Annotated in this window: 53 protein-coding genes and 5 tRNA genes (2 of these 58 cut by a window edge); 33 read left to right on the forward strand and 25 right to left on the reverse strand. The window is 55.8% G+C overall.

The features are described from left to right. On the reverse strand, positions 1–864 hold the 5' portion of the coding sequence (gene ascF, locus ACH1XZ_RS15215; RefSeq protein WP_395596223.1) for a PTS cellobiose/arbutin/salicin transporter subunit IIBC. It extends 594 nt beyond the left edge of the window; 864 of the gene's 1,458 nt are visible here — the first part of the coding sequence; its start codon is at positions 862–864; its stop codon lies off the left edge, out of view. Positions 865–1,126: 262 nt separating this feature from the next. Between ascF and ACH1XZ_RS15220 the strand changes: the two genes are divergently transcribed. The 5 genes from ACH1XZ_RS15220 to ACH1XZ_RS15240 all read left to right on the forward strand — a co-directional run bounded on the left by ACH1XZ_RS15220 (position 1,127) and on the right by ACH1XZ_RS15240 (position 8,273). Continuing rightward, positions 1,127–2,140: a LacI family DNA-binding transcriptional regulator gene (locus ACH1XZ_RS15220; protein WP_395596224.1), complete on the forward strand. Its 1,014-nt coding sequence runs from the start codon at positions 1,127–1,129 to the stop codon at positions 2,138–2,140. 144 nt (positions 2,141–2,284) lie between these two features. Beyond that, positions 2,285–2,830: an electron transport protein HydN gene (gene hydN / locus ACH1XZ_RS15225; RefSeq protein ID WP_395596225.1), complete on the forward strand. Its 546-nt coding sequence runs from the start codon at positions 2,285–2,287 to the stop codon at positions 2,828–2,830. A 35-nt stretch (positions 2,831–2,865) separates the two neighbouring features. After that, entirely contained in the window at positions 2,866–5,016 is a 2,151-nt protein-coding gene (fdhF, locus tag ACH1XZ_RS15230; RefSeq protein ID WP_395596226.1) for a formate dehydrogenase subunit alpha, read from the forward strand. A 4-nt stretch (positions 5,017–5,020) separates the two neighbouring features. Continuing rightward, positions 5,021–7,246 carry a carbamoyltransferase HypF gene (gene hypF / locus ACH1XZ_RS15235; protein WP_395596227.1) on the forward strand — a complete coding sequence of 742 codons (2,226 nt, stop codon included), beginning with the start codon at positions 5,021–5,023 and terminating at the stop codon, positions 7,244–7,246. A gap of 10 nt (positions 7,247–7,256) precedes the next feature. Then, positions 7,257–8,273, forward strand: coding sequence for a HoxN/HupN/NixA family nickel/cobalt transporter (locus tag ACH1XZ_RS15240; protein ID WP_395596228.1), 1,017 nt, complete (start codon positions 7,257–7,259; stop codon positions 8,271–8,273). Between the two features lie 223 nt (positions 8,274–8,496). On the opposite strand, the gene norW is transcribed toward ACH1XZ_RS15240, so the two are convergent. Beyond that, positions 8,497–9,630, reverse strand: coding sequence for an NADH:flavorubredoxin reductase NorW (gene norW / locus ACH1XZ_RS15245; protein ID WP_395596229.1), 1,134 nt, complete (start codon positions 9,628–9,630; stop codon positions 8,497–8,499). Beyond that, entirely contained in the window at positions 9,627–11,075 is a 1,449-nt protein-coding gene (gene norV, locus ACH1XZ_RS15250) for an anaerobic nitric oxide reductase flavorubredoxin (RefSeq protein ID WP_395596230.1), read from the reverse strand. The genes norW and norV overlap by 4 nt, the downstream gene beginning before the upstream one ends. A gap of 191 nt (positions 11,076–11,266) precedes the next feature. On the opposite strand from norV, the gene norR reads away from it, so the two are divergent. Beyond that, positions 11,267–12,790 carry a nitric oxide reductase transcriptional regulator NorR gene (gene norR / locus ACH1XZ_RS15255; protein WP_395596231.1) on the forward strand — a complete coding sequence of 508 codons (1,524 nt, stop codon included), beginning with the start codon at positions 11,267–11,269 and terminating at the stop codon, positions 12,788–12,790. On the opposite strand, the gene gutQ is transcribed toward norR, so the two are convergent. The 7 genes from gutQ to srlA all read right to left on the reverse strand — a co-directional run bounded on the left by gutQ (position 12,787) and on the right by srlA (position 17,748). Next, positions 12,787–13,752 (reverse strand): arabinose-5-phosphate isomerase GutQ, encoded by a 966-nt coding sequence (gutQ, locus tag ACH1XZ_RS15260; protein ID WP_395596232.1) that lies wholly within the window; start codon positions 13,750–13,752, stop codon positions 12,787–12,789. The genes norR and gutQ overlap by 4 nt on opposite strands. Then, the gene (gene srlR / locus ACH1XZ_RS15265; protein ID WP_395596233.1) at positions 13,745–14,518 is read right to left on the reverse strand and encodes a glucitol operon DNA-binding transcriptional repressor SrlR; all 774 of its coding nucleotides are present in this window, start codon (positions 14,516–14,518) and stop codon (positions 13,745–13,747) included. The genes gutQ and srlR overlap by 8 nt, the downstream gene beginning before the upstream one ends. Positions 14,519–14,586: 68 nt before the next feature. Further along, positions 14,587–14,946: a transcriptional regulator GutM gene (gene gutM / locus ACH1XZ_RS15270; RefSeq protein WP_395596234.1), complete on the reverse strand. Its 360-nt coding sequence runs from the start codon at positions 14,944–14,946 to the stop codon at positions 14,587–14,589. 94 nt (positions 14,947–15,040) lie between these two features. After that, entirely contained in the window at positions 15,041–15,820 is a 780-nt protein-coding gene (gene srlD / locus ACH1XZ_RS15275) for a sorbitol-6-phosphate dehydrogenase (RefSeq protein ID WP_395596235.1), read from the reverse strand. 17 nt (positions 15,821–15,837) lie between these two features. After that, a complete protein-coding gene (srlB, locus tag ACH1XZ_RS15280; RefSeq protein ID WP_395596236.1) occupies positions 15,838–16,200 on the reverse strand; it encodes a PTS glucitol/sorbitol transporter subunit IIA in 363 nt (120 codons plus the stop codon). 10 nt (positions 16,201–16,210) lie between these two features. Then, positions 16,211–17,188: a PTS glucitol/sorbitol transporter subunit IIB gene (gene srlE / locus ACH1XZ_RS15285; RefSeq protein WP_395596237.1), complete on the reverse strand. Its 978-nt coding sequence runs from the start codon at positions 17,186–17,188 to the stop codon at positions 16,211–16,213. Beyond that, positions 17,185–17,748: a PTS glucitol/sorbitol transporter subunit IIC gene (gene srlA / locus ACH1XZ_RS15290; RefSeq protein ID WP_395596238.1), complete on the reverse strand. Its 564-nt coding sequence runs from the start codon at positions 17,746–17,748 to the stop codon at positions 17,185–17,187. Before srlA ends, srlE begins: the two co-directional genes overlap by 4 nt. 266 nt (positions 17,749–18,014) lie before the next feature. Between srlA and mltB the strand changes: the two genes are divergently transcribed. The 19 genes from mltB to luxS all read left to right on the forward strand — a co-directional run bounded on the left by mltB (position 18,015) and on the right by luxS (position 32,378). Beyond that, a complete protein-coding gene (gene mltB, locus ACH1XZ_RS15295; protein WP_395596239.1) occupies positions 18,015–19,085 on the forward strand; it encodes a lytic murein transglycosylase B in 1,071 nt (356 codons plus the stop codon). A gap of 194 nt (positions 19,086–19,279) precedes the next feature. Further along, positions 19,280–19,990 carry a metal ABC transporter ATP-binding protein gene (locus ACH1XZ_RS15300; protein ID WP_395596240.1) on the forward strand — a complete coding sequence of 237 codons (711 nt, stop codon included), beginning with the start codon at positions 19,280–19,282 and terminating at the stop codon, positions 19,988–19,990. After that, the gene (locus ACH1XZ_RS15305) at positions 19,987–20,850 is read left to right on the forward strand and encodes a metal ABC transporter permease (protein ID WP_395596241.1); all 864 of its coding nucleotides are present in this window, start codon (positions 19,987–19,989) and stop codon (positions 20,848–20,850) included. Before ACH1XZ_RS15300 ends, ACH1XZ_RS15305 begins: the two co-directional genes overlap by 4 nt. Positions 20,851–20,858: 8 nt before the next feature. Further along, positions 20,859–21,737: a metal ABC transporter substrate-binding protein gene (locus ACH1XZ_RS15310; RefSeq protein WP_395596242.1), complete on the forward strand. Its 879-nt coding sequence runs from the start codon at positions 20,859–20,861 to the stop codon at positions 21,735–21,737. A gap of 138 nt (positions 21,738–21,875) precedes the next feature. Then, a complete protein-coding gene (pncC, locus tag ACH1XZ_RS15315; RefSeq protein ID WP_395596243.1) occupies positions 21,876–22,373 on the forward strand; it encodes a nicotinamide-nucleotide amidase in 498 nt (165 codons plus the stop codon). A gap of 80 nt (positions 22,374–22,453) precedes the next feature. Next, positions 22,454–23,512, forward strand: a complete 1,059-nt coding sequence (recA, locus tag ACH1XZ_RS15320; protein WP_035892538.1) for a recombinase RecA — start codon at positions 22,454–22,456, stop codon at positions 23,510–23,512. A 153-nt stretch (positions 23,513–23,665) separates the two neighbouring features. Next, a complete protein-coding gene (gene recX, locus ACH1XZ_RS15325; protein WP_395596244.1) occupies positions 23,666–24,166 on the forward strand; it encodes a recombination regulator RecX in 501 nt (166 codons plus the stop codon). A 252-nt stretch (positions 24,167–24,418) separates the two neighbouring features. Further along, positions 24,419–27,046, forward strand: coding sequence for an alanine--tRNA ligase (gene alaS, locus ACH1XZ_RS15330; protein ID WP_395596245.1), 2,628 nt, complete (start codon positions 24,419–24,421; stop codon positions 27,044–27,046). 240 nt (positions 27,047–27,286) lie between these two features. Next, entirely contained in the window at positions 27,287–27,472 is a 186-nt protein-coding gene (csrA, locus tag ACH1XZ_RS15335) for a carbon storage regulator CsrA (RefSeq protein ID WP_000906486.1), read from the forward strand. 317 nt (positions 27,473–27,789) lie between these two features. Beyond that, a tRNA-Ser gene (locus ACH1XZ_RS15340) sits at positions 27,790–27,882 on the forward strand. Between the two features lie 3 nt (positions 27,883–27,885). After that, positions 27,886–27,962, forward strand: a tRNA-Arg gene (locus tag ACH1XZ_RS15345). Positions 27,963–28,053: 91 nt separating this feature from the next. Beyond that, positions 28,054–28,130 (forward strand) — tRNA-Arg (locus ACH1XZ_RS15350). Positions 28,131–28,191: 61 nt separating this feature from the next. Then, positions 28,192–28,268, forward strand: a tRNA-Arg gene (locus ACH1XZ_RS15355). Between the two features lie 34 nt (positions 28,269–28,302). After that, positions 28,303–28,379, forward strand: a tRNA-Arg gene (locus tag ACH1XZ_RS15360). Positions 28,380–28,551: 172 nt separating this feature from the next. After that, on the forward strand, positions 28,552–28,866 hold the full coding sequence (locus ACH1XZ_RS15365) for a BON domain-containing protein (protein ID WP_035897502.1): 315 nt from the start codon (positions 28,552–28,554) through the stop codon (positions 28,864–28,866). Positions 28,867–28,987: 121 nt separating this feature from the next. Then, positions 28,988–29,554 carry a fructose-1-phosphate/6-phosphogluconate phosphatase gene (yqaB, locus tag ACH1XZ_RS15370; RefSeq protein ID WP_395596246.1) on the forward strand — a complete coding sequence of 189 codons (567 nt, stop codon included), beginning with the start codon at positions 28,988–28,990 and terminating at the stop codon, positions 29,552–29,554. Beyond that, positions 29,551–29,979 carry a YqaA family protein gene (locus ACH1XZ_RS15375; RefSeq protein ID WP_035897507.1) on the forward strand — a complete coding sequence of 143 codons (429 nt, stop codon included), beginning with the start codon at positions 29,551–29,553 and terminating at the stop codon, positions 29,977–29,979. Before yqaB ends, ACH1XZ_RS15375 begins: the two co-directional genes overlap by 4 nt. 79 nt (positions 29,980–30,058) lie before the next feature. Continuing rightward, positions 30,059–31,603: a glutamate--cysteine ligase gene (gshA, locus tag ACH1XZ_RS15380; RefSeq protein WP_395596247.1), complete on the forward strand. Its 1,545-nt coding sequence runs from the start codon at positions 30,059–30,061 to the stop codon at positions 31,601–31,603. Between the two features lie 259 nt (positions 31,604–31,862). Then, complete coding sequence (gene luxS, locus ACH1XZ_RS15385) at positions 31,863–32,378, forward strand: S-ribosylhomocysteine lyase (RefSeq protein ID WP_395596248.1); 516 nt, start codon at positions 31,863–31,865, stop codon at positions 32,376–32,378. 174 nt (positions 32,379–32,552) lie between these two features. On the opposite strand, the gene emrB is transcribed toward luxS, so the two are convergent. The 8 genes from emrB to ACH1XZ_RS15425 all read right to left on the reverse strand — a co-directional run bounded on the left by emrB (position 32,553) and on the right by ACH1XZ_RS15425 (position 41,678). Continuing rightward, the gene (emrB, locus tag ACH1XZ_RS15390) at positions 32,553–34,091 is read right to left on the reverse strand and encodes a multidrug efflux MFS transporter permease subunit EmrB (protein WP_395596249.1); all 1,539 of its coding nucleotides are present in this window, start codon (positions 34,089–34,091) and stop codon (positions 32,553–32,555) included. Between the two features lie 16 nt (positions 34,092–34,107). After that, a complete protein-coding gene (gene emrA, locus ACH1XZ_RS15395; RefSeq protein WP_395596250.1) occupies positions 34,108–35,280 on the reverse strand; it encodes a multidrug efflux MFS transporter periplasmic adaptor subunit EmrA in 1,173 nt (390 codons plus the stop codon). A gap of 114 nt (positions 35,281–35,394) precedes the next feature. Beyond that, on the reverse strand, positions 35,395–35,925 hold the full coding sequence (gene mprA, locus ACH1XZ_RS15400; RefSeq protein ID WP_035894612.1) for a transcriptional repressor MprA: 531 nt from the start codon (positions 35,923–35,925) through the stop codon (positions 35,395–35,397). 136 nt (positions 35,926–36,061) lie between these two features. After that, a complete protein-coding gene (locus ACH1XZ_RS15405) occupies positions 36,062–37,243 on the reverse strand; it encodes an MFS transporter (RefSeq protein ID WP_395596251.1) in 1,182 nt (393 codons plus the stop codon). A gap of 273 nt (positions 37,244–37,516) precedes the next feature. Further along, positions 37,517–38,512, reverse strand: a complete 996-nt coding sequence (proX, locus tag ACH1XZ_RS15410) for a glycine betaine/L-proline ABC transporter substrate-binding protein ProX (RefSeq protein WP_395596252.1) — start codon at positions 38,510–38,512, stop codon at positions 37,517–37,519. Positions 38,513–38,577: 65 nt separating this feature from the next. After that, positions 38,578–39,639, reverse strand: a complete 1,062-nt coding sequence (proW, locus tag ACH1XZ_RS15415) for a glycine betaine/L-proline ABC transporter permease ProW (RefSeq protein WP_395596253.1) — start codon at positions 39,637–39,639, stop codon at positions 38,578–38,580. Further along, complete coding sequence (proV, locus tag ACH1XZ_RS15420) at positions 39,632–40,837, reverse strand: glycine betaine/L-proline ABC transporter ATP-binding protein ProV (RefSeq protein WP_395596254.1); 1,206 nt, start codon at positions 40,835–40,837, stop codon at positions 39,632–39,634. Before proV ends, proW begins: the two co-directional genes overlap by 8 nt. A gap of 409 nt (positions 40,838–41,246) precedes the next feature. After that, positions 41,247–41,678 carry a carboxymuconolactone decarboxylase family protein gene (locus ACH1XZ_RS15425; RefSeq protein WP_395596255.1) on the reverse strand — a complete coding sequence of 144 codons (432 nt, stop codon included), beginning with the start codon at positions 41,676–41,678 and terminating at the stop codon, positions 41,247–41,249. A gap of 86 nt (positions 41,679–41,764) precedes the next feature. Between ACH1XZ_RS15425 and pdxR the strand changes: the two genes are divergently transcribed. After that, complete coding sequence (gene pdxR / locus ACH1XZ_RS15430) at positions 41,765–43,114, forward strand: MocR-like pyridoxine biosynthesis transcription factor PdxR (protein WP_395596256.1); 1,350 nt, start codon at positions 41,765–41,767, stop codon at positions 43,112–43,114. A 66-nt stretch (positions 43,115–43,180) separates the two neighbouring features. Here the strand turns inward: pdxR and ACH1XZ_RS15435 are convergent, their stop codons facing one another. Beyond that, positions 43,181–43,507, reverse strand: coding sequence for a DUF883 family protein (locus ACH1XZ_RS15435; protein ID WP_395596257.1), 327 nt, complete (start codon positions 43,505–43,507; stop codon positions 43,181–43,183). Positions 43,508–43,657: 150 nt separating this feature from the next. Between ACH1XZ_RS15435 and ACH1XZ_RS15440 the strand changes: the two genes are divergently transcribed. Beyond that, complete coding sequence (locus tag ACH1XZ_RS15440; RefSeq protein WP_395596258.1) at positions 43,658–44,002, forward strand: DUF2002 family protein; 345 nt, start codon at positions 43,658–43,660, stop codon at positions 44,000–44,002. A gap of 44 nt (positions 44,003–44,046) precedes the next feature. Here the strand turns inward: ACH1XZ_RS15440 and ACH1XZ_RS15445 are convergent, their stop codons facing one another. From ACH1XZ_RS15445 to ACH1XZ_RS15460, 4 genes are all read right to left on the reverse strand, one after another. Next, the gene (locus ACH1XZ_RS15445) at positions 44,047–44,496 is read right to left on the reverse strand and encodes an L-alanine exporter AlaE (RefSeq protein WP_395596259.1); all 450 of its coding nucleotides are present in this window, start codon (positions 44,494–44,496) and stop codon (positions 44,047–44,049) included. A 464-nt stretch (positions 44,497–44,960) separates the two neighbouring features. Beyond that, positions 44,961–45,140 (reverse strand): hypothetical protein, encoded by a 180-nt coding sequence (locus ACH1XZ_RS15450; protein ID WP_185668721.1) that lies wholly within the window; start codon positions 45,138–45,140, stop codon positions 44,961–44,963. Positions 45,141–45,167: 27 nt separating this feature from the next. Further along, positions 45,168–45,707: a rhodanese family protein gene (locus tag ACH1XZ_RS15455; RefSeq protein ID WP_395596260.1), complete on the reverse strand. Its 540-nt coding sequence runs from the start codon at positions 45,705–45,707 to the stop codon at positions 45,168–45,170. Continuing rightward, positions 45,708–46,019: an ArsR/SmtB family transcription factor gene (locus ACH1XZ_RS15460; RefSeq protein ID WP_395596261.1), complete on the reverse strand. Its 312-nt coding sequence runs from the start codon at positions 46,017–46,019 to the stop codon at positions 45,708–45,710. It abuts the gene before it with no gap. 628 nt (positions 46,020–46,647) lie between these two features. Between ACH1XZ_RS15460 and ACH1XZ_RS15465 the strand changes: the two genes are divergently transcribed. The 4 genes from ACH1XZ_RS15465 (at position 46,648) to ACH1XZ_RS15480 (ending at position 51,585) form a co-directional block, all read left to right on the forward strand. Continuing rightward, positions 46,648–47,205: a fimbrial protein gene (locus ACH1XZ_RS15465; protein WP_395596262.1), complete on the forward strand. Its 558-nt coding sequence runs from the start codon at positions 46,648–46,650 to the stop codon at positions 47,203–47,205. A 62-nt stretch (positions 47,206–47,267) separates the two neighbouring features. Next, positions 47,268–47,933 (forward strand): fimbrial biogenesis chaperone, encoded by a 666-nt coding sequence (locus ACH1XZ_RS15470; RefSeq protein ID WP_395596263.1) that lies wholly within the window; start codon positions 47,268–47,270, stop codon positions 47,931–47,933. A 68-nt stretch (positions 47,934–48,001) separates the two neighbouring features. Further along, entirely contained in the window at positions 48,002–50,467 is a 2,466-nt protein-coding gene (locus tag ACH1XZ_RS15475; RefSeq protein ID WP_395596286.1) for a fimbria/pilus outer membrane usher protein, read from the forward strand. An 11-nt stretch (positions 50,468–50,478) separates the two neighbouring features. After that, complete coding sequence (locus tag ACH1XZ_RS15480) at positions 50,479–51,585, forward strand: fimbrial protein (RefSeq protein ID WP_395596264.1); 1,107 nt, start codon at positions 50,479–50,481, stop codon at positions 51,583–51,585. Between the two features lie 167 nt (positions 51,586–51,752). Here the strand turns inward: ACH1XZ_RS15480 and ACH1XZ_RS15485 are convergent, their stop codons facing one another. After that, positions 51,753–52,766 carry an ABC transporter substrate-binding protein gene (locus ACH1XZ_RS15485; protein WP_395596265.1) on the reverse strand — a complete coding sequence of 338 codons (1,014 nt, stop codon included), beginning with the start codon at positions 52,764–52,766 and terminating at the stop codon, positions 51,753–51,755. 11 nt (positions 52,767–52,777) lie between these two features. Beyond that, positions 52,778–54,910, reverse strand: coding sequence for a TonB-dependent receptor (locus tag ACH1XZ_RS15490; protein ID WP_395596266.1), 2,133 nt, complete (start codon positions 54,908–54,910; stop codon positions 52,778–52,780). A gap of 251 nt (positions 54,911–55,161) precedes the next feature. Here ACH1XZ_RS15490 and ACH1XZ_RS15495 point away from each other — a divergent pair, with 251 nt between their 5' ends. Then, a complete protein-coding gene (locus ACH1XZ_RS15495) occupies positions 55,162–55,590 on the forward strand; it encodes a MarR family winged helix-turn-helix transcriptional regulator (protein ID WP_395596267.1) in 429 nt (142 codons plus the stop codon). Further along, positions 55,587–56,330, forward strand: the 5' portion of a protein-coding gene (locus ACH1XZ_RS15500; RefSeq protein WP_395596268.1) for a zinc-binding alcohol dehydrogenase family protein. Its footprint extends 249 nt past the window's final position; only the first 744 of its 993 coding nucleotides appear in the window; it begins with the start codon at positions 55,587–55,589; its stop codon lies off the right edge, out of view. The genes ACH1XZ_RS15495 and ACH1XZ_RS15500 overlap by 4 nt, the downstream gene beginning before the upstream one ends.

Here is a 56,330-nt window from a genome sequence, read left to right on the forward strand (position 1 = left end):
GTAGCCGTGAATGGTGTACACCAGCGCGGAGATAGCGCTCCCGATCCAGATGCCAATCGGGCCGATCAGCAGGATCGCCAACGGTGCGGCAATCAGCACGATAAGCATCGGCTTAAGGAAGTTTTTGGTCACCGCCGGGGTGATCTTATCGACCCAGCGTTCAATGTAGGAGAGGCACCAGGTCATCACCAGCGCCGGGATCACCGTGTAGGTGTACTTGACCGCCGTCACTGGAATATAGGCAAATTCGACGTGCTCGCCCTGGGCGGCTTTCGCCATTAGCTCAATAAAACTCGGGTGCACCAGTACCCCGGCGATAGCAATCGCCAGCGACATATTGGTTTTGAACTTCACCGCCGCGGAAGCGGCGACCATCAGCGGCAGGAAGAAGAACGCGCCGTCGCCGATAACCGTCAGAATGGTGAGCGTCGGCGCGCCTTTTGGCAGCACGCCGGTCATTTCGAGGATCATTGCCAGCAGCTTGACCATCGATCCGCCGATAATCGCCGGGATCAGCGGCGACATGGTGCCGATCAGCGCGTCAAGGATCCCGGCGCCGATGCGGCGTAAGGTGAGCTTCGGTTTTCCGACCGGGGCGGCGGGCTGCAGGTTGCTCGGCAGCAGGTTCACCACTTCGCGGTAGGCCTGGGAGACGGTGTTGCCGATAATCACCTGGCACTGGTTGTCGTTACGCACCACGCCCAGCACGCCGCTGATGCCTTTGAGGCTGGCGCTGTCGACCTGCGTTTCATCTTTCAGTACGAAGCGCAGACGGGTCATGCAGTGCGTGACGGCGGAGACGTTCTCCACGCCGCCGAGTGCGCCCACCACGGATTGCGCCAGAGCCGCATAGTTTTTAGACATCGGAAAATCCTGTTTTATCAGTAGGGTACTTATCGCTCATCGCCCGATGTGGCGGGGTGATGAAACGTTGCATAGGAAACCGGTTCCACATAATATTCATGTGTTAATTTTGTTACATCAAGATCTAAATTTTGTTTTTAGTTAATTCGTGAAACCGATCACAGGAATGCCCATTGAACAAAAAGCGCGCGCGTCGGCGGGTGCTGTAAATAGCGAAACGGTGCAGTACACTGCTGGCAAATGATTTCTCAAGGGTATGAATATGACGACAATGCTGGAGGTAGCGCGACGGGCGGGCGTGTCGAAAGCCACCGTCTCCCGGGTGCTATCGGGCAACGGTTATGTCAGTCAGGAGACAAAGGACCGGGTGTTTCTGGCTATCGAAGAGAGCGGCTATCGGCCCAATCTGCTGGCGCGTAATCTGGCGACCAAAAAGACACAAACCCTGGGTCTGGTGGTCACCAACACGCTCTATCACGGGGTTTATTTCAGCGAGCTGCTGTTCCATGCGGCGAGTATGACGGAAGACCAGGGGCGACGCCTGATTCTGGCGGACGGTAAACACAGCGCCGAGGAAGAGCGTGAGGCGATTCAGTATCTGCTCGACCTGCGCTGCGACGGCATTATTATTTATCCCCGTTTTCTGAGCGTCGACGATATTGACGACATTATTCAGCAGCAACAGCAGCCGATATTAGTCATCAACCGTCGGCTGCGCCGAAATAGCAGTCACTGCGTGTATTGCGATCAAAAATCCGCCAGCCAGAACGCGGTGGAGCGATTAATCAGCCTTGGCCATCGTGATATTGCGTTTATTACCGGCTCGCTCGATTCGCCGACCGGCATTGAGCGTCTTTCCGGCTATAAAGATGCGCTGACAAAGCACGGCATTGCGGTGCGCAACGAACTGATTGTGGAAGGAAAGTGGACCCCCGCGACCGGTGCCGCCGGGGTGGATACGCTGCTTGATAGGCAGGTTAACTTTAGCGCGCTGGTCGCCAGCAATGATGATATGGCGGTGGGGGCGATTAAGCGTCTACACGCGCGCGGAATAAACGTGCCGCAGCAGGTTTCGGTACTCGGTTTTGATGACATTACCCTCGCGCCTTATATGGTTCCCGCGCTCTCCAGCGTGCGTATTCCGGTCACAGAAATGATCAAAGAGACCATTCATCGCCTTATTTTCATGCTCGACGGCGGGGACTTTAAATATCAGCAAACCTTCCCCGGTGAACTGATTGAGCGTGAATCCATCGTTCCGGGGCCGCACGCTTAGCGTCGTCAGCTGTCATCGTCATAAGTGACGATGACAGCTTATCTCTCATCACTCGTCAAAAAATATCCTTTAAAAACAGCTAAATAAAAGTTGGCTCGAATAATGCATTCTCCCGCGAATTCACTGTCATTGCTGGAGAAGTTGATGAACCGTTTCATCATTGCTGATGCGAGTAAATGTATTGGCTGCCGGACGTGCGAAGTCGCATGCGTGGTTTCCCACCAGGAAGATCAGGACTGCGCCGCGCTGACGCCGCAATCTTTCCTGCCCCGTATTCACGTTATTAAAGGCGTGAATGTCTCTACCGCTACCGCCTGTCGTCAGTGCGAAGACGCCCCGTGCGCCAACGTCTGCCCGAACGGCGCTATCAGCCGCGATAAAGGCTTTATTCACGTGATGCAGGAACGCTGCATTGGTTGCAAAACCTGCGTGGTGGCCTGCCCTTACGGCGCGATGGAAGTGGTGGTGCGTCCGGTGGTTCGCGACAGCGGTGCGGGCCTTAAAGTGCGCGCGGAAAAAGCCGAAGCCAACAAATGTGACCTCTGCTATCACCGCGAAGCGGGCCCTGCCTGTATGGAAGCCTGCCCGACTCACGCGCTGTTTTGCGTGGACCGCAGCAAGCTTGAACAGCTGAGCGCGGAAAAACGTCGTCGCGCCGCGCTCGATAGCGCCGCGTCTATCTCTCTTTAATCATCCTTATTTCTCTTTTAACAGGTCTGTTACTGATGAAAAAAATCACGAGTGTGTGCCCGTACTGTGGCGCTGGTTGCAAACTGAAGCTGGTTGTCGACAACGGTAAAATTATCCGCGCCGAGGCCGCCGATGGGAAAACCAACCAGAATGAGCTGTGTCTGAAGGGCTATTACGGCTGGGACTTCCTCAACGATACCAAGCTGCTGACCCCCCGATTAACGCAGCCGATGATCCGCTATGAAAAAGGTGGCAAGTTCACTCCCGTGAGCTGGGATGAGGCGATTCGCTATACTGCGAAGCGTCTTGGCGATATCAAAGCCAAATTCGGGCCGCGCGCCATTATGACCACCGGGTCATCGCGCGGCACCGGCAATGAAACCAACTACGTGATGCAGAAATTCGCCCGCGGCGTGCTGCACACCAATAACGTCGACTGCTGCGCGCGCGTCTGTCACGGTCCATCGGTGGCCGGGCTTCAGGACGTGCTGGGCAACGGCGCGATGAGCAACAGCATCGGCGATATCGAAAACTCCCGCTGCCTGCTTGTCTTTGGCTACAACTGCGCGGACTCGCACCCGATCGTGGCGCGCCGTGTGATTAAAGCGAAAGACAAAGGGGCCAAAATTATCGTCTGCGATCCGCGCCGTATTGAAACCGCGCGCATCGCCGACCAGCATCTGCAAATGCGCAACGGCAGCAATATGGCGCTGGTGAACGCCTTCGCCCACGTGCTGCTGGAAGAAGATCTCTACGACCACGAATACGTTTCGCGCTACACCACCGGGCTTGATGAACTGCGCGAAATCGTCAAAGACTACGCGCCGGAAGCGGTGGAATCCCTGACCGGCATTCCGGCCATGCAGGTTCGTCAGGCGATGCGCACCTACGCGGCTGCGCCGTCGGCGACCATTATGTGGGGCATGGGCGTGACCCAGTTCGGCCAGGCGGTCGATGTGGTGAAAGGGCTGGCAAGCCTGGCGCTGCTGACCGGTAACCTTGGGCGCGAAGCCGTTGGCGTCGGTCCGGTGCGTGGGCAGAACAACGTGCAGGGCGCATGCGACATGGGCGTGCTGCCCAACCAGTTCCCGGGCTATCAGGACGTGGTCGATGCCGCCGTACGCGAGAAGTTCGCCAACGCCTGGGGCATTGACGCCAGCCTGATGGACGACAAAGTTGGGGTGCGTATTACCGAAGTGCCGCATCTGGCCCTTGAAGGGAAAGTGAAAGCCTACTACATCATGGGCGAAGACCCGCTGCAAACCGAGGCGGATTTAGGCCTGGTGCGCAAAGGGTTTGAAGCGCTCGACTTTGTGGTGGTGCAGGACATCTTTATGACCAAGACCGCCGAGCAGGCGGACGTGCTGCTGCCTGCCACCTCATGGGGCGAACACGGCGGCGTCTTCACCTGCGCCGACCGCGGCTTCCAGCGCTTCGAAAAAGCCATCGAACCTACCTATAACGTGAAGCGCGACTGGGAAATTATCAGCCTGCTGGCAAACGAAATGGGTTACCCGATGCACTACGACGATAACCAGCAAATCTGGGACGAAATGCGCGAGCTGTGCCCGCTGTTCTATGGCGTAACCTACGAAAAAATGGGCGAGATGGGACACGTGCAGTGGCCATGCCCGACGCTCGAACATCCGGGGACGCCGTATCTGTACGAAGGCAATCAGTTCGCCACGCCTGACGGTAAAGGCCACCTGTTCGCGGCTCCATGGCGTGCGCCAGCCGAAACGCCGGACGCCGACTTCCCGCTGGTGCTCTGCACCGTACGCGAGGTCGGGCACTACTCCTGCCGTTCGATGACCGGCAACTGCGCGGCGCTGCAATCGCTCGCCGATGAGCCAGGCTTTGTGCAGATGAACCCGCAGGATGCCAACCTGCTTGGCGTGCATGATAAGCAGCTGGTGTGGGTCTCCTCGCGTCGCGGCAAGGTGATTAGCCGCGCCTGCGTGAGCGAACGCATCAACCACGGCAGCGTTTATATGACCTACCAATGGTGGATTGGCGCCTGCAACGAACTGACCCAGGACAACCTCGACCCTATCTCGAAAACGCCGGAAACCAAGTACTGCGCGGTGAAAATCGAGGCGATTGAGGATCAGAACTGGGCCGAAATCTACGCGCAGGACAGCTATCAGTCGATGAAAACGCGCCTGAACGCGGCGCTCAACGGGTAATCAGATGAACGCAAACGGCGTGCAGATCCGCATCTGCGGAAAAGTACAGGGGGTGGGCTTCCGCCCCTTCGTCTGGCAACTGGCACAGCAGCGCGGCTGCCTTGGCGATGTCTGTAACGACAGCGCAGGCGTACTGCTGCGCCTGTACGGTGACGAAGCGGACTTTATTGCCGCGCTGTATCAGTACTGCCCGCCGCTTGCGCGCATTGATAGTACCCACGTCGAGCCGTTTGAGTGGCCGACGCTGCCGACCGATTTTACTATTCGCCAGAGCGGCGCCGGGGCGATGAGCACCCAGATTGTCCCGGATGCGGCAACCTGCCCGGCCTGCCTGGCGGAAATGAACGACCCGCAGGAGCGGCGCTACCGTTATCCGTTCATCAACTGCACCCACTGTGGGCCGCGCTTTACCATTATTCACGCCATGCCCTATGACCGTCCGCTGACGGTGATGGCGGCGTTTCCGCTCTGCACGTCGTGCGAGGCGGAGTACCGCAACCCTTACGACCGTCGTTTCCACGCTCAGCCGGTGGCCTGTGCGGAATGCGGGCCGTGGCTGATGTGGCAAAGCCACGATCAACGCGCGGAAAAAGAGGCAGCGCTTGCCGCCGCTATCGCCATGATTGAAGCCGGTGGCATCGTGGCGGTGAAGGGCATTGGTGGCTTCCACCTGGCCTGCGATGCGGGAAATTCTGCGGCGGTGGCGACGCTTCGTGCGCGCAAACATCGCCCGGCAAAACCGCTGGCGGTGATGGTGGCGAACGCCGACGCGCTGTCGATTGATGCGCGCTCGCTGCTGAAAGCCCCCGCCGCACCGATTGTGCTGGTGGATAAACATCTGGTCTCTGGGCTCAGCCCGGAGATCGCGCCGGATCTCGCGGAAGTCGGCGTAATGCTGCCTGCCAACCCGCTCCAGCATCTGCTGATGCAGGCGCTGGCGCGCCCGCTAGTGATGACCTCCGGCAACCTGAGCGGTAAACCCCCGGCGTTGACCAACGGTGATGCGCTGACCGATCTGGCCGATATCGCTGACGGCTTCCTGCTGCACAACCGCGATATCGTGCAGCGCATGGACGATTCAGTGGTGCGCCAGAGCGGCGAAATGCTGCGCCGTTCGCGCGGCTACGTGCCGGATGCGCTAACCCTGCCACCGGGCTTTCGCGATGTGCCGCCGATGCTCTGTCTCGGCGCGGATATGAAAAATACCTTCTGCCTGGTGCGCGGCGACCGGGCGGTACTCAGCCAGCACTTTGGCGACCTGACCGATGACGGCGTGGAAACCCAGTGGCGTCAGGCGCTGGCGCTGATGCAGTCTATTTATGACTTTACACCACAGGCGGTAGTCGTGGATTACCACGCAGCTTATCGTTCGTCGCAGTGGGCTGCGGAACTGGCGCTGCCGCTGCATCAGGTGCTGCATCATCATGCCCACATTGCCGCCTGCCTTGCCGAACATGACTGGCCGCTTGACGGCGGTGACGTGATTGCGATGGCGCTCGACGGTATTGGCATGGGTGAGCACGGCGCGCTGTGGGGCGGCGAGTGTCTGCGCGTGAGCTACCGCGGGTGCGAACATCTTGGCGGCCTGCCCGCCGTGGCGCTGCCGGGCGGTGACCTGGCGGCGCGTCAGCCGTGGCGCAACCTGCTGGCGCACTGCCTGGCGTTCGTGCCCGGCTGGGAAGCGTTTGAGCAAACGCAGACCGTGCAGCAGCAGAACTGGCCGCTGCTGGCGCAGGCGATTCAGCGCGGGCTCAACAGCCCGGTGGCGTCCTCCTGTGGTCGCCTGTTTGACGCGGTGGCCTGTGCGGTGGGCTGCGCGCCGCTGGCGCTGAGCTATGAAGGCGAGGCGGCCTGTCGGCTGGAAGCGCTGGCGGCAGGCTGTGCGAGCGTGAGCCATCCCGTGACGATGCCGGTTGTTGATAATCAACTGGATCTCGCCACCTTCTGGCCGACGTGGCTTGGCTGGCAGGCGACCCCGGCGCAAAAAGCGTGGGCGTTTCACGACGCCCTGGCGCAGGGCATTGCCGTTTTAATGCGTCAGCACGCAGAGCGTTTGTCGCTTGCCACCCTGGCTTTCGGCGGCGGCGTGCTGCACAACGCGCTGCTGCGCAGCCGTCTTACGCACTATTTACACGATTTCACTTTGCTCTTTCCGAAGCGTTTACCCGCGGGGGATGGGGCAATTTCATACGGGCAGTCTGTGATTGCTGCAGCTCGCCATCTGGTTTAAGGAGTTACTCATGTTGTGGAATGTTCTTCGTCAACAGCCGCGCGCAACGTTGCTGGTTCTGGTTCTCGTGTTGGCGAATTTACTGGCCTGGGGTTGGGCATGGCAGTCATTTGGTCATAACGGCGCGTTGATGGCCGCCAGTCTGCTGGCGTGGGGCTACGGCCTGCGTCACGCGGTGGATGCCGACCACATTGCGGCGATTGATAACGTCACCCGTAAAATGATGCAGCAGGGCAAGCGCCCGTTCGGCGTCGGTGCCTGGTTCTCACTCGGTCACTCCTCCATCGTGGTGCTGGCGTCGGTAGCGATTGCCGCTACGGCGACCGCGTTCCAGCACAAGATGAGCTGGTTCCACGACACCGGCAGCATCATTGGCACCACCGTGTCAGCGGTGTTCCTGCTGGCGATGGCGCTGGTCAACCTGATTATTCTGCGCGGCGTATGGCGCAGTTTCCAGGCGCTGAAAAAGGGTGAGTCAGTCTCAGCCGAGCTGCCGGTGACTGGCGGCATGATGAGCGCGCTGTTTAGCCGTACTTTCCGTCTGATCGGCAAGAGCTGGCATATGTACCTGGTGGGCTTCTTGTTCGGCCTTGGTTTTGATACCGCCACTGAAATTGGCGTGCTGGGCATTTCTGCCGCCAGCGCATCCAGCGGGATGTCGATGTGGTCGATTATGGTCTTCCCGGCGCTGTTCGCGAGCGGTATGGCGCTGGTCGATACGCTGGATAATATTCTGATGGTGGGCGCGTACGGTTGGGCCTTCAATAAGCCGCAGCGTAAGCTTTACTACAACATGACCATTACCGGTGCCTCCGTGGTGGTGGCGCTGTTTATCGGTGGGCTGGAAGCGCTGGGGCTGATTATCGATAAGTTCGACCTGACCGGCGGCATCTGGAGCGGTGTGTCGATGCTGAGCGACAACCTCGGCAACGCGGGCTTTGTGGTGATTGGCCTGTTCGCGCTGTGCTGGCTGGTGTCGATGGTGAACTACCGCTGGCGTAACTATGACGCGCTGGTGGTGCGGTAGGCCTGATAAGCGTAGCGCCATCAGGCGGAATGGAGCAGGTTGCCGGATGGCGGCGTTGCCTTATCCGGCCTACATACAGCCTGTAGCCCGGCCAAGCGCAGCGCCGCCGGGGAAGCTCCGGGCGCAAAAACAAAAAAAGCCCCGGGGCAGCGGGGCTAAAATCAGACATGAGCGCTTCCTTGCGCTTGAGGTTAAGTCATACAGTGAACAGCGCGTTGACGTCTTAACTCGCGAGCGATTTCAGCAAACCAAAGGCCTCTTTCATTCGTTCCTCGCTGACCACGAACGCCCGCAGCTGCTGGCCTTCGTCGTAGCCTTGCGCCAGCATACCGTCGGCGCGGGTTTCAATCTTCCAGTTCAAATCTTGACGGCGGGTTTCACCGGCCAGATGCAGCGGCAGATCCGGGGTTTTCACCTTCACCAGCATGTTTGGCAATTTCAGCTCGCCGGACTGGCCGAGAATGTTTTTCGCCAGGCACATCGCGCTCATCAAAATCGGCTGCAGGAACGGTAGCACGGTGCCGTTGATCTCCGCACAGTCGCCCAGCGCATAGATATCCGGGTGGCTGGTGCGCAGGGTGCTGTCGACCTTCACGCCGTGGTTAATCTCGAGACCCGCCATGCGCGCCAGCGCGGTTTCCGGGCGCAGGCCGGTGGCGGCCACGACCGCATCAACCTCGACGTGGCGGTCGCGGTCAAAGGTGGCGCGAATGCCGGTGGCGGTCTGCTCCAGCGACTGCAGCTGAGATTTCAGCAGCAGATGAATGCCCATATCGGTCAGACGATGCTGCAGACGGCTGCTCACTTCCGGCGGCATCAGCGAGGCCAATACGCTGGCGGAGTTATCCACCACGGTGACCGCTTTACCGGCGCGGCTAAAGTCCATCGCCAGTTCGCTGCCAATCAAACCGCCGCCGATAATCAGCACGCGTCGGGCATCGCGCAGCGTACTCTGCGCGGCACCGAACTCCTGCTGGCTGTTGAGGGTCAGCATCAGCGCTTTGCCCGGTACTGGCGGCACGATGGTTGACGCGCCCGTTGCCAGCACCAGCTTGTCGTACTGCCACTCATGGTTCTGGCTTTTCACCACATGCGCGTTGGCGTCGATGCCGGTTACCCAGGTCTGCGGGAACAGGTTCAGGTTGTACTGCTCGGCGAACTCGCCTGCGGTTTGCAGGGTGAGGTCGGCGGCGGTTTGCCCCCGGCTCACCACGTGGCTTAAGTCCGGTTTGTTGTACTCGTCGATACTGTCGGCGGCGATGAGCGTCAGTTTGACGCCCGCGTCGAGCTTACGAATATTCTTCACCAGCTGACGGGCGGCGAAGCCCGAGCCGATGATCACGATGCCATGATTCATTTTGCCTCCGTCGCCATCACGTCAAAGACATCTTTCCCTAATGAACATTCCGGGCACAGGAAGTTATCCGGGACTTCGCTCCACGGCGTACCTGGCTGAACGTCCTGATTAGGCTCACCTTTCGCCGGGTCGTAAACCCACTGGCACACGCTGCACTGCATGCTTGGGCCGAGGTCGGCGGCGGCAGCAGCGGCACAGGCACAGGCGTCTTTCGCGGCGTCTGGTTTTGCCGTGGCTTCTGGCAGCGGAGCCAGCGCCCACTGACGGGCAATTTCACGGCCGTGCTGACGGCAGATTTCCAGCGCGTCGATATCCGGGCGCCATTTCGCCTTCAGGCTCAGGGACATTTCAAAGCCCGCATCCTGCAAACGGGTAGACAGACGGTCAACTGCGCCGCCGCTCCAGCCGTGAGAACCAAAGGCGCTGGCGCGTTTGTTACGGAAGCGCAGGCCAGTCATCTCTTCCACCAGGCCGGCAATTTTCGGCATCATCACGTTGTTCATGGTTGAAGTCCCCACCAGCACGCCTTTAGAACGGAAGACGTTGGTCAGAATTTCGTTTTTATCGCTGCGGGCGACGTTGAAGATTTTCACCGCCACGTTCGGGTCAACTTCGTTGATCCCCTGGGCAATCGCATCCGCCATCATGCGGGTGTTGTTGGACATGGTGTCGTAGAAGATGGTGATACGGTCTTCCTGATAGTCCGCTGCCCATTTCAGGTACAGCTCAACAATCTGAGTTGGGTTTTCACGCCATACCACACCGTGGGAGGTGGCAATCATATCAACCGGCAGGTTGAAGCCGAGGATTTCGGTGATTTTCGGCGTCACCAGACGGCTGAACGGGGTCAGGATGTTGGCGTAGTAGCGTTGGCACTGTTCGAACAGTTCGGTCTGGTCAACTTCGTCGTTGAACAGGCGTTCGTCACAGTAGTGCTGGCCGAAGGCATCGTTACTGAACAGCACCGCATCACCGGTCATGTAGGTCATCATGCTGTCGGGCCAGTGCAGCATCGGGGTTTCAACGAAGATCAGCTGTTTGCCGTTACCGATGTCCAGGCTGTCGCCGGTTTTCACCACGTGGAAGTTCCACTCTGGGTGATGGTGGTGACCGTTGATGGAGTCAATGGCGTTAGCGGTGCAGTAGATTGGGGTGTCCGGGATCTGCGACATCAGCTCGGTCAGCGCACCGGCGTGGTCTTCTTCGGCGTGGTTAATGATGATGTAGTCGATGTCGGCGAGGTCGATTTCGCCGCGCAGGTTCTGCACGAATTCACGGCTGAATTTATGGTCGACGGTATCAATCAGGACGTTTTTCTCTTCACGGATAAGGTAGCTGTTGTAGCTGCTGCCGCGCAGCGTTTTGTATTCGGTACCGTGGAAATCACGCACTTCCCAATCACGTTGACCAACCCAATGAATGTTATTTTTAACCAGAATAGACATAGCAACCTCAATTAATTCAGCGTTTTTTCAAAAAAGATGTATTGCTAATTGCAGGTTGCGTGCCAACTTTTTAATTTATTGATTTTATTGAATTAATTAATTTATACCTCTTTATCGTTAGTCAAAATGACTATGCTTGATATTGTCAATATGACATCATGTATTGTCAAAATGACTGTAAGGGGTACGCCATGAGCTTTTCCGTTGATGTGCTGGCGGGCATTGCTATCGAACTTCAGCGCGGCGTCGGCCATCAGGACCGATTCCAGCGTCTGATTACCACGCTGCGCCAGGTGCTGGAGTGCGATGCCTCGGCGCTGCTGCGCTACGACGCCCGGCAGTTTATTCCGCTGGCGATTGATGGGTTGGCGAAAGATGTGCTCGGCAGGCGATTTACCCTCGAAGGGCACCCGCGCCTGGAGGCGATTGCCCGCGCGGGCGACGTGGTGCGTTTTCCGGCGGATAGCGATTTGCCCGACCCGTACGATGGTCTGATCCCCGGTCAGGAGAGCCTGAAGGTCCACGCCTGTATCGGGTTGCCGCTATTCGCCGGGCAGAATCTGATTGGCGCGCTGACCCTCGACGGTATGTCGCCGGATCAGTTCGATGTGTTCAGCGACGAAGAGCTACGGCTGATTGCCGCGCTGGCAGCCGGAGCGCTCAACAACGCCCTGCTGATTGAGCAGCTTGAAAGCCAGAATATGCTGCCGGGCGCACCGACCGACTTTGAGCAGGTGAAAGAGACGCAGATGATTGGCCTGTCGCCGGGCATGATGCAGCTCAAAAAAGAGATAGAGATTGTCGCCGCCTCTGACCTGAATGTGCTGATAAGCGGTGAAACCGGCACCGGGAAAGAGCTGGTGGCAAAAGCGATTCATGAGGGCTCGCCGCGCGCGGTCAGCCCGCTGGTTTATCTGAACTGCGCCGCGTTGCCGGAGAGCGTCGCCGAGAGTGAGCTTTTTGGTCACGTCAAAGGGGCGTTTACCGGGGCTATCAGCAACCGCAGCGGCAAGTTTGAAATGGCCGACAACGGCACGCTGTTCTTAGATGAAATTGGCGAGCTGTCGCTGGCGCTACAGGCCAAGCTGCTGCGCGTATTGCAGTATGGCGATATTCAGCGCGTCGGCGATGACCGCAGCCTACGCGTCGATGTGCGCGTGCTGGCTGCTACCAACCGCGATCTGCGCGAAGAGGTGGTTGCCGGTAATTTCCGCGCCGACCTGTTCCATCGCCTGAGCGTGTTCCCGCTTTTCGTGCCGCCGCTGCGCGAGCGGGGTGACGACGTGGTGCTGCTGGCGGGTTACTTCTGCGAGCAGTGTCGGCTGCGGCTTGGATTGTCGCGAGTGGTATTAAGCAGCGGCGCGCGGGCGCATCTGCAAAGCTACGGCTGGCCGGGTAACGTGCGCGAGCTTGAGCACGCGGTACACCGTGCGGTGGTGCTGGCGCGGGCAACCACGCGCAGCAACGGCGAGGTGGTGCTGGAGGCGCAGCACTTTGCGTTCCAGGAAAGTACACCGACGGCGGCGGTTGCTGAAGTTGCGTCCCCGTTGGCAACGGTTAATAACCTGCGCGACGCCACCGAGCATTTTCAGCGGCAGATGATTCGCCAGGCACTGGAGACGCATCAACATAACTGGGCGGCAAGCGCCCGGGCGCTGGAGACAGACGTCGCCAACCTGCACCGGCTGGCGAAGCGTCTGGGGCTGAAGGATTAAAGGATCCCGGCCTGGTAGAAGTTTTGCAGGTTAATCGCGCCGACCAATCGGTGGTTGTCATCCACCACCGGGGCGGCGCTGATTTTCTGCTTCATCAGCTGTTCTTTGGCGTCGATCGCCCGCGCCTGGTCGTGCAGGGTCACGCCGCCTTTGGTCATTGCATCGTTAACACAATCGGCCAGCGAACCGCCGCTCACCAGCCAACGGCGCAGGTCGCCGTCAGTGAAGACACCCTGAACCTGTGATTGTTCGTTACAGACCGCGACCATCCCCATGCCGGTACGGCTGAGTTCGAGCATGGCGTCCATTACGCTGGCGTGAACGGTAACCTGCGGGACATCATCCTCGTGACGCATCAGGTGGTGAACGCGGTTGAGCAGGCGAGCGCCCAGCGCACCGGCCGGGTGGGAGCGGGCAAAATCTTCTTCGTTAAAGCCGCGCGCCTGCATCACGGCAATCGCCAGCGCGTCGCCCATCATCAACGTGTTGACGGTGCTGGAGGTTGGCGCCAGGTGCATCGGACAGGCTTCACGTTCAACGGCAATATCGAGCACGGCATCGGCCGCCTGCGCCAGCGCGGAGTTGGCTTTGCCGGTCATCGCCAGCAGCACCACGGATTTCTCTTTCAGACGCGGAATGATGTAGTCGAGCTCTTTGGCGCTGCCGGAGTAGGAGATAAACAGCATGACATCGCGGCTTTCTACCATCCCCAGATCGCCGTGCAGCGCTTCCGCTGGATGAACAAAGAATGCAGGGGTGCCGGTGCTGGCGAAGGTGGCGGCGAGTTTTTTGCCGATATGGCCGGATTTACCCATCCCGGAAACAATCAGTTTGCCTTTACAGTTCAGGATGGCGTTGGCTGCCTGAACAAAGGTCTCGTCAAGACGGTCGGGTAGACGGCTGGCTTCCTGCAGTTCCAGTAACAGGGCCTTGCGCCCGGCTTCTAACAAAAAATCACTCATTGCTCTCTCCGGTTATGATTACTTCAATCCCTTTATCTTCCAGCGCCTGACGAAACGCCGGGTCGATTCCCGCGTCGGTAATCAGCTTATCGACGCTTTCCAGACTGCACACCACGTTAGGGCTTTTGCGTCCGAATTTTGACGAGTCCGCCATCAGAATCACTTCGCGTGCGGCGTTGCACATCGCTTTACTGACGGTATAGACCTCGTTAAAGGTGGTCACGCCGGCGTTCAGATCGATGCCGTCAGTGCCCATAAAGAGTTTATCAAAGCTGAAATGCTCAAAGGCATTTTCCGCTAATTGCCCGTGGAACGAGGCTGATTTTTTGCGGAAGGTGCCACCCGGCATCAGGATAGTCTGCTCATTGTCCAGTTCCGACAGCGCGTTAACGATATGCAGGCTGTTGGTCATGACGGTGATGTTGCGAAAGCGGGCGAGCATGGGGACCATCTGTAGCACGGTACTGCCTGCGTCCAGAATGATGGAGTCACCGTCGTGAATTAAGGTGATAGCCGCCTGTGCGATACGCTCTTTTTGGTGGGTATTGATGAGCGTTTTGTGATCGATAGGCGGATCGGTCTCATCCTTGTTTAACACCACGCCGCCGTAAGTTCGAATCACGGTTCCTGCATTTTCCAGAATGACCAGATCCTTGCGAATGGTGGTACCCGTGGTGTCAAAGTACTGGGCCAACTCTTCAACCGAGCATTTACCCTGTTTTTGCAGGTGCTCAAGAATAGCGGCCTGACGCTGACGAGGTTTCATAGGCGTGATTACCCTGACATAAATTTGCGAAATGATAATTTCGCAAGCTATTAGCATTCACAACGAAATTACCCATGTTTCAGTTTAAGCGCCAATGATAGTGCATTCTGCGAGAGGGGATCATGGGGAAAGATCACATCGGGCTGTAATTCATCACGATGTTTTCCTTTTACCCCGTCAATTTCACCCGGTTTAGCGAACACGGTCACTCCTTTCATAAACAGCGTATCGACGACGTAAAGATGTTCATCCAGCGCGACAGCGACCACGACGCGCGGCTTAAAGCGCCCGCCGGAGCGCCCGACGCCAACTCGACCCAGCTGGCAGAGTTTGTCGAACGCCCGGTTGAAACGGTGGATTTGCCAGCCACCCAGCGCAAGCTGAGCGCACCAGGCGATAACGGCGACGGTGATCAGGGCTGAAACCATGTTGTGCTCCTGGGTTGCCGGATGGCGGCTTCGCCTTATCCGGCCTACATAGAACCTGTAGGCCCGGTAAGCGTAGCGCCACCGGGCAAAACGTTTAGAACATCACCTGGCCGCCGGTGACGTTGATTGACTGGCCGGTACAATAGGAGGCTTTCTGGCTGGCATAGAACAGCAGCATGTTCAGCACGTCCTGATAATCGCAGCCGCGTTTGAGCGGCACTTTATCAATGTAGTATTGCTCCACCTCGCCCGGCGCAATGCCAAGCTTGGTGGCATACTGCGGCAGCAATGACTGAAACATGGGTGATTTCAGCAGGTTGCCCAGCATCAGCGAGTGTACGGTGATGCCGTACTCGGCCAGATCTAATGCCAGCGACTGCGTTAAGCCTACGCCGCCAAACTTTGCAGCGCTGTAGCCGGAGTTGTGTTTGCTGCCCACCTTGCCGGATTTTGAGTTGATCTGAATGATCCGCCCGGCAACGCCGTCGCGGATCATCAGCCGCGAGAATTCACGGGCGCAGAGGAAGTAGCCCACCAGGTTGACCTGGAGTGAGCGGTCGAAATCACCGAGCTGGAAATCGCTGATAAACGCCGCTTTGGCGATGCCCGCGCTGTAGACCAGAAGATCCGCGCGGCCAAAAATTTCATCGACCCCACGTGACAGCGCCAGCACGCTTTGTTCGCTGGTGGCATCGGCGCCAAAGCCACAGGCCATCCCCTCGCCAAATTCGGCGTTAATCTCTTGCGCCACGCTGGCGGCTTTATCGCTTTGAATATCGACTACGGCGATGCGGTATCCTTCTGCGGCGAGGCCGCGGCAGAGGAATGCCCCCAGGGTCTGCCCTCCACCAATAACAACGGCAACCTGCTTCATTATTTTCTCCTTAAATATTAATCAATAAACTGCAAAATGGTGCCCGGTGCGATACCGTCCGGCGTTGGCCCAGCGAGGTGTACCGTGCCGGGAAACTTTGCTTCGTTTTGCCCATCGAAGCACAGGGTGATATGCCCCAGTTCACGTAAGTTCTGTTCGGCCACGCTGCCTACTGCGGTGACCCGATAGCGCTGCTCGCCTATCTCAACGTGCATGCCGCTCTGGAGAGGGCCGTTTAAACTGCCGGGGCGGTGGATGTAGCAAAACTCTTCAATATCCACTGGCGCACCTTCCCGGAAGGTGATCAGCATTTGGTCGTCCAAGGCTTCTGCGGCGCTCTGACCGATGCGGGTAATGGTGGTCTGATAAATCACGGTCATTACAGATTCCCTATTGATAGATAAAGCCGGAAACAAACCAGGCAATCAGCACGGTTGGGGCTCCGGTCAGAAAACGGCTCACCAGCACGGAAGGCACGCCCACGCGTACGGTGTTCTGTCTCGCCTCAGCGAGGGATAACCCCACGGGAATAAAGTCGCAGGCGGCCTGCGCGTTAATCGCAAACAGGGCAGGTAACGCCAGATGCGGCGGGATATTGCCAAGCCCAATTTGCACGCCTATCAGGACGCCAATCACCTGAGCGATAACGGCCCCTGGCCCGAGGAAGGGGGATAGCAGGGGGAAAGAGCAGATTAGCGCCAGCGTAACCAGCCCCAGCGGGTGGCTGGCAAGCGGTGCCAGACCGTGGGCTATCCAGTCACCGAGACCTGATGCCATGATGATGCCGATAAGCGCCGAGACGAATGCCATAAAGGGAAGAATGGTTTTGAGTACCGTATCGATGGTGTCGCGACCCGCCTGAAACAGTACCGCTACCGCCGAACCCATACCCATGCCGACTTTGGCGAGCAGACCATCGCTCTGTTCGGTGATCTTTTTCGTGGCATCGTAGTCACGGGCCGCTGGTTTTGCTGATGGGGCTGTGTTGACAGCTTCGCTGGCTTCACCGACAAGGCGGATGTTCTCTTCTCTGACGCCGGAGACATAAATGTCCTCCAGGATAAACTGCGCCAACGGGCCGGATTTGCCGGTGGCATGGATATTAATGGTCGGAATACGGCGCTTCGGATAGATACCGCAGCGCAGCGTGCCGCCGCAGTCGATAATCGCGACCCCAATTTCCTGTTCAGGCGGTTCACCCTCTTTAAAGCCATCGACGGCCTGCCAGCCGGTGAGCTCGGCGAGTTTGTCGACGATTGCCGGGCGGGTTCCGGCCGTGATGTAGACGATTTTCTTACCGGGTACGGCGTCCAGCTCAAGCGGGCCACCCCAGCCGCCGGTTCCTTTTTCAATGTGAATGCGCGTCATGATGCAGCTCCCGACAGTTGAACTTTCTGTTCCAGTTGAATGCCCATTTTTTTCTCAAAGACGGCGGTGGTGAAATCCGTAATCCAGCCGCGGAAGAAGTTAGTGACCAGACCCAGCAGCAGGTAGCTCACCGCCAGCGGCCCAAGCGGCAGCCCTAACGTCGTCAGGCCATTGGCGATGCCCAGATAGACAAACAGTTCACCTGGGTTGATGTGGGGGAACAGCCCGTTCATGGAGTGGCAGCTATAGGAGGCGGCAGCGTAGTAGCTGGGCTTGTATTTCTCCGGCATAAAGCGCCCCAGACTCAGAGTCATTGGGTTACAAAACACAAATGTGCCAATGCAGGGCAGTAGCAGGTAGCGAGAGATTGGATTGCCCGCGCAGCGTTGAGCAAACCGCTCAATGCGGTGCTGACCGATGAAGTTAATGAGCGCATTCATGATGACCAGCAGGCTAATCAGTAGCGGAAGAATGCCTGTCACCATGCCGGTGAAGACCTCTCCGCCTTTCTGAAACAGCCCGATGAACCATTCAGCGCCCAGGGTAATGGTGTTGACCATAGTTATCTCCTGTAGGGATTTATCGTTTTATTACCAAAAGGTGGGAGATTTTAATCAGATCGAAAGGTTTTAAAGTGTTATTTTGATCGCAAAATGAAAGATAAATATTTTATTGTGAAAGTTATTGCGAGCGTGGCCGCAGGAAAAAGAGAAAACGAAGTGTGGAAATGAGAAATTCTGCGAGCGAGCGCGACAACCGCTTCCTTGCAGCGTGGCGGATGCTTTACCATATTTAACTCTTGCTGATATTGTTAAACGGATGTCCCATGTTGAAGCGTCGTGTTCTGGCTTTACTCCCCCTGTGTGTCCTGCTCGCTGCCTGTAGCAGCAAACCTAAAACGGCTGAATCTCCGGCAACCACGTCCGGCGGTTTTCTCCTTGAACCTCAGCACAATGCGCTGATGCCAACCGGTGATTTTGCCAATAACCCGGCGGCGGAGCAGTTCATCGACAAGATGGTGAGTAAGCACGGCTTTGACCGACAGCAGCTGCATGAAATTCTCTCCCAGGCCAAGCGTCTGGACTACGTGCTGCGCCTGATGGACAGGCAGGCGCCGACCGGCCTGCCGCCAACTGGCCCGAACGGAGCGTGGCTGCGCTATCGCAACCAGTTCATCACGCCGGATAACGTCCAGAACGGCGTGGTGTTCTGGAACCAGCATCAGGACGCACTGCAGCGCGCTTCACAGGTCTACGGCGTACCGCCGGAAATTATCGTCGGGATTATTGGCGTTGAGACCCGTTGGGGGCGCGTGATGGGTAAAACGCGTATCCTCGATGCGCTGGCAACGCTCTCGTTTAACTATCCACGTCGTGCTCAATACTTCTCAGGTGAGCTGGAAACCTTCCTGCTGATGGCGCGTGACGAACAGGACGACCCGCTGGATCTGAAAGGTTCATTTGCTGGCGCGATGGGCTATGGCCAGTTTATGCCGTCTTCCTACAGGCAGTATGCGGTTGATTTCAACGGTGATGGTCACATCAACCTGTGGGACCCGGAAGACGCTATCGGCAGCGTGGCGAACTACTTCAAACAGCACGGTTGGGTGAGCGGCGACGCGGTGGCGGTTCAGGCAATGGGGCAGGCTCCGGGACTGGAGAATGGGTTTAAAACTAAATACAGCGTTTCGCAGCTGGCGGCGGCAGGCTTAACGCCGATGCAGCCGCTGGGCAACCATCAGCAGGCAAGCCTGCTGCGACTGGATATTGGTACGGGCTACCAGTACTGGTACGGGCTGCCGAACTTCTACACCATCACCCGTTATAACCACAGCACCCACTATGCGATGGCGGTCTGGCAACTGGGCCTGGCGGTTGCTCAGGCGCGCGGTCAGTAATCCTTCCTTCTGGCTCCCCTCGGCTCTGAGGGGGGCTTGTTACATTTAGCATCATTTCCTGCCGTTTACATCTTAGCGTTAATCCAATATTGTTATGTTATAACATTTAATGGTGAGGCAAAGATGTTCACTCCTGTTTTTATGGCCAGCAGCATGACGCGGGTTTTGCTGGCCTGCGCGCTGTTGGCCGCGCTGTGGTTGATGGTCTGGTGGGCGGTATCGCTGCCATGATTGAACTGGACAACCTGGTGGCTGGCTATGAAGGCGTGGCCATTACGCCGTCGCTGAGCGGCGTGATTCAAAAAGGCAGCATGACGGCGATTGTCGGTCTGAACGGCTGTGGCAAATCGACTGTACTGAAAACGCTGGCGGGATTTATCCCGCCAGTGAGCGGCGTGATTCACTGGACGCCTTCGCGCCCGGTTATTGGCTGGCTGGCTCAGCGTCATGCGCTGGAGTCGCAGTTTCCGCTGACCGTGCTGGATGTTGTCAGTCAGGGCGCATGGCCAAAGGTCTCGCTTCTGCGCGGCCTGCGTAGCGATACGCGCCAGCGCATCCAGGCGTCGCTGGCGCGAGTCGGGCTGGCGAGCATGGCGAAAACCCCGATTGATGCGCTGTCCGGCGGCCAGTTTCAGCGGATGCTCTTTGCCCGCGTGCTGGTGCAGCGGGCACCGTTGGTGATGCTTGATGAGCCCTTTACCGGCATTGATGAAGCGACCAGCCATGACCTGATGGGCGTGATTCAGGAGATGCATCAGCAGGGGCAGACCGTGCTGGCAGTACTGCACGATAACCAGCGCGTGGCGGAGTATTTCCCGGAAACGCTGCTGCTGGCTCCACAGAATGCCTGCTGGGGACATACCCGCGACGTGCTTCCGGCGTTTAGCTCCGCGAGGCTCGCATGATCTGGCACACCTTCTTTCAACCCTTCATTGAATTTGGCTTTATGCGCCGGGCGCTGGTGGTATGCCTTGCCCTGTCGCTCAGCACCACGATCCTCGGTGTTTTTTTGCTGCTACGGCGAATGAGCCTGATGGGTGACGCGCTGTCGCACGCCATTCTTCCCGGCGTGGCGGTGGGCTATCTGGTGAACGGAATGTCGCTGCTGGCGATGACCGTCGGCGGCTTTATTGCCGGTATTACGGTGGCGCTGGTGGCCGGTTGGGTCAGCCGCCGCACGCCGCTAAAAGAGGATGCCAGCTTTGCTGGATTCTACTTAGGGTCGCTGGCGTTGGGGGTCACGCTGGTCTCGCTGCGCGGCTCCAACGTCGACCTGCTGCACCTGCTGTTCGGTTCGATTCTGGCGGTGGATAACGATGCCGCGCTGTTTGTGGCGGGTGTCGCCAGCCTGACGCTGCTCTGCATTGCGCTTTTCTACCGCGGGCTGGTGAGCGAAGCGTTTGACAGCAGCTGGCTACAGGTGAATGCGCGCTGGCTGCCGGTGTTGCTGCACGGGTTATTTCTGGCGTTGCTGGTGCTCAACCTGGTGGCTGGTTTTCAGGTGCTGGGCACGCTGATGGCGGTGGGGGTCATGATGCTGCCCGCCGTTGCGGCACGATGCTGGGCGAAAACCTTACCGTCAATTCTGCTGCTGGCAGCGCTGATAGGCGGCGTATGCGCCTGGATGGGGCTCAGCCTGTCGTGGGCGGCAAATCTGCCCGCGGGGCCATCGATTGTACTGACCGCCAGCGGCGTATTTTTGATTTCTGTGTTTTTTGGCAAGCGAAGCCGGCTGACCGTTAGCTGGCAAAAACGAAGAGGATAGGGGACATAATGAAACGTATTGGGGTGATTCTGGCGTTGGCGTTAGGGCTGACGGCGCAAGGTGCGATGGCAAAAACGCTGAACGTGGTCAGCAGTTTCTCCGTGCTGGGCGATATGGTGAAACAGGTGGGCGATGAACACGTCCATGTCGACACGCTGGTTGGCCCGGACGGCGACCCACACACCTTCGAGCCGTCGCCGCAGGATAGCGCGCTGCTCAGCAAAGCGGATGTGGTGGTGGTCAACGGACTGGGGCTGGAGGGCTGGATGGACCGCCTTATCAAGGCCTCCGGCTTTAAAGGCGAGCTGGTGGTCGCCTCTGCGGGGGTGAAAACGCATACGCTGGATGAAGACGGCAAAACGGTTACCGACCCGCACGCCTGGAACAGCGCGGCGAACGGCGCACTGTACGCGCAAAATATTCTGACCGGACTGGTCAAGGCTGACCCGGAAGACAGCGCAGCGATGAACGCCTCCGGTAAACGCTATATTGGCGAGCTTAACGACATTCACAGCTGGACTAAACAGCAGTTCAGCGCCATTCCACAGGCGAAGCGTAAAGTGTTGACCAGCCACGACGCTTTCGGCTATTTCTCGCGGGCTTATGGCGTCACTTTCCTGGCGCCGCAGGGGCTCTCTTCCGAGAGCGAGGCCAGCGCGGCGCAGGTGGCGGCGTTGATTAAGCAAATTAAGGCTGACGGCGTACACACCTGGTTTATGGAAAACCAGCTTGACCCGCGTCTGGTGAAACAGATTGCAGCGGCCACCGGTTCACAGCCGGGCGGTGAGCTGTACCCGGAGGCGTTGTCAAAACCGGGTGGCGTGGCAGACAGCTATGCCAAAATGCTGCGTCATAACGTCGAACTTATCGCTGCCAGCATGCGCTAAATCTGGCTTCTTTTCGCCCCGGTTCTTCCGGGGCGTTCAATTTCGGAATCCCCCTCGTAAAATCACTATCCCGTCCCCACATCTGTTCTGAAAGTGCTATCTTTGATGGCCTCTTTATCGAGCTTAAGCGGAGCGATGATGACAGATTCAGAATTAATGCAGCTTAGCGAGCAGGTCGGCCTGGCGCTGAAGGCGCGCGGGGCGACACTCACCACCGCAGAGTCCTGTACCGGCGGCTGGATAGCGAAAGCCATTACCGATATTGCCGGCAGTTCGGCCTGGTTTGAACGCAGTTTCGTGACCTACAGCAACGAGGCGAAATCGCAGATGATCGGCGTGCGTGAAGCGACGCTCGAACAGTATGGCGCGGTCAGCGAGCAGGTGGTTATCGAGATGGCGATTGGCGCACTGCGCGCGGCGCGCGCTGACTTTGCTATCTCGGTCAGCGGCATTGCCGGGCCAGACGGCGGCAGCGCTGACAAGCCGGTGGGTACGGTCTGGTTTGGTATTGCCACCGCCGCAGGACAGGGCATTACCCAGCGTGAATGCTTCGAGGGTGACCGTGAATCGGTACGTCGTCAGGCGACGGCCTATGCGCTTAATCTCCTCTGGCAACAATTTCTACAAAATACTTGATACTGTATGACCATACAGTATAATTGCCTCAACAGAACAGAATTCACTATCCGGTAACACCCGGTATGACAGGAGTAATAATGGCTATCGACGAAAACAAACAGAAAGCGTTGGCTGCAGCGCTGGGCCAGATCGAAAAGCAATTCGGTAAAGGCTCCATCATGCGTCTGGGTGAAGACCGTTCCATGGACGTGGAAACCATCTCCACCGGTTCGCTTTCACTGGATATCGCGCTGGGCGCAGGCGGCCTGCCAATGGGCCGTATCGTCGAAATCTACGGGCCAGAATCCTCCGGTAAAACTACCCTGACGCTCCAGGTTATCGCCGCCGCGCAGCGTGAAGGCAAAACCTGTGCGTTCATCGATGCTGAACACGCGCTGGACCCAGTCTATGCTCGCAAGCTGGGCGTTGATATCGACAACCTGCTGTGTTCTCAGCCGGACACCGGTGAACAGGCGCTGGAAATCTGTGACGCGCTGGCGCGTTCTGGTGCTGTCGACGTTATCGTTGTCGACTCCGTTGCGGCGCTGACGCCGAAAGCGGAAATCGAAGGCGAAATCGGTGACTCTCACATGGGCCTCGCGGCACGTATGATGAGCCAGGCGATGCGTAAGCTGGCGGGTAACCTGAAGCAGTCCAACACGCTGCTTATCTTCATCAACCAGATCCGTATGAAAATCGGCGTGATGTTCGGTAACCCAGAAACTACGACCGGTGGTAACGCGCTGAAGTTCTACGCTTCCGTACGTCTTGATATCCGTCGTATCGGCGCGGTGAAAGAGGGTGACAACGTTGTCGGCAGCGAAACCCGCGTGAAGGTTGTGAAGAACAAAATTGCAGCGCCGTTCAAACAGGCTGAATTCCAGATTCTTTACGGTGAAGGTATCAACTTCTTCGGCGAGCTGGTTGACCTCGGCGTGAAAGAAAAACTGATTGAGAAAGCGGGTGCCTGGTACAGCTACAACGGTGACAAAATTGGTCAGGGTAAAGCGAACGCTATCTCCTGGCTGAAAGAGAACCCGGCTGCGGCGAAAGAAATTGAGAAGAAGGTGCGCGAGCTGCTGCTCAACAACCAGGACTCTACGCCGGACTTCGCCGTTGATAACAACAGCGTTGAAGAAACCAACGAAGACTTCTAATCATGTAGCCCGGCCGAGTGAAACGACGCCGGGATTGTGCTCTGAGTTGCTCCGGGGTTGTCGTTATCACGCTTCTTCCAGGTTACTGAGTTGTGCACATTTGAAGGGCTGCCTATGCAGCCCTTTTTGCATTTATCACGACGGTAAAAAATCATGACCGAAAACTCATCGCGCCGTTCCGCCTATGCCCGCCTGCTGGATCGCGCCATTCGCATTCTGGCGATGCGCGACCACAGCGAACAGGAGCTGCGGCGCAAGCTTACCGCCCCGGTGATGGGGAAAAGTGGCCCAGAGCCCATCGATGCACCGCTGGAAGATGTCGAGAAAGTGGTGGCCTGGTGCTTTGAGAACCGCTATCTCGACGATAGCCGTTTCGTCCAGCAGTTTATGAATAGCCGCAGCCGCAAAGGATACGGCCCGGCGCGCATTCGTCAGGAACTGGGACAGAAGGGCATTGCGCGCGACGCCATCGAGCAGGCTATGCGCGAGTCCGATATCGATTGGGCTCTACTGGCGCGCGATCAGGCGGTGAGAAAATACGGTGAACCGCTGCCGACCACCTTTGCTGAAAAGGTCAAAATTCAGCGTTTTTTGCTCTACCGCGGCTACCTGATGGAAGATATCCAGGAAATATGGCGAAATTTTGCTGATTGACCGCACTGGGGATTTTACTTCCCTTTCAAGAAAACTTATCTTATTCCCACTTTTTCCGTCCGGGGGCGGATTGTTTTTTAGAGCAATCCGCGTCGGTGACGAATATTCCTTAATACACAAAATCATTCAAGCCGCATCAGAGCGGCGGGCAAGAATGGCCTCAGACTCGTACTTCAGTGCGTGATTGGGAGCGAAAAAAGCCGTTGCCTCGGGGGTTTGAAGGATGAAGTGTAGCTTGATGTCAGGATAATTATGAGCAAGAGCACCGCTGAGATCCGTCAGGCGTTTCTCGACTTTTTCCATAGTAAAGGCCATCAGGTAGTTGCCAGCAGCTCCCTGGTGCCGAATAACGACCCTACTTTGCTGTTTACCAATGCCGGGATGAACCAGTTCAAAGATGTGTTCCTCGGTCTCGACAAGCGTAATTATTCTCGCGCGACCACCGCGCAGCGTTGCGTGCGTGCGGGCGGTAAACACAATGATCTGGAAAACGTCGGTTACACCGCACGTCACCACACCTTCTTCGAAATGCTGGGTAACTTCAGCTTCGGCGACTACTTCAAGCACGACGCTATTCAATACGCGTGGGAACTGCTGACCGGTGAAAACTGGTTCGCCCTGCCGAAAGAGCGTCTGTGGGTCACCGTCTATGAAAGCGATGACGAAGCTTACGAAATCTGGGAAAAAGAAGTCGGTATCCCGCGTGAGCGCATCATCCGTATCGGCGACAACAAAGGCGCGCCGTACGCATCGGATAACTTCTGGCAGATGGGCGACACCGGTCCTTGCGGCCCGTGCACCGAGATCTTCTATGACCACGGCGACCACATCTGGGGTGGCCCTCCGGGTTCCGCAGAAGAAGACGGCGACCGTTACATTGAGATCTGGAACATCGTCTTCATGCAGTTCAACCGTCAGGCTGACGGCACCATGGAACCGCTGCCGAAGCCGTCCGTGGACACCGGTATGGGCCTGGAGCGTATCACCGCTGTCCTGCAGCACGTGAACTCCAACTATGACATCGACCTGTTCCGCAAGCTGATTGACGCGGTAGCGAAAGAGACCGGCGCAACCGATCTGAGCAACAAGTCTCTGCGCGTTATTGCCGACCACATTCGTTCCTGTGCGTTCTTGATTGCCGATGGCGTCATGCCGTCTAACGAAAGCCGCGGCTACGTGCTGCGTCGTATCATTCGTCGCGCAGTCCGTCACGGCAACATGCTGGGTGCGAAAGACACCTTCTTCTACAAGCTGGTTGGCCCGCTGGTAGAAGTGATGGGTGCCGCAGGCGAAGAGCTGAAACGTCAGCAGGCGCAGGTTGAGCAGGTACTGAAAACCGAAGAAGAGCAGTTTGCTCGTACGCTGGAGCGCGGTCTGGCGCTGCTCGACGAAGAGCTGGCAAAACTGACTGGCGACACGCTGAACGGCGAAACCGCATTCCGTCTGTACGATACCTACGGCTTCCCGGTTGACCTGACCGCGGACGTTTGCCGTGAGCGCAATATCAAGGTTGATGAAGCAGGCTTTGAAGCCGCAATGGAAGAGCAGCGCCGTCGTGCGCGTGAGTCCAGCGGTTTTGGCGCCGACTACAACGCCATGATCCGCGTTGATGGTACTTCAGAATTTAAAGGCTATGACCACCTGGAACTGAACGGCAAAGTCACTGCGCTGTTCGTTGACGGCAAAGCGGTAGAGTCTATCGCTGCCGGTCAGGAAGCGGTTGTGGTACTGGACCAGACGCCATTCTATGCAGAATCCGGCGGCCAGGTTGGCGATAAGGGTGAACTGAAAGGCGCGGGCTTCAGCTTTGCGGTCAGCGACACTCAGAAATACGGCCAGGCCATTGGCCACCTCGGCAAGCTGGCGACCGGCGCGCTGAAAGTGGGCGACGGTGTGCAGGCTGACGTTGATGTGGCACGCCGTGCACGCATCCGTCTGAACCACTCTGCTACGCACCTGATGCACGCGGCGCTGCGCCAGGTTCTGGGCACCCACGTTGCGCAGAAAGGCTCGTTGGTAAACGACAAGGTACTGCGTTTCGACTTCTCTCATTTCGAAGCCATGAAGCCGGAAGAGATTCGCGCGGTTGAAGATCTGGTCAACGCCCAGATTCGTCGTAACCTGCCAATCGAAACCAACATCATGGATCTCGAAGCGGCGAAAGCGAAGGGCGCAATGGCGCTGTTCGGTGAGAAATATGACGACCACGTTCGCGTATTGAGCATGGGCGACTTCTCTACCGAGCTGTGCGGTGGTACCCACGCTTCTCGTACCGGCGATATCGGTCTGTTCCGCATCGTGTCTGAGTCTGGCACTGCGGCAGGCGTTCGTCGTATCGAAGCCGTAACCGGTGAAGGCGCGATTGCTACGCTGCACGCTGAAAGCGATCGCCTGAGCGATATCGCGCAGTTGCTGAAGGGCGACAGCCATAACGTAACCGAAAAAGTGCGTACTGTTATTGAACGTACGCGTCAGCTGGAAAAAGAGCTGCAGCAGCTTAAAGAGCAGGCGGCAGCACAGGAAAGCGCAAACCTTTCCAGCAAAGCTGAGACTATTAACGGCGTTAACCTGCTGGTGAGCGAGCTCGCTGGCGTTGAGCCGAAGATGCTGCGTACTATGGTCGACGATCTGAAGAACCAACTGGGTTCTGCGGTTATCGTACTGGCGACGGTTGCAGAAGGTAAGGTTTCTCTGATTGCAGGCGTGTCTAAGGATGTGACCGACCGTGTGAAAGCAGGGGAGCTGGTTGGCATGGTCGCTCAGCAGGTGGGCGGCAAAGGGGGTGGACGTCCGGACATGGCACAAGCCGGTGGTACCGACGCGTCTGCGCTCCCTGCAGCACTGTCCAGTGTGAAAGGCTGGGTAAGCGCTAAGCTGTAATAACAATAAACGCATGTGGGTGCCTTAACGTTAAACGTTAAGGCACCTTGCATATGCGGTACTGATAACGATAAAGTCAGGTTGAAGTCATGTAAATCGGCTAAACTTACATTTAACAGAGTGTGATGCTGTGACCGCTTACACCAAGGTGTTTGTCATTGCTGACCTTTTGGCGTTATATGATGGAGAATGCCGGGATACAGAGAGACCCGACTCTTTTAATCTTTCAAGGAGCAAAGAATGCTGATTCTGACTCGTCGAGTTGGTGAGACCCTCATGATTGGAGATGAGGTCACTGTGACAGTTTTAGGGGTGAAGGGTAACCAGGTACGCATCGGCGTAAATGCCCCTAAAGAGGTCTCTGTTCACCGTGAAGAGATCTACCAGCGTATCCAGGCTGAAAAATCCCAGCAGTCCAGTTACTAAGTTCTCGCGTCTCACCCCGCGGGTGAGACGCACCTCTCATAGTTTTCTTCGTTTTCCCCTCGTGTTCTCCCTTTTTTCTTCGTCCCAGCGCTTTCACGCCCATTTTCTTTTTTGCTGCTATACCGGCAAAAACGCAATTTATCTGTTGATAAAACGTGCATTCTGTCTTTTTTAACAGCTTATTGCGTGTGAAATGTGCAAACGAAAAAAATCTGCGGAAAATTGTTTGACTTATAAGTCCCAGAAAGTAATATGTGCGCCACACAGCGACGATGAGCAGAAACAAGTTCTTCGAAGCACTCGCAAGAGGTGTTGTTGGTGAGGTGGCCGAGAGGCTGAAGGCGCTCCCCTGCTAAGGGAGTATGCGGTCAAAAGCTGCATCCGGGGTTCGAATCCCCGCCTCACCGCCATTTGCATCCGTAGCTCAGCTGGATAGAGTACTCGGCTACGAACCGAGCGGTCGGAGGTTCGAATCCTCCCGGATGCACCATCTTCTCTGAGATAACGCATTAGCGTTGTAACAGAAAATCGATAACGCCTTAGCAGCGATATCAAATCTGCAGTAAAGTAAGTTTCCCGATGCATCCGTAGCTCAGCTGGATAGAGTACTCGGCTACGAACCGAGCGGTCGGAGGTTCGAATCCTCCCGGATGCACCATCTCTTACTTGATGTCGCTTTATAGCGGTATCAATATCGGCAGTAAAGCAATTTTCCCGATGCATCCGTAGCTCAGCTGGATAGAGTACTCGGCTACGAACCGAGCGGTCGGAGGTTCGAATCCTCCCGGATGCACCATTCTTTGTTTTGCACGATAATTAGCTTTTCCGATGCATCCGTAGCTCAGCTGGATAGAGTACTCGGCTACGAACCGAGCGGTCGGAGGTTCGAATCCTCCCGGATGCACCATCTTCTCTGAAACTCCCCTTTTTCCCAATATCTCAATATTTCCAAAAATCTGTCTGCTTTATTCCTAAAAAAATCTTCTTCACACTTTTCTGATTGGCAACTCATTCTTTCCACTATAATTTATCTCTGATACCCCCTTATTCTGGTGACCTGAGTGCAAGGAGAGAAATCCATGAAATGGTTCAAAGCAATGGCTGCGTCCTGTGCAGCGCTTCTGGTAGCTATCTCGCTGTCTGGCTGTGCGGGTTCTTCAACCAAGGAAAGTACCGGTGGTTATATCGATGATACGGTGGTGACCACGAAGGTGAAAACCGCGCTGTTCAGCGATAAGCAGATAAAATCCAGCGAAATTAATGTGCAGACCTTTAAAGGTCGCGTGCAGCTCAGCGGCTTTGTGTCGTCCGCTGCCGATGCAAAACGTGCGGTAGAGGTCACGCGCCAGGTCCAGGGCGTACGGGTTGTTGAAAATGACATGCAGATAAAATAACCCCAGCTAGTAACCATAACAAAGGCACCGATAAGGTGCCTTTGCCGTCTCTGCGGCTAGAAGCGACAATTTGCCCCTTTTGCGATAAAGTAACGTCACGTTGGCGAAGGATGAGAAGACGATGTACGAACGCTATGCTGGATTGATTTTTGATATGGACGGCACCATCCTTGATACGGAACCTACGCACCGTAAAGCGTGGCGTGAAGTGTTGGGGCGATATGGAATGCAGTTCGACGAACAGGCGATGGTGGCTCTGAACGGCTCTCCGACCTGGCGCATTGCCCAGGCGATTATTGAAAGCCATCAGGCTGATTTAGATCCTCATCTTCTCGCTCGTGAAAAAACCGATGCGGTGAAATCGATGCTGCTGGACTCGGTCACGCCATTACCGCTCATTGAGGTGGTGAAGGAGTGGCACGGTCGCCGCCCTATGGCGGTGGGTACGGGCAGCGAAAGCGCAGTGGCTGAAGCCCTGCTCGCACATCTGGGGTTGCGTCACTACTTTGCGGCCGTTGTCGCCGCCGATCACGTGAAACAACACAAACCAGCACCGGATACCTTTTTACTGTGCGCTGAGTTAATCGGCGTACCGCCTGAGCGCTGTGTAGTGTTTGAAGATGCCGATTTTGGCCTTCAAGCCGCGGCTGCAGCGGGAATGGATGCTGTTGACGTGCGTCTGCTGTGAATGAATTTCTGGCACTAGGGTCGCTGTTTGCAAGCAGCTTCCTTAGTGCAACGCTGCTGCCGGGTAACTCCGAAGCCGTGCTGGTCGCGCTGCTGCTTTCGGGCGCGAGTAAGCCCTGGCTTCTGGTTGTAATAGCAACAATGGGTAATAGCCTTGGCGGGGCTACTAACGTTATTCTTGGTCGTTTTTTTCCATTACGCAAAACATCGCGGTGGCAGGAAAAAGCGGTGGGTTGGCTTCGGCGCTACGGCGCAGCAACGCTGCTGCTGAGCTGGATGCCGGTCATCGGCGATTTACTGTGCCTATTGGCAGGGTGGATGCGTATTTCCTGGGGACCAGTACTCTTTTTTTTATGCCTGGGGAAAGCGTTACGTTACGTCGCAGTCGCGGCGCTGACGCTTCAGGGCATGACGTGGTGGCACTAATTGGATGGCATGCGGAATATCGCATCTCCACGATGACAATTATGCTTAATAAAATGAATTCGACAGGCGGGAGGTCAATTTGATCCCGGACGTATCACAGGCGCTGTCCTGGCTGGAAAAACATCCTCAGGCTCTTCAGGGGATCCAGCGCGGTCTTGAGCGCGAAACATTGCGCGTTAATGCAGATGGTTCTCTGGCAACAACCGGTCATCCGGAGGCGCTTGGCGCAACCCTGACCCATAAATGGATCACCACGGACTTCGCTGAAGCCCTGCTGGAGTTTATTACTCCAGTCGACGGCGACATCGACCATATGCTGACGCTCCTGCGCGATGTGCATCGCTACACCGCACGTCAGCTGGGCGACGAACGCATGTGGCCACTGAGCATGCCTTGCTATATTGCACCTGGTCAGGATATTGAACTGGCGCAGTACGGCACATCAAATATTGGTCGTCTGAAGACTTTATATCGTGAAGGGCTGAAGAACCGCTACGGCGCGCTGATGCAGACTATCTCCGGCGTACACTACAACTTCTCACTGCCAATGGCATTCTGGGAAGCGAAGTGCGGCTCGCATGATAAAGAGGCGATCTCAGCCGGTTATTTCCGCCTGATTCGCAACTACTACCGTTTTGGCTGGGTGATTCCGTACCTGTTTGGTGCGTCGCCGGCAATTTGCTCTTCCTTCTTGCAGGGTAAACCGACCTCGCTGCCGTTTGAGAAAACGGAATGCGGTATGTACTACCTGCCGTACGCCACCTCTCTGCGCCTGAGCGACCTTGGCTATACCAATAAATCGCAAAGCAATCTCGGAATTACGTTTAACGAACTGCACGAGTATGTGGCAGGATTGAAACGTGCGATTAAAACGCCGTCGGAAGAGTATGCCCGTATCGGCCTTAAGAAAGACGGTAAGTACCTGCAAATCAACAGTAACATTCTGCAGATTGAAAACGAACTGTATGCGCCAATCCGTCCTAAACGTGTCACGCGTGACGGTGAAACGCCTTCCGATGCGTTGCAGCGCGGCGGTATCGAGTATATCGAAGTGCGCTCACTCGATATCAACCCGTTCTCACCGATTGGCGTTGACGAGCAGCAGATTCGTTTCCTCGACCTGTTTATGGTCTGGTGCGTGCTGGCCGATGCGCCAGAGATGAGCAGCGACGAGCTGCTGTGTACCCGTACTAACTGGAATCGCGTGATTCTGGAAGGGCGTAAGCCAGGCCTGACGCTGGGTATTGGCTGCGAAACGGCACAGTTCCCGCTGAGCAAAGTGGGCAAAGATCTGTTCCACGATCTCAAACGTGTGGCGCAAACGCTGGACGGCATGAACGGCGGCACGGAATACCAGAAAGTGTGTGACGAGCTGGTTGCGAGCTTTGATAATCCAGAATTAACCTTCTCCGCGCGCATTCTGCGTTCTATGCTTGATGAGGGCATTGGTGGCACAGGCAAAGCGTTGGCGGAACAGTATCGTACGATGCTGCGTGAGGAGCCGTTGGAAATTCTGAGCGAGGAAGATTTCGCCAAGGAGCGTGATGCGTCACGTGCACGTCAGCAGCAGATTGAAGAGGCGGATAACGAACCGTTTGAAGCACTGCTGGCAAGACACGCCTGATACAAAAGAAAAAGGCCACATCAATGTGGCCAAAATATACATCTCTGAATCAGGGATGATGATAACAAATGCGCGTCTTTCATATATTAAGACTGGCATGGGAACAAAGAGTTCAGTTTATTTTAAAAAAAATCACATTATCCTGAAGCAGAACGCGGTGGATTGCATAAAGTTGATTCTATTCAAGTGGTTATAAACCGTTGGTGATAGAAAAAAGTGCACTACCCGGGAGCATGAAGGTGATATCGGAGGTTACGAAATGCCGTTGTTAGATAGCTTCACAGTTGATCATACTCGTATGGAAGCACCTGCCGTTCGCGTGGCGAAGAAAATGAACACTCCGCACGGTGACGCGATCACGGTTTTTGACCTGCGTTTTTGCATACCGAACCAGGAAGTGATGCCAGAACGTGGGATCCACACGCTGGAGCACCTGTTCGCTGGCTTTATGCGTGACCATCTGAACGGTAATGGCGTTGAAATCATTGATATCTCGCCAATGGGCTGCCGTACTGGCTTCTACATGAGCCTGATTGGTACTCCTGATGAGCAGCGCGTGGCAGATGCCTGGAAAGCGGCGATGGCAGACGTCCTGAAAGTGCAGGATCAAAATCAGATCCCTGAGCTGAACGTTTACCAGTGCGGGACTTATGAGATGCACTCCCTCAGCGAAGCGCAGGACATTGCGCGTCATATTATCGAGCGTGATGTTCGTATCAACAGTAATGATGAGCTGGCGCTGCCAAAAGAGAAGCTGAAAGAACTGCACATCTAGTTTTGTGCATTCTGTAGGCTGATAAAACCCGGAGCGCTCCGGGTTTTTTATTGCCCGCCGTTTAGCTCGGCTACGATCTCTGTGGCCGGGTAAGGCAACGCCGCCATCCGGCGATTTTCCAGGGCAAGTTATTCAGACCAAAAAAAAGCCAGCTCAACCGAGCTGGCTTTTTCATTAGTGGGCGCCTCCGCCTCCGCCTCCCGCCCCGAAAGGCGGTCTGGCGAACCACACCAATCCCAACAGAATGAGGAATATCCCAGCCGAAACCCAGAAGATTTCATTGGCGGAGACAATCAGCCCCTGGTTGGTTATCTGCTGGGCAATCCAGCCGGAAGCCTGCTGCTGCGTCATGCCCATACCCTGCAGCTGATCGTACATCTGCTGGGCGTTCGGGTTAAACGGCGTCACGGACTCCGTTAGCTGCGCGTGGTGCAATGCCTCGCGGTTGGTCCACAGCGTCGTGGTTATCGAGGTGCCGATGGAGCCCGCCAGCGTACGGGTAAAGTTCGACAGACTTGATGCGGCCGCCAGACGCTCAGGCGGTAGCCCGGAGAGCGTGATGGTAGTCAGCGGCATGAAGAAGCACGCCACGGCGAAGCCCTGAATAAACTGCGGCCAGGCCGACGCGCCGAAGTCCATCCCCGGCTCGAAGGTATAGGCGCGCCAGTAGAAACAGACGGCATACATAATAAAGCTGAAGGTGACCAGACGGCGCATGTCCAGCTTGTGGGCAAAGCGGCCGATAATCGGCGACAGCAGGACGGGGATCACCCCAACCGGCGCTGACGCCAGACCTGCCCAGGTCGCGGTATACCCGTAGACCTCCTGCAATAGCTGCGGCAGCAGAACAATCGCGCCGAAGTAGAGCATATAGGCAAGGCTGATACACAGACAGCCGATGGTAAAGTTTCGCGACTTAAATAACGACAGATCGACTATCGGGTTATCGTCGGTCAGCTCCCAGACAATCAGGAAGCTCAGCGATACCACCGCCACCACCGTCAGTACGATGATTTCAGTGGAGTTAAACCAGTCGAGCTCTTTACCCTGGTCAAGCATGACCTGCAGGCTACCGATACCCAGCACCAGCAGCGCCAGACCAATACCATCAATGCGTCGCTGCTCGGTCTTGGTTTCACGCCCGCGCAGGCTCTGGAGGCTTAACAGCACGACCAGGGCACCAATTGGCACGTTGATGAAGAAGATCCAGCCCCAGTGATAGTTATCGCTGATATAGCCGCCAAGAATTGGCCCGCAGATTGGCGCCACAATCACCGTCATTGACCACAGCGCCAGCGCGACGGCGCGCTTGGCTGGCGGATAGTTGTTGAGCAACAGGCTTTGCGACAGTGGAATAAGCGGCCCGGCAACAACCCCCTGAATCACACGGAAGAAGATCAGCATGCCCAGGCTGTTGGATACCCCACACGCCCATGATGCAATGACAAAGGCGATGGTTGACCACAGGAACAGCTTCACCTCACCGACGCGTTTTGCCAGCCAGCCGGTAATCGGAATGGAGATGGCGTTCGCCACCCCAAACGACGTGATGACCCAGGTCCCCTGGCTCAGCGATGAGCCAAGGTTACCGGCGATGGTCGGAATCGCTACGTTGGCGATGGTGGAGTCCAGCACCTGCATGAAGGTGGCCAGCGACAGCGCAATGGTCATAATGACCAGCTGCGCGCCTTCCAGCGGTTTTTGCTGTTGCATTACGCGCACCCCAGCATTAGTTGGCGTTGGCCTGGACGATGTCGTTGATCAGCTTGTTAACGGGGTCGAGGCTGATTTCACGCGCGTTACTCTCGTAAACCGGGCTGGTGCGAATCTGGTTAGCCAGCATCTGACCGTCGCGGTTGGAGGTATCGACTTTCACCAGCGTAGACAGACCAATGCGCAACGGGTGCTGTTCCAACTGTTTTTCGTCCAGTTCGATACGTACAGGTAAGCGCTGTACTACCTTGATCCAGTTACCGGTGGCGTTCTGTGCTGGCAGCAGGGAGAAGGCGCTACCGGTACCCATATCCAGACCGACCACTTTACCGGTGTACTTCACATCATCGCCGTAGATATCGCTGATGACGGTGACCGGTTGGCCGATACGCATATGCGCAAGCTGGGTTTCTTTGAAGTTCGCGTCCACCCACAGGTTGCTAGCAGGCACAACGGCCATCAGCGGTGTGGTCGGGCTAATCTGCGCACCCGGCTGTACGGAACGGCGAGAAACGTAGCCGCTCATCGGGCTGACGATTTTGGTACGCTGCAGGGCAAGCCATGCGTTACGCACTTCGGTCGCGGCCTGACGAACCGTAGGCTGATCTTCCAGTTTGGTACCGAGGATCATCGCCTGGTTAGCATTGTACTGTTGAACCGCCACGTCCAGAGCGGCCTGCGCGCTGGTGACGGCATCTTTCGCGTGCTGCAGCTCTTCACGGCCAATCAGGTTGGCAGTGCCCAGCGGAATACGACGGTTGAGGTCGGTTTGCGCCTGAGCCAGCGTGGTTTTACGAATATCGATATTCGCCTGCAGCTGCTTGTTGTTGATCATCAGCTGACGCATCTGGCGGACGCTTGAGGCAAGCTGAGTCTGCGCTTTCTCAAAGGCCTGTTGCGCATCGGTCTGATCGAGGGTGACCAGCACGTCGCCCTGTTTAATATAGTCGGTGTTGTCGGCCCAGACTTTGGTCACGCTGCCTGAAACCTGCGACATGATTTGAACCTGGTTACCTGCCACGTAAGCGTCATCGGTTTCTTCATAATGACGCAACACCAAAAACCAGTAGCACCCATAGGCCACGGCAATAATAACAAAGAGCAAGGTCAACAAGATGAGGGCGCGTTTACGTTTGCCTTTCTTGTTGGCGGGTTGCTGCGGGGCTTGAGTCTCCGCATTTGCGCTCATGTGATTCTCCACATTCTTATTATTTATTTCGGCTTAGCCGACCTGTTTTTCTACCAGAAAGGCCAGCAGAGGTTATCTGCTGGCCTATTCATCTGTTTATTTGGAGCGGTGGTATCAGCGCAAGGCATCCAGTACGGAACCGTCTTCTTCCATCTGATCCAGACGGGTAAGAAGCTTGCGAGTGATATGCTCGAGCTGGTCTTTCTCAGCCAGGCTCAATGAAGACCAAAGCTGATGCAGACAGTGATGCTGAGGAGGCAGAACCTCGTTCAGGAACTGATGACCTTTTTCAGTCAGCTGCAGGTGCAGGCAACGGCGGTCATTGTCACTTTCACGGCGCTCAATCCAGCCGCGTTTTTCCAGTTCATCGGCAATACGCGTGGCATTGGTGCGCGATGAACCCAGCGCGCAGCTGAGTTCAGAAGGCTGAATACTGTGATTTTCTTGAGACTCCAGCGTGATCAGCGCCATAAACAACGTCTCGTTGATCCCTTGAGCTTTCAGCATTTTATTACGGTTGTCCAGCAGCTTGCCCTGCATGTGCATGCAAAGACGAGTGAGAAGGATCTCCTGGAAAGGGAACTCTTCGCTGCGGCTGGCGCGGAATTTCAGCATTTGTTCAATGGGCGTAAACGAACTATCCATCTGGGCATTACCTCATTAGTTACAGTCGATATAGTAACGATAGTGACAAATAAAGTAAATGAATTATTGTCCGTAATTTATGCGGTTAGTCTATGACATAAGGATGCCGGATACGTATACCCGGCATCTGCACCTTTTATTCCGCTTCCTGACGGTGATAGCCCCACCACCAGACTAACAGGTTGGCCACGGCTAACAGGCTGCCTGCAAGGCACACTCCCATCCAGCCAGCGTGCTGCCAGGCGGAGGCAGAAAGCAACGAACCTGCCGCGCCGCCGATGAAGTAACTGGTCATATAGCCTGCGGTGAGGCGGTTACGGGCATCCGGCTGAACGCGGTATATCACCGTCTGGTTGGTGATATGCACGCCTTGTACCATCAGGTCGAGCACCAGAATCCCGATGATTAACGCGATAGCGGACGTATGCCCGTACCAGATAGCTATCCAGGAAAGTAGCAACAGCACCAGGCCCCAGGTGGTGGTCAGATGCGCTTTGCCCTTATCCGCCAGCCCGCCGACCGGCCGCGCGCCCAGCGCACCGGCTGCACCGGCCAGGCCGAACAGCCCGATGGTGCCTTCCGAGTAGTTAAATGGCGCGCCGGAGAGCAGAAACGCCATCGACGTCCACAGAATGCTGAAGTTGGCGAAAGTCAGGCAGCCGAGCAGCGCACGGGTGCGCAGCAGCTTGTCGCGGGCAAAGAGGCTGAAGATGGAGCCGAGCAGTTGCGGGTAGTTGAGGTGCGTCTCCTGCTTGAGCTTCGGTAGCCCGCGCCACAGCGCGAAGGCCAACAGCATCATCAGCACGGAGGCGACCCAGTAGACGGTGCGCCAACCGCCCAGGCTTGCCAACAGCCCGGCAACGGTACGCGCCAGCAGTATCCCAAGCAGTAGCCCGCTCATCACCGTACCGACCACCTTGCCGCGTTTTTCTGGTGAGGCGAGGGTTGCAGCCATTGGCACCAGTAGCTGGGCGACGACTGAGAATAGGCCGGTCAGCGCGGTGCCGAGGATCATCATGCCGAGCGAGCTGCTGCTGGCGGTGATCAGCATGCCGCCAGCGGCCAGCAGGGTCATGACGACAATCAGCGAACGACGCTCGAACATATCGCCGAGCGGCACCAGGAACAGCAGCCCGGCGGCATAGCCAAGCTGGGCGGCGGTGACGATAAAACCGGCCTGTCCGGCGCTGAGCGAGAATTGACGGGCGATAGTCTCCAGCAGCGGCTGTGCGTAGTAGTTACTGGCTACGGCAAGGCCGGTGGCAACGGACATTAAAACGATCAAAGCCGGGCTAAGCCCGTGAGCAGGTTTAGTCATGGTATTGAGAAAGTAAGGAAAGATGTCGTCGATAATAACGAAAGGGGCGGAGAAGGGGGGAAATGATGGGTAGCGGATTGTGCTTTTTGGTGTGTGGCGTGCTTTCCCGGCGTCGCGTTGCTCGGCCGGGCTACCTGTTATGCCGGATGGCGCTTCGCTTATCCGGCCTACTGTGGTGCTGTATGTTCCTGTAGGCCGGATAAGGCAAAGCCGCCATCCGGCAGTCGGTGGCGGCTCTGGTGCCTTCCCGGCGTCAACCGGATGCATCACATTTTACTTCTGCGCGGCCAGCGCCTCTTTCACCCAACCATCAAACACCTGCTGGTGGGCTTTGATCCAACCGTCGACCTGGCCCTGCACATCCGCTTCAGACGCTTTACCATCATGCATCATGGCGTTCTGGGCGTTAATGTCGGTCAGCGGCAGCTTCATAATGGCAAACAGCTTCGCCGCCTCCGGGTTTTTCTCGGCCCAAGCCTTGTTAGCCACAATGTGCATGGTGCTCACTGGGAAACCGTAGTTTGCGCCGTTAGACAGCTTGGTATCGATGTTTTTCTGCACGCCTGGCAGGGAGGAGAACGGCACCTGCAGCCAGACCACGTCTTTACCCGGCTTCAGCACATCGCTTACCCAGTAAGGCGTCCAGGTGTAGTACAGAATTGGCTTACCTTCTTTAAAGCGGGTGATGGTATCGGCCATCATCGCCGCATAGTTCCCCTGGTTATGATCGACCGATTTAGTCAGATCATAGGCCTCCAACTGGTGGTTAATCACCGCTTCACAGCCCCAGCCTGGGTTACACCCGGTGAGGTCGGCTTTACCGTTACCGTTGGTGTCAAACAGCTTGGCAATCTTAGGGTCTTTAAGCTGCTCAATGTTGGTGATGTGGTATTGATCGGCGGTTTTCTTATCGATCAGATAACCCTGCGCCGCACCGTTGACCAGCGTACCTTCGCGGTAGAATTTCTTGTCACCACCGGCAGCGGCGTACATATCATCATGCAGCGGGATCCAGTTGACGGCGGTGAAGGTGGCATCACCTGCGGCCAGCGAGGTATAAGCCACGTTGTAGTCGACTTCGTTTGGTTTATCGACGGTGTAGCCCAGTTTTTCCAGCGCGCGGCTCACCAGCAGCGTCTGGAAGGTTTCTTCAGAGAGGGTGCTCTGTACCGGCTGCACGGTAATGCCTTTCCCTGGGAGGTCGGCGGCGAAAGTGCTGGCTGAAACCAGCGTAGTGAAAGCGGTAGCTAAGACGAATGAGTGTCGCATCGTTGTTCCTTTAATAGTGATTGTTGCGGAGCATTGGCCCGACGCCTGCCGGGCCAATACGATGGTTACTTAGAGAAGGGGCGCATCAGCAGGCCAACCGGGCCGGTATTGAACCAGCGACGATTACCTTTGCTGCGAGAGTCGCGGCCTACGGCTTGGGTCAGGCGGTCGAGAATAATGGCGAGGATAACAATCCCCACGCCGCCTACGGTGGCAAGACCCATATCCAGACGACCGATACCGCGCAGCACCATCTGGCCCAGACCGCCGACGGCGATCATCGAGGCGATAACCACCATCGACAGCGCCAGCATCAACGTCTGGTTCACGCCCGCCATAATGGTCGGCATCGCCAGCGGCAACTGCACTTTAAACAGCATCTGACGCGGGCTGGCACCGAAGGAGCGCGACGCTTCGATAAGGTCGGCCGGTACCTGGTTAATCCCGAGGATAGTCAGACGCACAATCGGCGGCAGGGCAAAGATAATGGTTACCACCACGCCCGGTACGTTACCGATACCGAACAGCATGACGATCGGCACCAGATAAACGAACGCAGGCGTCGTCTGCATTGCATCGAGCAGTGGGCGGATAATCTTCGACGCCCGTGGGCTACGCGCCAGCCAGATGCCGAGCGGCAGGCCTATCACCACGCAGAACAGCAGCGCGGTGAGCACCAGCGCAAGGGTAATCATCGCCTGCGACCAGGCGCCGATAGCGCCGATAGCAATCAGCGAGATCAGCGTTGCCACGCCCATGCCGACGCTGGAAATCTGCCAGGCAATCAGGGCGAAAATAATAATCGCCACCGGCGCAGGCATCCCTAACAGCAACTGCTGGAAGGCGCTCAGGATGTAATCGACGGGCACGCGGATGCCCTGGAACACCGGGCGGAAGTGCGTCACCACCCAGTCGATTCCTTCCGTCACCCAGCTATCGAGCGGGATCAGCGTTTTATGGAACGGGTCCATAATGTTGAAGTGTTCCGCCTGCGGTGCGGGCGCGCTATGCAGCCAGTCTGCACCGCCGCCAGATGGGGCGGATGCCGGTGAACCCCAGGCATCGGCGGAGTTTGCCGCGCTATCGGCGGCCGGTGTGGTATCCCACGGATTAGATTGATCAGCCATTGTTGTTTACCCCCTCGCGATCTAATGCCTGTAGCAGCATTCTTTTTGAAATAACGCCGACGTACTGCTGTTCTTCTCCAACAACCGGTACGGCGCAGGGTGCATGACCCACGTGAGAGAGCAATTCGCTGAGCGGCGTCTGGGCATCAACGGCCAGCGGCTCGTCAATTAATGCCGCCTCGATTCCCTGATTCGCCTTTAAGGCTTCTTTCAATGAATCGATGGACACAATGCCAACAAACTTATTACCGCGTTCGATGACGTAACCATATTCACGGTCATCATCCTGTAATAATTTCAGTGCCGAACGAGGACCGAAACCAGGCGTTTTACGGATAAGACCATCTGGATTACGACGGGCAATATCCTTGGCGCTAAATACCTGACTAATATCCACGCCGCGGAAGAAGGTGCGGACATAATCATTAGCCGGGTTATTCAGAATTTCATCAGGCGTACCGACCTGCACAACTTCGCCATTTTGCATAATGGCAATACGGTCGCCAATTCGCATCGCTTCATCGAGGTCATGGGAAATAAAGACCACGGTGCGCTGATGTTTCGCCTGTAATTTTACCAGTTCATCCTGCATCTCAGTGCGGATTAATGGGTCGAGCGCCGAGAAGGCCTCATCCATTAATAGAATGTCGGGATTGATGGCAAGCGCGCGGGCTAAACCGACACGCTGACGCATACCGCCGGAGAGTTCGTCCGGGTAGCCATGAGCGTAATTCTCAAGGCCCACCTGGCGCAGCGCGTCCAGCGCCTTCTCCTGGCGTTCCTGTGCGGGAACGCCGGCTAAATCCATACCAAAGGCGGTATTATCCAGTACGCTCATATGCGGCATTAGCGCAAAGGACTGGAATACCATCGCGATTTTTTTACGGCGAACTTCCCGCAGCTCGGCGTCGGATATTTTGGCAATATCCATACCGTCTATCAGCACCTGACCGCGAGTCGGTTCTATCAGACGATTGAGAAGGCGTACCATGGTGGATTTGCCGGAGCCAGATAACCCCATGATGACAAATATCTCGCCTTCTTCAATGGCCAGACTGGCGTCTTTAACGCCAAGTGATAATCCAGTTTTATCGAGAATTTGCTCTTTGGTAAAACCTTTCTCGATATATTTAAATGCTCGCTGTGGGTGCTCGCCGAATATTTTATAAAGATTCTTAACTTCTAATTTAACTGCCATGCAATATGCGATTTCCTGTTTTTAGTTTATGTCGATATGTTACCTGATGAAAATAATGACCTGTTTATACCCTAGCATACTGAGACGATGTGACAACCCTCAAGACGCTTTCACTCGAAATAATCAGAAGGGTGATATTGCCGTCATTTCCCATGATATAAGGGCTGAGGGCGAATTGGGGATTATTGATTTTTTTATGAATTTCGTTGTGAAATTTGGTTGAGATCTAAAAAAACGTATGAATATTGTCTGAAAATCCACTGATGGGTTCGGGGTGATATTTGTATGATGATGGTGATTTTTTAAGAAATATCCGGGTAATAATCAGGGTGATATTTGGCAGGAAAACGGAGAATAACGGCGGAAAATAAGTGCCCGCAAATCGCAATTATTTGCGGGCATTTTTTTACTACATGCGCATGCTGACGGCCAGGCGATTAAAGGCGTTCATCAGGCTGATGGCGAAGGTCATGTCGCTAATCTGCTCGGCGCTGAAATGGCTCAGCAGCGGTTGATAAACGCTGTCTTCGGCACGGTTTTCGGCAATGTGGGTTAGATCTTCTGCCCAGGCCAGCGCCGCACGCTCGGCGTCGCTGAAGTGATGACTCACTCGCCATCCTGCCAGCGCATCCAGCTTCACCTGATCGACGCCGGATTTACGCAGCGCTTTGCTGTGCATCTCCAGACAGAAGGCGCAGCCGTTAATCTGCGACACGCGCAGGTAAAGCAGTTCCAGAAGGGGGCGCTCCAGCGAGCTTTTTTCCAGCGCGATGCTGGCCTGAACCAGCCCGGCGTAGACGTTCGGGCTCAGTTCACTATAGGGTTGGCGTAATGCAGTCATGATGTCACTCCTCGTTCAAGATGGGACAAAAATAGCACTATAATGGTCTTAAAAAGATAGCCATATTCGGAGTAAAAAATAAGACCATGAAACCGGGCGGCGTACCACGCTATCAGCAGATTGCCAGAGAGCTGAAAGCGGCGATTGAACAGGGCGAACTGAAGGCGGGCAGGCGCTTACCCTCAAGCCGGGTCTATGCACAAGAGCTCGGCGTCTCAAGGGTGACCGTGGAAAACGCCTACGGCGAACTGGTGGCGCAAGGCTGGCTGGAACGCCGCGGGCAGTCGGGCACGTTTGTAAGCGATCACTTAACCCTTGAGCCCGTCACCGCCAAGCCACTTGGCTTTGGCGGTGAGCATTTCCAGCCGCAGCCTTTCCAGCTTGGCCTTCCCGCGCTGGATCTCTTTCCTCGTGGCCTATGGGCGCGGGTGATGGGGCATCGGTTACGCACACAAACCCGTTTCGATTTGGCCCTGGGGGACGTCTGCGGCGAACTGTCGCTGCGCCAGGCCATCGTGGAATATCTGAGGCTCTCCCGCAGCATCGAGTGCGAGGCCGAGCAGGTGTTTATCACCTCTGGCTATGCGGCTTCTATGGGGCTTATCTTGCAGGCGCTGGAAGCGCGCGGTGAGGGCATGTGGATGGAAGACCCAGGGTTTCCGCTGATTCGCCCGGTCATTGAACAAGAGGGCGTCACGCTGCATCCGGTGACGGTTGATGATGAGGGAATGAACGTTGAATGGATAACGCAGCATCCCACGGTTGCCCGCTTTGCGTTGCTGACGCCGGCGCATCAAAGCCCGACCGGGGCCGCGCTCTCGCTTCCACGACGTCGACAGCTACTGGATTGGGCAGCGCACCATGACGCGTGGATCATTGAAGATGATTACGACAGCGAGTTTCGCTATCAGGGCAAGCCGCTGCCGCCGCTCAAAAGCCTGGATGCGCCGCAGCGGGTGATTTACGCCGGTACGTTCAGCAAGTCGCTTTTCCCGGCGCTGCGGACAGCCTGGTTGGTGGTGCCGCTGCCGCTGGTGGCGGCATTTCGTCGTCAGGCGCAGCGGCTGGCTTGTCCTGTACCGGTGTTGTGTCAGCTGACGTTGGCCGACTTTTTGCGCGAAGGGCATTTCTGGCGGCATCTGAAGAAAATGCGTGTTCACTATGCCGAGCGTCGGCGCTGGCTGGAAACCGCACTGCGAGCAGAGGGTTTTCAGGTGCTGGAACAACTGGGCGGCATTCAACTGGTGGTTACGGTTGAAGGGGATGATTGCGCGATGGCACGGCGGGCGCGACAAGCCGGGCTAGCGGTGCAGGCGATGAACGACTGGCGAATGCACCCGCGCGGCAGCGCCGGGCTTATCATGAGCTTTACTAATATTGTGTCGCAGCAGATGGCCGATGCGCAGGTGGCGGCACTGAAGGCGGCCATAAAATAAAAACCCCGGAGTATCAGAGACACCCCGGGGAGACGCGTTTTTATTATCTACATCGTTGTGATTATATTATCGACGACTGCCTAATAATACGCCAATAAAAATCCCCACCGCCGCGGCAGCGCTCACACTTTGCCAGGGTTTATCGCGAATATAGTCGTCAGCGCTACCAGCAACGTCGCATACGCTTTGCTGTAAACGGTTGCGACCATGCATGCGTGCGCGCGTTTCGCTCAGCAACTTTTTCGCATTGTGGCGGACGGCCTCAATTTCGTCTTTGTCGTCGCTGGCCCAGCTCTTGAGAATGCCCTCAAGGCTGTCGGCTAATTGGCTGACGTCATTATGAATATCCTGGACTTCATCATCAGCATTGTTGCGATTAAGTGATTTAAACATGGCGTTCTCCACAAAATTAGATGGAGCGTTAAGTGTAGGTCACCCGACATAAATTGCCGAATATTCTCCAGTTTCTGGAATTATCTGAAAGCGAGGCGAATACTGATTACGGTAAGGTGGCGATGCAGTAAAAGATGACGAGGATAAAATATGTATTTACGACCTGATGAGGTGGCGCGCGTTCTTGAAAAAGCGGGCTTTACCATGGATGCGGTAACCCCAAAAGCTTACGGCTATCGCCGTGGCGAGAATTATGTGTACGTCAACCGCGAAGCGCGAATGGGGCGCACGGCGCTGATCATTCATCCGGCGCTGAAAGATCGCAGTAACAAATATGCCGAGCCAGCTTCTGATATTAAAGCCTGCGATCACTACGCAGAGTTCCCGCTCTATTTAGGTGGTGAAGTTGAGCAGCATTACGGTATCCCGCACGGGTTTAGTTCACGTATGGCGTTAGAGCGCTTTTTAGATGGGCTGTTTGGCGAGAAACTGTAAATAAGTGACTGGCTGAGCGTAGCCAGTCACTTATATCAATAGGGTTATGCTTTTGCCTGTGCGTACTGTTCCACGCGGAACAGACGGCGGCAGAAATCCAGGAAATAGCCGTACGCGGCCCCCATCACCAGCGATATCACGGCGTTAGAACTGACCGCCGCCAGGATCTGGTGCCAGTCGGCGCCGACGCTCAGCAGAATAAGCACATATACCGGCGACTGGAAGGTGACATAAGCCAACGGGTCCGCCACGCGTTTTACCCAACCCGCCGGGCTAATGCGAGCCGCCTGTCGCATAATAAAGTCGCGATAAATACCGTACGGCCACGCAATAATAATGTTGACCGGGATAGCAACCAGACGCGATGAAAGTGACTGCTCAAAGGTCATTCCTGAGAGAAATATTTCAATCATCATGTTCACGACGGAACAGTAGACAACCATGGCGAAAGTGTCTGCTGCCGCATGACGCAGGCGTGACTGCGCAGAGAACATCGGTATGCTCCTCGAAAATGAACGGTTAATACAGAAAGTGGTCTGTTTTATGGCGTTTTGGGTTGGTTTAATTGACGTGTATAGATTATCCATCTGGATTGGAACAAACAACTAGTGAAATATTTTTATTTAATGCGCTTTTGTCAATAAAATGCTCTGTTTTTGATTGTTTTCTGTTCGCCGCGCTATTTTTGTTTTCATTGTCTGTTTTTTATAAATAAATCATTAAGTTATTGTTTGTTTCGCAATGGTGAAAAAGGATGAGAGATAGTGCTAATCGTGACGTAGGTGAGGCAATGCTGATTTTTATGTGAATAGCGTCACATTCAGCGTTTTTATCCGATAATAAGCCGATGTTTTAGCGTTTAATTCTGAGTGGAGTGTGGGTAAGGTATGCGGAATTTATGGGTAACTATTCACTTTGTCAGGAAAGATGCGGTGAGCCATGCCCACCGCGGTCAACGTTAGCAAACGCCAAAGTCGCCTTCTTCACTATACGGCGCAACGTCCGCCGCTTTTAGCGTGTACTGCTTGCCGTTTTCATCACTGGCCTGTACGGCCACGATGCTATCTTCATGTGCTTCAATCACTTTTAACTTTGGTCCGCCCATTTTCGGTTGAACCAGATCGCCAGGTGCAAACATCTCAGGTGCTCCTTTGTTATTGAGTTCTTATACGCCGTTGGTGGATGAGCGCCGATTCCACGGCATCACCGCCAGCAGTCGCGCCATGCCGCAAAAGCCGGTCACTCCCGCAAAGGTTAAACCCGCACCGACAAAGCCGCTGAGCAGGAAGAACGCGCTGGAGAGGCTATAGCCAAGCACGACGCCCAGTAAAATTAGCACGCCCGCGGCAATCTGTACCTGGCGCATTAGGGGTAGGGGCTGCGATTTATCCACCGCGGTGGCGAGGCCGGCCTGACGCCAGGCTTCAATACCGCCCGCGAGGAGTTTGACCTGCGCCGGGGCTGCGGCGGCTATCAACCGGTTCAGGTTGTTGCGCGTGCGATTGCCGGACTGACAGTGGAAAATAATAACCGCGTCGCCATTGGTGCTAAGCGTGATGCCTTGTTCTATTTTACTCAGCGGCAACAGGCGAGCGGCGGGAATATGTTCACGGGCGTACTCGTCGGGGTCGCGAATATCGACGAGCATGGCGCCTTGCTCGATCAGCGCAAGGGCCGCCCGTGGGGTGATCTCTTCAACGGTCATTCAGCTTCTCTCTTCAGGACAATAGACGGCTTTTAATGTGGCAACAATTTGCCTCACCGCCTCGTTGCGGATGGAATAGTGGATACGCTGCGCGTCGCGCTGGCTGTCAATCAGCCCCTCATCACGCATACGTGCAAGATGCTGCGAGGTAGCCGATGGGCTTAGCCCGCTGGCAATGGCTAACTCACCGGCGCTGATACCGGGGGCATCGCAAAGCATGCAGAGGATCAGCAGACGGTTGGGGTTGCTCATCGCTTTCAGCAGCGCGGCGGCTTCACCGGCGCGTGTTTTCAGGAGTTCACTGTCATTCATACTTACTTTAGTCTTTTCTTAATTAAGGTAATGCTAAACTAAAGGACGCGCTTTTACCAGCTAAGCATTCATCTTGTTAATGAACATGTTGAATTATGTGCGAGCGGTCTAAAAAATCCGCAGTAAGGGAAAAATGGGGGTAGGAATATTCTTAGTTTAACTTAAAGAAATAGCATTTTATGTGATAAAAGACGAGCGACGATATGCATGTGGCGGTTAATTTCGTTAAATTTACACTGATAATGTTACAGTGACTCCCTGTTTCTGAATGTTAAATGTATTCTCCTTTTTATTTTTAGATAACATAAGTTCATAGTTGGTTATTTTTATTTATACGGCGTAAATACTTTTACGGCTATTTTACTAAACAATAATTTTGCATCGTGAATTAATGGTAATATTATTAATGTCGTATATGTAATGAATTAACTTTCATTTGTTGCTGATTCAATAATAAATATTAAAAACTTCTGTTTGTATACATTAAACAGAGGGGTGATTGCGCATTAAATACCCTGCGGATGGAATGAATACATTATAAACATGGAGGATATGATGGCCGCAAGGTCGGTAGAACATATTTGCAACCAGATCTTCGGCTTAAATATAAGTTAAATTGAGAACAATTATGAATACACAATTCCGCATTATGGCGTGCCTCGTTGCCGCATTAGTTTCTGGCGCGGCTAACGCTGCAGCAGGCTCTGCCCCGACTGCGCAAGGGGCTGGTGGCGTGGTCCATTTTAAAGGCACCATCACGGATGCTTCCTGCAATATAGACGCAGGTAGTAAAGGACAGGATGTCGACCTGGGTACCTGGGATAAGAGCTATTTTAGTGGTGCTGCTGAGACGACAAAAACGGCCTTCAATATCAAAGTGACCGATTGCCCTAGTTCGGTGAAGCAGGTATCCGTTTTGTTTGATGGTCAGAAGGATTCGCAGAAGCCAGAGCTGCTTGCTGTGGCATCCGGCGGCGCTACCGGTGTAGGTATCAAACTGTACGAAGACGACCAAACCAGTAAGGTTGCGCTAGGTACAGCATCTAAAAAGCAAAACGTAATAGCCGGTTCCCAGGGGAATGGTTCTGCCGATCTGAAGTTCTATGCGGACTATATGTCTAACGGAGCGACGATTACCGCAGGCCCGGCAAACGGCGTTGCTGATTTTAATATGATTTATAACTAATTAAACCGAGAGCAGAAGGTGGCTTCTGCTCTCTTTTTCATCCTGGAACGTTGGGTATTCCCATGAATCGATTGATTACGAGCATCGCTCTTTCTTTATTTTTTATCTCGTCTACGGCGCATGCGGGAATAGTCATGGGCGGTACCCGTGTAATATATGAAGAAGGCAAGCGCGAAGCCTCTATTTCGGTAACCAATGCCGACAGTAGCACGCCTTATTTAGTGCAATCGTGGGTCGAAAATTATTCGGCGAGTGATAAATCTCAACCCCCCTTTATTGTTACGCCACCGCTGTTTCGCCTCGACCCAGAACAGAAAAATGTGCTGCGTATAAATTTTACCGGTGGTCGCCTGCCAGCTGACCGTGAGTCTGTTTTCTGGCTGAACGTGAAAAGTATCGCGCCATCAAATAAGAACGAGGCCAATAAATTACAGGTCAATATTAAGTCAAAATTTAAGATTTTTTATCGTCCTGGAAACCTTGCTGGAGAGGCGCGTGATGCGTGGCAGAAGCTGACCTTTGAGACCCGTGGTTCAAGCCTGGTAGCGCATAACCCTACGCCGTACTTCGTCTCCTTTTTCTCGTTATCTGTCGGTGGTCAGGAGCTGGAGGCGCCGGGGATGATTGCCCCATTTAGCGACCAGTCCTGGCCCGTCAGCCGCTCCGGTGTGGTGAAGTGGCGAGCCATCAACGATTTCGGCGGTATTACTGACTTCGCACAACGTTAACCTTCAATTCCGCTATTTCCGTGAAAAAGATAACTTCAGATCTGCTGCGCGATGATGCACCCGCCGCGATGAATACGCTGCTGGCCTGCGTGCCTACGGCGCTGTTCTTGTTGTGCTACCACCCTTGCGCGCGTGCGGAAGACTACTTCGACCCGGCGGCGCTGGAGCTGAGCGATCCCCAGCAAAAGACTACCGATCTGCACTATTTCGCGAAACCGGGTGGACAGCAGCCGGGAAGCTACCCCGTCTCGGTGTGGGTTAATAACCAGCAGGTTGCGCAGGAAACCATTGAGTTTGTGGATGACAGCGGCGAGCTGCTGCCGCGTCTGACGACGGCGCAGCTAGCTGAGTTCGGTGTGAACGTTAGCGCGCTGACCGGGTTTAACCAGCTGCACGATGGCGACACATTGACGCACATTGAGCGGTTTATCCCCGATGCCCGCAGTCAGTTCGATTTTACCGCTCAGCGATTGAATCTGAGCATCCCGCAAGCGGCGATGCAACAGCAAAGCCGGGGCTACGTTGATCCTTCGCGCTGGGACGATGGGATTCCGGCGGCATTTGTCGATTACAACCTGACCGGCGCGCAGGCGCGGCAGGGAGAGAGCGATGTTCGCACCAGCTTCCTGAATTTGCGCAGCGGCGTGAATCTCGGTAGCTGGCGGCTGCGGAATATTGCCTCCATGCAGTATGACAAAACGCGCCGCTGGCGCTCGCAAAGCACCTATTTGCAGCGCGATATCCGGATGCTGGAAAGCCAGCTTCGCATTGGTGATACCTACACCAACGGCGATGTGTTTGATAGCGTGCAGTTTCGCGGCGTGCAATTGATGTCGCAAGAAGAGATGCTGCCGGATAGCCAGCGGGGGTTTGCGCCGGTGATTCGCGGGATGGCGCACAGCAACGCCAGGGTCACCGTTTCCCAGCATGGCTATGTGATTTATGAAACCTTTGTCGCGCCGGGCGCGTTTGCCATTAACGATCTCTATCCCACCGCGCAAAGCGGCGATCTGGAAGTGACCATTAAAGAGAGCGACGGCTCTGAGCGTAAGTTCACCCAGCCTTTCTCCGCCGTGCCGTTTATGCTGCGCCAGGGACGGATGAAGTACAGCGTGAGCGCGGGACGCTATTACTCAACCCAGCCGCAAATTCGCCAGCCGCAGTTTGTGCAATCGACGCTGTTTTACGGCCTGCCTGCTGATATCACTTTCTACGGTGGTATGCAGCTGGCACAGGACTACCAGTCATGGTCGGCGGGCCTGGGTCACGGCTTCGGCGAACTAGGATCGCTGGGCGCTGATTACACCAGTGCCACCACTCGTACGCCTTCCGGCCAGCGCTATCAAGGTAGCTCGGCGCGGTTACAGTACCAGAAAAGTTTTGCCGCCAGCGGCACCACGCTCAGCCTTGCGAGCTATCGCTACTCCTCCAGCCGCTATTATGATTTTGGCGAGGCGAATGGCCTGGAAGGGCGCTATAGCGTGTCCGATAACAAACGCAGCCGCGAAGAGCTGTCGCTGTCACAAACGCTCGGCGCGGTAGGGAGCCTTTCTGCCTCTGCCTGGACCCAGACTTACTGGCACTCGCAGGGGCATGATGAAACGGTACATGTCGGTTTTTATAGCGCCTGGAAGGGTATTTCCTGGGGGCTCGGCTACTACTACACGCAGTCGTCGCAGCGCTATAAAAGCGACCGCTCGCTCTCTTTCAACATCAATATTCCACTCGGCAGTCAAATGGCGGACAGCGCCGTGAGCTACAGCACCACCTCTGATAACAACGGTTACACCTCGCAGCAGGTATCGCTGTACGGTTCGGCGCTGGAGAAAAACAATCTCTACTACACCATCCAGCAGGGATACGGCAATAAAGGGCAGGGGAGCAACAGCGGGGTGTCGCTGGATTATCGGAGTGGCTATGGCGAAACGCAGCTTGGCTATCAGCACGATAATAGTGGCAGCCAGGTGACCTGGGGGGCGTCGGGGTCGATTGTGGCGCATCTGCATGGCATCACCTTCGGGCAATATACCGGCGACAGCTTCGCAATCGTCCGCGCGCCGGGCGCTGATAACGTGGCTATCGAGAACGGCACCAGCCTGCACACCGATTGGCGTGGCTACGCCATCGTGCCAACGCTGACGGCCTATCGAAAAAATGACATCAGCCTGGATACCGAATCGATGCCCGACGATACCGAAGTGGAATTACAAGGACAAACGGTTATCCCCAGCGGCGGAGCCATTGTTGAGGCCCGCTATCAAACCCATATCGGCAGCCGCGTGCTCTTTACCCTTCGCGGACAAAATGGCCCGCTGCCGTTTGGCGCCAGCGCCAGGCTGCAGGGGGACGACGGCGCGGCATCGGGCATTGTTGCCGAGCAGGGGCAGGTCTATCTCAGCGGGATGCCGGATGACGGCGCTGTTGAAGTCCGCTGGGATGATAACCGCGGCGTGCACACGTGCCACGCGCGTTACCATCTTCTGAATAACCCACAGCCTGTGCCGGTGAAAACGGTGAGTGCGCTGTGTCTTTGAAAAGGTTAAATATGTGCAGGAATCATGCGGTTATCCGCTTTATTATGCTGTTGGCAATGGCCTGTGGCTGTCAGAACACGTGGGCGGAAAGCTGTGGTAATACCATCGGTGAGATGACCATCAATACGCAGAACATACAGTATCTACCGACGCTGCCGGTGAATTCTCAGATGTCACATTCGATGGCCGATAACGGCAGCGGCATCCGTTTTACCTGTGACCTACAGGTGCCAGCGGCAAACTGGAAGCGGGTGGTTTACCAGCAGGTGGATACGTCGGGGGCGGCGGTGGCCGTGAACGGCGTGCATATCTTTTCCACCAAACTCTCTGGATTAGGCTATTCGCTAGGCTTCCAGTGCAACGGCGGCGCGGTGCACTACATTGATGGCAGCTCAACGCCGGCGGGAAACGCCTCGGCAACCATCTGCGATAGCGATGATCTGCCGTCGCTGCTGACGCAAAAAGAGGTGGTCATCAAAGCCTACGTCACGTTCTACAAGACCGGAGATGTTCAGCTTTCAGGCGGCAACCATACCAACGTGAACGCGCAACCCCAGGTCGGCGAACTGTTTATGGAGCTACGTGATGCCTCAAAAAATGGCACGACCAGGACATCGCCAACCTTCCTCGGACTGTCGGCGCTTAACGTCGATATCGGTGCCAGCGGCAGTTGTCAGGTGACGACGCCGACGATAAACGTAGGGCTAGGCTCGGTGAGTAAAACAGAGTTTAAAGGGGTTAACACGACCGGCGGTACGGCGCAGAGCTTTGCGATTCCGGTTTACTGCTCTCAGCCGACCGATGTACGCATTGGCTTTTTTGGCCAGGAGGCTGACCCGGCGTTCCCGGATACCCTGGCGATTACGCAGATGAGCGGCGCAGCAGGCGGTGTTGGCGTGAAGCTAAGCTATGGTAACAACAGCGCCCCTGCACCAGCGGCAGGTACGGCGGTCAAAATTAACGAAGCCGCTAATCTTCCGGTACTGAAAAAGGTGACGGCAAACCAGGCTGCCAGCGCCGAGCGAATCAACTTTAGCGCCCAGTATGTGCAGACCGGCAACGTGGTGAGCGCAGGGACGGCCAATAGTCTGGCGACCTTTACGCTTATTTATAACTAACCGAGGCGGGGCAGGGGCGGCGATAACCCCTCCCCCCAGCCCTCTCTCTTAGAAAGGGAGCAGTCCGTGCCTAACACTCTTCCAGACCACACCGTACAGTCCCCTCGCCCCTTAGGGGAGAGGGTTAGGGTGAGGGGAAATAGCAGAGGAATAAAAAACCGATACCGTTACTTTCCAGCGGGTTTCTGTGCGAGCAGGATCCGCTGCGTCTCGTCACTACTCAGCGTGTAATCAAAGAAACGCTGGTAAAAATCCTGCGTCACCTTCGCAATATTCGTCCCCGGGAAACGGTCTGGATGCAGCATCTGCGCCGCCCACTGGATTTGCAGCGCGCTTTCAGTACCGTAGCGATCCCATGGGAACACGCCCGCAGGGTTCTGCAAGACCTTACCGTTTTTTACTGCCTTGAGTCCCGAGAACAGCGCGGCATACTGCGAGTCCTCAATCGAACCGCAGTTTGCCCCGAGAATAATCACGTCAGGCTGCCAGGCCAGTACGCGCTCCGGCGAGACTTCTTTCATATTGCCCTGAATCTCCGCCGCCGCGTTTTTGCCGCCCGCGAGGTGAATCCAGGTATCAATCAGCGTATGGCTTCCGTCCACTTTTAACGGTTTAAGCGACTGAATATGCAGCACGCTTGGCCGCTGCTCCGCCGTCAGCCCCTGCATTTTGCTTTGCACATTTTCAAGCGTGGTTTGTAGATACTGGTTATAGGCTGTCGCCCGTGCCCGTGCTTCTGGGGTGCCCAGAACCTCTGCGGTGGTGGCGACGGATTTCATCAGCGACGGATAGTCGGTAAAGGCCATTTGCAGCGTGGGTAATCCTGCCTGACGGTAGCTTTCTGCCTTGTCGTTGCCCGCCGAGGTGAAGACCACATCCACTTTTTTGGCCAGCAGGCTCTCGGGATTAAAGGCGGTACCGCGAACCTGCAGGGCCTGATTCAACGTCGGCGTTATTTTAAACATCCACGGCTGGCTTTCCGGGTGGTTGACGGTGGCGACAATTTTACTGCCCGCCCCCAGCGTCATCAGCACCGAATGGTGCGCGAACCAGCCGTCGGCAATAGCGTTCACCTGGTCGGGAACGGTAACAGTATGACCGGCATCATCCACGACCTGGCGGGAAGCCAGGGCGGGGAAAGCCAGCCAGGCGCAGAGTAACCACGCGTGGCGACGTTTCATCGACTTACTCCTTAAAAATCAATCTGCATAGAAAGTTGAGCCTCTCGCGGTGCCCCAAGCTGAGCGCTGGCATTACCGGCGCCGGTATAACCGGTTAACGCACCTGGCACCACGTTGGTCCAGTAGCGACGGTTAGTCAGGTTGGTGACATCCAGACGGAAGGTCACAGGAGTGTTATACACACGGGTCGCGTAGCTCGCGCCGGCATCAATCGTGGTGTAGCTGCCAACCCAACTGTCATTGGCGTTATCGGTCGCGCGGCGGCCAACGTAACGTACGTTGGTGTCTACATCGACGCCCGGTAGTTGCTCAATGCTGTAAATCGCCAGCATGCTGGCGGTAAAGCGCGGTACGCCGACCACCTGTTTACCGTCTGCGCTGGCGCTGGCGGTATCGTGGAGGCGAGGGTCAAGCCAGGTTGCGCCGCCGAACAGGCGCAAATTATGGGTGACGTGACCATCGGCCATCAGCTCCAGGCCGCGGTTTTTCTGCGTACCGTCCTGAGCAAAATCACCGTTGTCGTTGGTATAGGCGAAGGGACGTTTGGCCTGGAACAGCGCGGCGGAGAGCATCAGATCACGCATTGGGGCATATTTCGCCCCTACTTCAACCTGGTGGCTACGGTACGGGTCGAGGATCTGACCCTGGTTATTCGCGCCGGTTGGCGCGGTATCGCCCTGCTGCATGCTATCGGCCCAGGTCGTATAGAGCGTGATGTTGTCGATAGGCTTGTACATCAGGCTGGCAGAACCGCTCGCACCGCTGTCCTTTTTGTCGCTGGTCTGTTTACCGGTCTTGTTGTAGTTGCTGACCGTAAACAGGTTTTCGCTACCCGACAGCAGCAGGCTCCACTGCGGGCTGAAGTGTAGGGTATCGCTCAGCAGGAAAGCGTGCTGGGTGGTGGTGGCTGATTGATAGCGTTGGTTATAGTCCGGATACGGTGGACGTGGGTAAACCGGATGATCGTCCAGCGAGGATTTACCCAGCGTAAAGGTGCCGCCGTTGACCGGGTTATAGTTTTTCCACACGAAGCCGCGTACCCCGGTGCTGATATCGTGGGTTAACCAACCGGTGTCTACGCTGCCGGTCAGGTTTGCCATATAGCTGTTGATGGTAAAGCGGCTGGCGGCAGAGTTTGCGGTAGTTGTGGTGTAGTTGCCGTGGTTATCGGTCAGGGTGTTGGTGACGGTGGTGGATTCACGGTCGGCAATCTGGCGCAGCACGCCGACGTCCAGCAACCAGTTACCGTCGAAGTCGTGCTTCAGGTGCAGGCTGGCGGTGCTGGTTTCATCATCGTTACCGGCATAGCTCTGGCCGTACTTGGCTTTGGTTGGGTCAAGTGGGGAAGGGAAGTGAACCCCTTTTGCCAGCGCAAACGAGCCCGGCATCCCTTTGTCGTAATAGTGGTAATAGCTGAAGTTGCTCTCCAGCACCGTTTTATCGGTGAGCTGGAAGTCGAGGCCGAGGCCGACAAACTGGCGACGTTTGTGGCTGCCGCTGGTGTAGCCGTGGCCTTCATCATTGAGCATGTTAAGGCGATACTTTACGCGGTCGCCGGAATCGATAGGGCCGCTGAAGTCCATCGAGGTCAGCGTGCCGTTACCGGTACTGGTACCCACGGTGACGCGATGAAGTGGGGTGTCGGTCGGGCGTTTGGAGACCAGATTAAACATCCCCGCCGGGTTTGCCGGGCCGTACAGCGAACCCGCCAGGCCACTCAACACTTCGACGCTCTGAAACTGCTCGGCCGGGTATTCGGTGGTGGAGACGGCGTTCAGGCCATCAATCATATGGTTCTGTACCACGCTGCCCTGCATACCGCGGGTTTGTGGGCGAACCCCGTCACCCTGTACAGAAGGCATATAGCGGTAAACATCTTTGACGCTTTTAAGCTGCTGCTCGTTGATAAGCGGAGAAGACATTGTCTGAACTGACCAGGGAACATCCATCACCGTCCGTTTTCCCAGACTGCCCAGGGTGGCCTGTTTTTCCGAAGCCGGTGGCTCCTGCGTGCTGCTGTTATCGGTCGTGGCGGCACCAGCGGAAACCACCATAGTGTCCTCCGCATAGCCAGATTGCGACATCGCCAGACAAGAAAATGCCAGCAGCCCCGAAGCGAGCGGTATTGTTTTATTATCGAACATTTTTAAATTCAGTGTGTTAGCGGAAAGACTGGTGGTAACCGGGTTACCATCTACGCATGAGGGGAACAGCTATTATTATTTGTATGACGAATATCATGAGGAAAGTCGTTATATATGTCAATACACAACGAGTGGTAGGTGACGCGCGTTGAACGACGGTGTATTGCATTAACGATTGCAGAAGTACATTCCATGGAATATTATTCCGTGGAATGTACTTTGAATCTAAAGCAGATACCGGAGAGCAAACCATGACGGCTGATATTGATACCTTTTCACACCTTGTACGCAGCCAGATCCTGTTATGGAATGCCTGTAATGAACGGGTGAAAACGTCGACCGGGCTCCCTCTGGCGCGGTTTGAAGTTTTGCGCACTGTGGAACTGCTCCCGCTTTGTCGGGTGAACGATATTGCGGAACAGATGCTCATAACCGTTGGCGCAGCCAGTAAGCTGGTCGATCGCCTGGCGCTAGCTGGACACCTTCAACGCCAGCCTAATCCGGCAGATTCTCGTTCGTCTCTAATTTCTCTTACCCCTGAGGGGCAAACAATAGTTAAAAAGGCAGAGCAGGAGATAGCCGCCCTATTAAAGACGCATCTGAGCGGGGTCGACCAACGCTCGCTGAACAGCACGTTGGCGCTGATTGAGCAAAATATTCACGCTTCAGGTAAAAAATGATGAACCAGATGAAGGCCGTTGTTCTGGAAGCACCGGGCGGTCCGGAAGCGCTGCACATCAGGCATATCCCCATACCTGAGCCGCGGCTGGGCCAGGTGTTGATACGAGTCTATGCTTTCGGTCTGAATCAGTCCGAACTGCATCTGCGCCTTGGCCTGGCCGGGAATGCTGTATTCCCCGTTGTCCCTGGGATTGAAGCGGTCGGTATCGTCGTTGCCTGCCCTAGGCAAGAGTTCACTCCAGGCCAGCAGGTGGTGACGATGATGGGCGGCATGGGACGTCAGTTTAACGGCGGATACGCTGAATACACCTGCGTTCCCGCCGGGCAGGTCATTGCATTTGATAGCTCACTTGACTGGGCGACGCTCGGGGCTATACCTGAGATGCTACAAACGGCCTGGGGATCTTTGCATATCGGTCTTAATGCCCAAAAAGGAGAGACGCTGCTGATCAGGGGCGGCAGCTCCTCTGTGGGTATGGCCGCAGCGCTGCTGGGAAAACAACGTGGTATGACGGTTTTATCCACCACACGTACCCCTAATCAAAAAGCCGATGCGCTATATCGTCTCGGCGTTGACCGCGTGCTTATTGATGATGGTGATGTCGCCGCGCAGGTTCGCGAGCAATACCCCTCTGGCATTGATTGCGCCATTGAACTGGTGGGAACAACGACCTTGCCGGATACACTGGCAGCCATCAAAGTGCATGGCACCGTCTGCTTTACCGGCATACTGGCAAAC

It is taken from the genome of Kluyvera chengduensis, assembly GCF_044197065.1.
GTDB classification, from domain to species: domain Bacteria; phylum Pseudomonadota; class Gammaproteobacteria; order Enterobacterales; family Enterobacteriaceae; genus Kluyvera; species Kluyvera ascorbata_C.

What these genes read in the sequence shown, in the direction of transcription:
- ACH1XZ_RS15220 (WP_395596224.1), top strand. Translation starts at nt 1,127, where the DNA reads ATGACGACAATGCTGGAGGTAGCGCGACGGGCGGGCGTGTCGAAAGCC.
- hydN (WP_395596225.1), top strand. Translation starts at nt 2,285, where the DNA reads ATGAACCGTTTCATCATTGCTGATGCGAGTAAATGTATTGGCTGCCGG.
- fdhF (WP_395596226.1), top strand. Translation starts at nt 2,866, where the DNA reads ATGAAAAAAATCACGAGTGTGTGCCCGTACTGTGGCGCTGGTTGCAAA.
- hypF (WP_395596227.1), top strand. Translation starts at nt 5,021, where the DNA reads ATGAACGCAAACGGCGTGCAGATCCGCATCTGCGGAAAAGTACAGGGG.
- ACH1XZ_RS15240 (WP_395596228.1), top strand. Translation starts at nt 7,257, where the DNA reads ATGTTGTGGAATGTTCTTCGTCAACAGCCGCGCGCAACGTTGCTGGTT.
- norW (WP_395596229.1), bottom strand. Translation starts at nt 9,630, where the DNA reads ATGAATCATGGCATCGTGATCATCGGCTCGGGCTTCGCCGCCCGTCAG.
- norV (WP_395596230.1), bottom strand. Translation starts at nt 11,075, where the DNA reads ATGTCTATTCTGGTTAAAAATAACATTCATTGGGTTGGTCAACGTGAT.
- norR (WP_395596231.1), top strand. Translation starts at nt 11,267, where the DNA reads ATGAGCTTTTCCGTTGATGTGCTGGCGGGCATTGCTATCGAACTTCAG.
- gutQ (WP_395596232.1), bottom strand. Translation starts at nt 13,752, where the DNA reads ATGAGTGATTTTTTGTTAGAAGCCGGGCGCAAGGCCCTGTTACTGGAA.
- srlR (WP_395596233.1), bottom strand. Translation starts at nt 14,518, where the DNA reads ATGAAACCTCGTCAGCGTCAGGCCGCTATTCTTGAGCACCTGCAAAAA.
- gutM (WP_395596234.1), bottom strand. Translation starts at nt 14,946, where the DNA reads ATGGTTTCAGCCCTGATCACCGTCGCCGTTATCGCCTGGTGCGCTCAG.
- srlD (WP_395596235.1), bottom strand. Translation starts at nt 15,820, where the DNA reads ATGAAGCAGGTTGCCGTTGTTATTGGTGGAGGGCAGACCCTGGGGGCA.
- srlB (WP_395596236.1), bottom strand. Translation starts at nt 16,200, where the DNA reads ATGACCGTGATTTATCAGACCACCATTACCCGCATCGGTCAGAGCGCC.
- srlE (WP_395596237.1), bottom strand. Translation starts at nt 17,188, where the DNA reads ATGACGCGCATTCACATTGAAAAAGGAACCGGCGGCTGGGGTGGCCCG.
- srlA (WP_395596238.1), bottom strand. Translation starts at nt 17,748, where the DNA reads ATGGTCAACACCATTACCCTGGGCGCTGAATGGTTCATCGGGCTGTTT.
- mltB (WP_395596239.1), top strand. Translation starts at nt 18,015, where the DNA reads ATGTTGAAGCGTCGTGTTCTGGCTTTACTCCCCCTGTGTGTCCTGCTC.
- ACH1XZ_RS15305 (WP_395596241.1), top strand. Translation starts at nt 19,987, where the DNA reads ATGATCTGGCACACCTTCTTTCAACCCTTCATTGAATTTGGCTTTATG.
- ACH1XZ_RS15310 (WP_395596242.1), top strand. Translation starts at nt 20,859, where the DNA reads ATGAAACGTATTGGGGTGATTCTGGCGTTGGCGTTAGGGCTGACGGCG.
- pncC (WP_395596243.1), top strand. Translation starts at nt 21,876, where the DNA reads ATGACAGATTCAGAATTAATGCAGCTTAGCGAGCAGGTCGGCCTGGCG.
- recA (WP_035892538.1), top strand. Translation starts at nt 22,454, where the DNA reads ATGGCTATCGACGAAAACAAACAGAAAGCGTTGGCTGCAGCGCTGGGC.
- recX (WP_395596244.1), top strand. Translation starts at nt 23,666, where the DNA reads ATGACCGAAAACTCATCGCGCCGTTCCGCCTATGCCCGCCTGCTGGAT.
- alaS (WP_395596245.1), top strand. Translation starts at nt 24,419, where the DNA reads ATGAGCAAGAGCACCGCTGAGATCCGTCAGGCGTTTCTCGACTTTTTC.
- csrA (WP_000906486.1), top strand. Translation starts at nt 27,287, where the DNA reads ATGCTGATTCTGACTCGTCGAGTTGGTGAGACCCTCATGATTGGAGAT.
- ACH1XZ_RS15365 (WP_035897502.1), top strand. Translation starts at nt 28,552, where the DNA reads ATGAAATGGTTCAAAGCAATGGCTGCGTCCTGTGCAGCGCTTCTGGTA.
- yqaB (WP_395596246.1), top strand. Translation starts at nt 28,988, where the DNA reads ATGTACGAACGCTATGCTGGATTGATTTTTGATATGGACGGCACCATC.
- luxS (WP_395596248.1), top strand. Translation starts at nt 31,863, where the DNA reads ATGCCGTTGTTAGATAGCTTCACAGTTGATCATACTCGTATGGAAGCA.
- emrB (WP_395596249.1), bottom strand. Translation starts at nt 34,091, where the DNA reads ATGCAACAGCAAAAACCGCTGGAAGGCGCGCAGCTGGTCATTATGACC.
- emrA (WP_395596250.1), bottom strand. Translation starts at nt 35,280, where the DNA reads ATGAGCGCAAATGCGGAGACTCAAGCCCCGCAGCAACCCGCCAACAAG.
- mprA (WP_035894612.1), bottom strand. Translation starts at nt 35,925, where the DNA reads ATGGATAGTTCGTTTACGCCCATTGAACAAATGCTGAAATTCCGCGCC.
- ACH1XZ_RS15405 (WP_395596251.1), bottom strand. Translation starts at nt 37,243, where the DNA reads ATGACTAAACCTGCTCACGGGCTTAGCCCGGCTTTGATCGTTTTAATG.
- proX (WP_395596252.1), bottom strand. Translation starts at nt 38,512, where the DNA reads ATGCGACACTCATTCGTCTTAGCTACCGCTTTCACTACGCTGGTTTCA.
- proW (WP_395596253.1), bottom strand. Translation starts at nt 39,639, where the DNA reads ATGGCTGATCAATCTAATCCGTGGGATACCACACCGGCCGCCGATAGC.
- proV (WP_395596254.1), bottom strand. Translation starts at nt 40,837, where the DNA reads ATGGCAGTTAAATTAGAAGTTAAGAATCTTTATAAAATATTCGGCGAG.
- ACH1XZ_RS15425 (WP_395596255.1), bottom strand. Translation starts at nt 41,678, where the DNA reads ATGACTGCATTACGCCAACCCTATAGTGAACTGAGCCCGAACGTCTAC.
- pdxR (WP_395596256.1), top strand. Translation starts at nt 41,765, where the DNA reads ATGAAACCGGGCGGCGTACCACGCTATCAGCAGATTGCCAGAGAGCTG.
- ACH1XZ_RS15435 (WP_395596257.1), bottom strand. Translation starts at nt 43,507, where the DNA reads ATGTTTAAATCACTTAATCGCAACAATGCTGATGATGAAGTCCAGGAT.
- ACH1XZ_RS15440 (WP_395596258.1), top strand. Translation starts at nt 43,658, where the DNA reads ATGTATTTACGACCTGATGAGGTGGCGCGCGTTCTTGAAAAAGCGGGC.
- ACH1XZ_RS15445 (WP_395596259.1), bottom strand. Translation starts at nt 44,496, where the DNA reads ATGTTCTCTGCGCAGTCACGCCTGCGTCATGCGGCAGCAGACACTTTC.
- ACH1XZ_RS15450 (WP_185668721.1), bottom strand. Translation starts at nt 45,140, where the DNA reads ATGTTTGCACCTGGCGATCTGGTTCAACCGAAAATGGGCGGACCAAAG.
- ACH1XZ_RS15455 (WP_395596260.1), bottom strand. Translation starts at nt 45,707, where the DNA reads ATGACCGTTGAAGAGATCACCCCACGGGCGGCCCTTGCGCTGATCGAG.
- ACH1XZ_RS15460 (WP_395596261.1), bottom strand. Translation starts at nt 46,019, where the DNA reads ATGAATGACAGTGAACTCCTGAAAACACGCGCCGGTGAAGCCGCCGCG.
- ACH1XZ_RS15465 (WP_395596262.1), top strand. Translation starts at nt 46,648, where the DNA reads ATGAATACACAATTCCGCATTATGGCGTGCCTCGTTGCCGCATTAGTT.
- ACH1XZ_RS15470 (WP_395596263.1), top strand. Translation starts at nt 47,268, where the DNA reads ATGAATCGATTGATTACGAGCATCGCTCTTTCTTTATTTTTTATCTCG.
- ACH1XZ_RS15475 (WP_395596286.1), top strand. Translation starts at nt 48,002, where the DNA reads ATGAATACGCTGCTGGCCTGCGTGCCTACGGCGCTGTTCTTGTTGTGC.
- ACH1XZ_RS15480 (WP_395596264.1), top strand. Translation starts at nt 50,479, where the DNA reads ATGTGCAGGAATCATGCGGTTATCCGCTTTATTATGCTGTTGGCAATG.
- ACH1XZ_RS15485 (WP_395596265.1), bottom strand. Translation starts at nt 52,766, where the DNA reads ATGAAACGTCGCCACGCGTGGTTACTCTGCGCCTGGCTGGCTTTCCCC.
- ACH1XZ_RS15490 (WP_395596266.1), bottom strand. Translation starts at nt 54,910, where the DNA reads ATGTTCGATAATAAAACAATACCGCTCGCTTCGGGGCTGCTGGCATTT.
- ACH1XZ_RS15495 (WP_395596267.1), top strand. Translation starts at nt 55,162, where the DNA reads ATGACGGCTGATATTGATACCTTTTCACACCTTGTACGCAGCCAGATC.